At 69.0% G+C, this 56,973-nt stretch carries 57 protein-coding genes (2 of these 57 only partly in view); 20 read left to right on the forward strand and 37 right to left on the reverse strand.

The window, feature by feature from the left end; genetic code table 11:
• The 4 genes from nrdE to GS4_RS01035 form a co-directional block, all read right to left on the reverse strand.
• Positions 1 to 1,016: the 5' end (the start) of a class 1b ribonucleoside-diphosphate reductase subunit alpha gene (nrdE, locus tag GS4_RS01020; protein ID WP_007616579.1), read on the reverse strand. Its footprint begins 1,180 nt before the window's first position; only the first 1,016 of its 2,196 coding nucleotides appear in the window; the start codon lies at positions 1,014 to 1,016; the stop codon falls past the left edge of the window.
• Between the two features lie 53 nt (positions 1,017 to 1,069).
• A complete protein-coding gene (gene nrdI, locus GS4_RS01025; RefSeq protein WP_051989583.1) occupies positions 1,070 to 1,546 on the reverse strand; it encodes a class Ib ribonucleoside-diphosphate reductase assembly flavoprotein NrdI in 477 nt (158 codons plus the stop codon).
• A 156-nt stretch (positions 1,547 to 1,702) separates the two neighbouring features.
• The gene (gene nrdH, locus GS4_RS01030; RefSeq protein ID WP_007616583.1) at positions 1,703 to 1,936 is read right to left on the reverse strand and encodes a glutaredoxin-like protein NrdH; all 234 of its coding nucleotides are present in this window, start codon (positions 1,934 to 1,936) and stop codon (positions 1,703 to 1,705) included.
• Positions 1,937 to 2,611: 675 nt separating this feature from the next.
• Positions 2,612 to 3,193 (reverse strand): NAD(P)H-dependent oxidoreductase, encoded by a 582-nt coding sequence (locus GS4_RS01035; RefSeq protein ID WP_007616585.1) that lies wholly within the window; start codon positions 3,191 to 3,193, stop codon positions 2,612 to 2,614.
• Between the two features lie 90 nt (positions 3,194 to 3,283).
• On the opposite strand from GS4_RS01035, the gene GS4_RS01040 reads away from it, so the two are divergent.
• Positions 3,284 to 3,910, forward strand: coding sequence for a TetR/AcrR family transcriptional regulator (locus GS4_RS01040; RefSeq protein ID WP_007616587.1), 627 nt, complete (start codon positions 3,284 to 3,286; stop codon positions 3,908 to 3,910).
• Between the two features lie 27 nt (positions 3,911 to 3,937).
• Entirely contained in the window at positions 3,938 to 4,498 is a 561-nt protein-coding gene (locus tag GS4_RS01045) for a hypothetical protein (protein ID WP_007616588.1), read from the forward strand.
• Positions 4,499 to 4,557: 59 nt separating this feature from the next.
• On the opposite strand, the gene GS4_RS01050 is transcribed toward GS4_RS01045, so the two are convergent.
• The gene (locus GS4_RS01050) at positions 4,558 to 5,307 is read right to left on the reverse strand and encodes a tyrosine-protein phosphatase (protein ID WP_007616589.1); all 750 of its coding nucleotides are present in this window, start codon (positions 5,305 to 5,307) and stop codon (positions 4,558 to 4,560) included.
• Between the two features lie 177 nt (positions 5,308 to 5,484).
• Positions 5,485 to 6,978: a type VII secretion protein EccB gene (gene eccB / locus GS4_RS01055; RefSeq protein ID WP_040508944.1), complete on the reverse strand. Its 1,494-nt coding sequence runs from the start codon at positions 6,976 to 6,978 to the stop codon at positions 5,485 to 5,487.
• Positions 6,979 to 7,218: 240 nt separating this feature from the next.
• On the opposite strand from eccB, the gene eccE reads away from it, so the two are divergent.
• On the forward strand, positions 7,219 to 9,036 hold the full coding sequence (eccE, locus tag GS4_RS01060) for a type VII secretion protein EccE (protein WP_007616591.1): 1,818 nt from the start codon (positions 7,219 to 7,221) through the stop codon (positions 9,034 to 9,036).
• 67 nt (positions 9,037 to 9,103) lie between these two features.
• On the opposite strand, the gene manA is transcribed toward eccE, so the two are convergent.
• The 3 genes from manA to GS4_RS01075 form a co-directional block, all read right to left on the reverse strand.
• Positions 9,104 to 10,351 carry a mannose-6-phosphate isomerase, class I gene (manA, locus tag GS4_RS01065; protein ID WP_040509059.1) on the reverse strand — a complete coding sequence of 416 codons (1,248 nt, stop codon included), beginning with the start codon at positions 10,349 to 10,351 and terminating at the stop codon, positions 9,104 to 9,106.
• On the reverse strand, positions 10,351 to 11,466 hold the full coding sequence (locus tag GS4_RS01070) for a hypothetical protein (protein WP_007616593.1): 1,116 nt from the start codon (positions 11,464 to 11,466) through the stop codon (positions 10,351 to 10,353). The genes manA and GS4_RS01070 overlap by 1 nt, the downstream gene beginning before the upstream one ends.
• Before the next feature lie 173 nt (positions 11,467 to 11,639).
• Positions 11,640 to 12,122 (reverse strand): DUF3499 domain-containing protein, encoded by a 483-nt coding sequence (locus tag GS4_RS01075; RefSeq protein ID WP_217997669.1) that lies wholly within the window; start codon positions 12,120 to 12,122, stop codon positions 11,640 to 11,642.
• A 103-nt stretch (positions 12,123 to 12,225) separates the two neighbouring features.
• Between GS4_RS01075 and GS4_RS01080 the strand changes: the two genes are divergently transcribed.
• The gene (locus GS4_RS01080) at positions 12,226 to 12,738 is read left to right on the forward strand and encodes a metallopeptidase family protein (RefSeq protein WP_040508948.1); all 513 of its coding nucleotides are present in this window, start codon (positions 12,226 to 12,228) and stop codon (positions 12,736 to 12,738) included.
• Positions 12,739 to 12,955: 217 nt separating this feature from the next.
• On the opposite strand, the gene GS4_RS26445 is transcribed toward GS4_RS01080, so the two are convergent.
• Positions 12,956 to 13,393 (reverse strand): WhiB family transcriptional regulator, encoded by a 438-nt coding sequence (locus GS4_RS26445; RefSeq protein WP_007616596.1) that lies wholly within the window; start codon positions 13,391 to 13,393, stop codon positions 12,956 to 12,958.
• Positions 13,394 to 13,910: 517 nt separating this feature from the next.
• On the opposite strand from GS4_RS26445, the gene cofD reads away from it, so the two are divergent.
• Genes cofD through GS4_RS01100 form a run of 3 tightly spaced genes read left to right on the forward strand, consistent with a single transcriptional unit; the run spans position 13,911 to position 16,929 of the window.
• Positions 13,911 to 14,951 carry a 2-phospho-L-lactate transferase gene (cofD, locus tag GS4_RS26050; RefSeq protein WP_040508950.1) on the forward strand — a complete coding sequence of 347 codons (1,041 nt, stop codon included), beginning with the start codon at positions 13,911 to 13,913 and terminating at the stop codon, positions 14,949 to 14,951.
• On the forward strand, positions 14,948 to 16,354 hold the full coding sequence (locus GS4_RS01095; RefSeq protein ID WP_007616600.1) for a coenzyme F420-0:L-glutamate ligase: 1,407 nt from the start codon (positions 14,948 to 14,950) through the stop codon (positions 16,352 to 16,354). The genes cofD and GS4_RS01095 overlap by 4 nt, the downstream gene beginning before the upstream one ends.
• Positions 16,351 to 16,929 (forward strand): NUDIX hydrolase, encoded by a 579-nt coding sequence (locus tag GS4_RS01100; RefSeq protein WP_007616603.1) that lies wholly within the window; start codon positions 16,351 to 16,353, stop codon positions 16,927 to 16,929. Before GS4_RS01095 ends, GS4_RS01100 begins: the two co-directional genes overlap by 4 nt.
• A 220-nt stretch (positions 16,930 to 17,149) precedes the next feature.
• Here GS4_RS01100 and glgC read toward each other — a convergent pair whose 3' ends face one another.
• On the reverse strand, positions 17,150 to 18,364 hold the full coding sequence (gene glgC, locus GS4_RS01105; RefSeq protein ID WP_040508953.1) for a glucose-1-phosphate adenylyltransferase: 1,215 nt from the start codon (positions 18,362 to 18,364) through the stop codon (positions 17,150 to 17,152).
• Between the two features lie 182 nt (positions 18,365 to 18,546).
• On the opposite strand from glgC, the gene glgA reads away from it, so the two are divergent.
• The gene (glgA, locus tag GS4_RS01110) at positions 18,547 to 19,713 is read left to right on the forward strand and encodes a glycogen synthase (RefSeq protein WP_007616607.1); all 1,167 of its coding nucleotides are present in this window, start codon (positions 18,547 to 18,549) and stop codon (positions 19,711 to 19,713) included.
• 88 nt (positions 19,714 to 19,801) lie between these two features.
• Here glgA and GS4_RS01115 read toward each other — a convergent pair whose 3' ends face one another.
• From GS4_RS01115 to GS4_RS01160, 11 genes are all read right to left on the reverse strand, one after another.
• Positions 19,802 to 20,677, reverse strand: a complete 876-nt coding sequence (locus GS4_RS01115; RefSeq protein ID WP_007616608.1) for a methyltransferase domain-containing protein — start codon at positions 20,675 to 20,677, stop codon at positions 19,802 to 19,804.
• Between the two features lie 56 nt (positions 20,678 to 20,733).
• Positions 20,734 to 20,901, reverse strand: coding sequence for a DUF3117 domain-containing protein (locus tag GS4_RS25040; RefSeq protein ID WP_004019232.1), 168 nt, complete (start codon positions 20,899 to 20,901; stop codon positions 20,734 to 20,736).
• 162 nt (positions 20,902 to 21,063) lie between these two features.
• Positions 21,064 to 21,426 (reverse strand): DivIVA domain-containing protein, encoded by a 363-nt coding sequence (locus tag GS4_RS01120; RefSeq protein WP_051989584.1) that lies wholly within the window; start codon positions 21,424 to 21,426, stop codon positions 21,064 to 21,066.
• 108 nt (positions 21,427 to 21,534) lie between these two features.
• Entirely contained in the window at positions 21,535 to 22,560 is a 1,026-nt protein-coding gene (locus GS4_RS01125; protein ID WP_007616618.1) for a glucosyl-3-phosphoglycerate synthase, read from the reverse strand.
• Positions 22,557 to 23,420, reverse strand: coding sequence for a dihydropteroate synthase (gene folP, locus GS4_RS01130; RefSeq protein WP_007616620.1), 864 nt, complete (start codon positions 23,418 to 23,420; stop codon positions 22,557 to 22,559). The genes GS4_RS01125 and folP overlap by 4 nt, the downstream gene beginning before the upstream one ends.
• Positions 23,421 to 23,482: 62 nt before the next feature.
• Positions 23,483 to 25,261, reverse strand: a complete 1,779-nt coding sequence (locus GS4_RS01135) for a long-chain-acyl-CoA synthetase (protein ID WP_007616621.1) — start codon at positions 25,259 to 25,261, stop codon at positions 23,483 to 23,485.
• Positions 25,262 to 25,374: 113 nt separating this feature from the next.
• Positions 25,375 to 25,911 (reverse strand): LOG family protein, encoded by a 537-nt coding sequence (locus GS4_RS01140; RefSeq protein ID WP_007616625.1) that lies wholly within the window; start codon positions 25,909 to 25,911, stop codon positions 25,375 to 25,377.
• The gene (locus GS4_RS01145) at positions 25,908 to 26,759 is read right to left on the reverse strand and encodes an LOG family protein (RefSeq protein WP_007616627.1); all 852 of its coding nucleotides are present in this window, start codon (positions 26,757 to 26,759) and stop codon (positions 25,908 to 25,910) included. Before GS4_RS01145 ends, GS4_RS01140 begins: the two co-directional genes overlap by 4 nt.
• A gap of 85 nt (positions 26,760 to 26,844) precedes the next feature.
• Complete coding sequence (dapE, locus tag GS4_RS01150; protein WP_007616629.1) at positions 26,845 to 27,960, reverse strand: succinyl-diaminopimelate desuccinylase; 1,116 nt, start codon at positions 27,958 to 27,960, stop codon at positions 26,845 to 26,847.
• Positions 27,961 to 28,035: 75 nt separating this feature from the next.
• Positions 28,036 to 28,626, reverse strand: coding sequence for a DM13 domain-containing protein (locus GS4_RS01155; RefSeq protein WP_007616631.1), 591 nt, complete (start codon positions 28,624 to 28,626; stop codon positions 28,036 to 28,038).
• A gap of 79 nt (positions 28,627 to 28,705) precedes the next feature.
• Positions 28,706 to 29,290 carry an FKBP-type peptidyl-prolyl cis-trans isomerase gene (locus GS4_RS01160; RefSeq protein ID WP_007616633.1) on the reverse strand — a complete coding sequence of 195 codons (585 nt, stop codon included), beginning with the start codon at positions 29,288 to 29,290 and terminating at the stop codon, positions 28,706 to 28,708.
• Between the two features lie 132 nt (positions 29,291 to 29,422).
• Between GS4_RS01160 and GS4_RS01165 the strand changes: the two genes are divergently transcribed.
• From GS4_RS01165 to dapD, 3 genes are all read left to right on the forward strand, one after another.
• The gene (locus tag GS4_RS01165) at positions 29,423 to 29,845 is read left to right on the forward strand and encodes a hypothetical protein (protein WP_157226442.1); all 423 of its coding nucleotides are present in this window, start codon (positions 29,423 to 29,425) and stop codon (positions 29,843 to 29,845) included.
• A 171-nt stretch (positions 29,846 to 30,016) separates the two neighbouring features.
• A complete protein-coding gene (locus tag GS4_RS01170; RefSeq protein WP_007616637.1) occupies positions 30,017 to 31,048 on the forward strand; it encodes an LLM class F420-dependent oxidoreductase in 1,032 nt (343 codons plus the stop codon).
• A 61-nt stretch (positions 31,049 to 31,109) separates the two neighbouring features.
• Positions 31,110 to 32,075, forward strand: a complete 966-nt coding sequence (gene dapD / locus GS4_RS01175; RefSeq protein WP_007616639.1) for a 2,3,4,5-tetrahydropyridine-2,6-dicarboxylate N-succinyltransferase — start codon at positions 31,110 to 31,112, stop codon at positions 32,073 to 32,075.
• 248 nt (positions 32,076 to 32,323) lie between these two features.
• On the opposite strand, the gene dapC is transcribed toward dapD, so the two are convergent.
• Both dapC and fdxA read right to left on the reverse strand, forming a co-directional pair.
• Positions 32,324 to 33,445 (reverse strand): succinyldiaminopimelate transaminase, encoded by a 1,122-nt coding sequence (dapC, locus tag GS4_RS01180; RefSeq protein ID WP_007616641.1) that lies wholly within the window; start codon positions 33,443 to 33,445, stop codon positions 32,324 to 32,326.
• 10 nt (positions 33,446 to 33,455) lie between these two features.
• The gene (fdxA, locus tag GS4_RS01185) at positions 33,456 to 33,788 is read right to left on the reverse strand and encodes a ferredoxin (RefSeq protein ID WP_007616643.1); all 333 of its coding nucleotides are present in this window, start codon (positions 33,786 to 33,788) and stop codon (positions 33,456 to 33,458) included.
• Between the two features lie 411 nt (positions 33,789 to 34,199).
• Here fdxA and GS4_RS01190 point away from each other — a divergent pair, with 411 nt between their 5' ends.
• The gene (locus GS4_RS01190; RefSeq protein ID WP_007616645.1) at positions 34,200 to 34,844 is read left to right on the forward strand and encodes a cupin domain-containing protein; all 645 of its coding nucleotides are present in this window, start codon (positions 34,200 to 34,202) and stop codon (positions 34,842 to 34,844) included.
• A 13-nt stretch (positions 34,845 to 34,857) separates the two neighbouring features.
• Positions 34,858 to 35,223, forward strand: a complete 366-nt coding sequence (locus GS4_RS01195; protein WP_007616647.1) for a rhodanese-like domain-containing protein — start codon at positions 34,858 to 34,860, stop codon at positions 35,221 to 35,223.
• Between the two features lie 44 nt (positions 35,224 to 35,267).
• Here the strand turns inward: GS4_RS01195 and cofG are convergent, their stop codons facing one another.
• The 7 genes from cofG to typA form a co-directional block, all read right to left on the reverse strand.
• A complete protein-coding gene (cofG, locus tag GS4_RS01200; protein WP_007616649.1) occupies positions 35,268 to 36,527 on the reverse strand; it encodes a 7,8-didemethyl-8-hydroxy-5-deazariboflavin synthase CofG in 1,260 nt (419 codons plus the stop codon).
• The gene (locus GS4_RS01205; RefSeq protein ID WP_007616651.1) at positions 36,524 to 38,143 is read right to left on the reverse strand and encodes a flavin-containing monooxygenase; all 1,620 of its coding nucleotides are present in this window, start codon (positions 38,141 to 38,143) and stop codon (positions 36,524 to 36,526) included. The genes cofG and GS4_RS01205 overlap by 4 nt, the downstream gene beginning before the upstream one ends.
• The gene (locus GS4_RS01210; RefSeq protein WP_007616653.1) at positions 38,140 to 39,261 is read right to left on the reverse strand and encodes a hypothetical protein; all 1,122 of its coding nucleotides are present in this window, start codon (positions 39,259 to 39,261) and stop codon (positions 38,140 to 38,142) included. Before GS4_RS01210 ends, GS4_RS01205 begins: the two co-directional genes overlap by 4 nt.
• Before the next feature lie 118 nt (positions 39,262 to 39,379).
• Entirely contained in the window at positions 39,380 to 39,763 is a 384-nt protein-coding gene (locus GS4_RS01215) for a hypothetical protein (RefSeq protein ID WP_007616655.1), read from the reverse strand.
• A complete protein-coding gene (gene mshB, locus GS4_RS01220) occupies positions 39,763 to 40,656 on the reverse strand; it encodes an N-acetyl-1-D-myo-inositol-2-amino-2-deoxy-alpha-D-glucopyranoside deacetylase (RefSeq protein WP_040508960.1) in 894 nt (297 codons plus the stop codon). The genes GS4_RS01215 and mshB overlap by 1 nt, the downstream gene beginning before the upstream one ends.
• Complete coding sequence (locus tag GS4_RS01225) at positions 40,653 to 42,602, reverse strand: ABC transporter family substrate-binding protein (protein WP_040508962.1); 1,950 nt, start codon at positions 42,600 to 42,602, stop codon at positions 40,653 to 40,655. The genes mshB and GS4_RS01225 overlap by 4 nt, the downstream gene beginning before the upstream one ends.
• 46 nt (positions 42,603 to 42,648) lie before the next feature.
• Positions 42,649 to 44,559, reverse strand: coding sequence for a translational GTPase TypA (typA, locus tag GS4_RS01230; RefSeq protein ID WP_007616659.1), 1,911 nt, complete (start codon positions 44,557 to 44,559; stop codon positions 42,649 to 42,651).
• A gap of 183 nt (positions 44,560 to 44,742) precedes the next feature.
• Between typA and GS4_RS25815 the strand changes: the two genes are divergently transcribed.
• Positions 44,743 to 44,919, forward strand: coding sequence for a hypothetical protein (locus GS4_RS25815; RefSeq protein ID WP_007616664.1), 177 nt, complete (start codon positions 44,743 to 44,745; stop codon positions 44,917 to 44,919).
• A gap of 42 nt (positions 44,920 to 44,961) precedes the next feature.
• Here the strand turns inward: GS4_RS25815 and GS4_RS01235 are convergent, their stop codons facing one another.
• The 4 genes from GS4_RS01235 to GS4_RS01250 are packed head-to-tail and all read right to left on the reverse strand — an operon-like array spanning position 44,962 to position 49,210.
• Positions 44,962 to 45,387, reverse strand: coding sequence for a (deoxy)nucleoside triphosphate pyrophosphohydrolase (locus tag GS4_RS01235; RefSeq protein WP_007616666.1), 426 nt, complete (start codon positions 45,385 to 45,387; stop codon positions 44,962 to 44,964).
• Positions 45,384 to 46,487 (reverse strand): ABC transporter ATP-binding protein, encoded by a 1,104-nt coding sequence (locus GS4_RS01240; protein ID WP_007616668.1) that lies wholly within the window; start codon positions 46,485 to 46,487, stop codon positions 45,384 to 45,386. The genes GS4_RS01235 and GS4_RS01240 overlap by 4 nt, the downstream gene beginning before the upstream one ends.
• Positions 46,488 to 46,502: 15 nt before the next feature.
• Entirely contained in the window at positions 46,503 to 48,110 is a 1,608-nt protein-coding gene (locus GS4_RS01245) for an ABC transporter permease (protein WP_007616670.1), read from the reverse strand.
• Positions 48,107 to 49,210, reverse strand: coding sequence for a thiamine ABC transporter substrate-binding protein (locus GS4_RS01250; RefSeq protein WP_007616673.1), 1,104 nt, complete (start codon positions 49,208 to 49,210; stop codon positions 48,107 to 48,109). The genes GS4_RS01245 and GS4_RS01250 overlap by 4 nt, the downstream gene beginning before the upstream one ends.
• Before the next feature lie 421 nt (positions 49,211 to 49,631).
• Between GS4_RS01250 and GS4_RS01255 the strand changes: the two genes are divergently transcribed.
• From GS4_RS01255 to GS4_RS01270, 4 genes are all read left to right on the forward strand, one after another.
• Positions 49,632 to 50,489, forward strand: coding sequence for an Rv1157c family protein (locus GS4_RS01255; protein WP_439644578.1), 858 nt, complete (start codon positions 49,632 to 49,634; stop codon positions 50,487 to 50,489).
• Positions 50,490 to 50,830: 341 nt separating this feature from the next.
• A complete protein-coding gene (locus GS4_RS01260) occupies positions 50,831 to 51,649 on the forward strand; it encodes a hypothetical protein (protein WP_007616683.1) in 819 nt (272 codons plus the stop codon).
• A 136-nt stretch (positions 51,650 to 51,785) separates the two neighbouring features.
• The gene (locus GS4_RS01265; protein ID WP_007616685.1) at positions 51,786 to 53,075 is read left to right on the forward strand and encodes a lipase family protein; all 1,290 of its coding nucleotides are present in this window, start codon (positions 51,786 to 51,788) and stop codon (positions 53,073 to 53,075) included.
• On the forward strand, positions 53,072 to 53,788 hold the full coding sequence (locus GS4_RS01270) for a lysoplasmalogenase family protein (protein WP_007616687.1): 717 nt from the start codon (positions 53,072 to 53,074) through the stop codon (positions 53,786 to 53,788). The genes GS4_RS01265 and GS4_RS01270 overlap by 4 nt, the downstream gene beginning before the upstream one ends.
• A gap of 79 nt (positions 53,789 to 53,867) precedes the next feature.
• Here the strand turns inward: GS4_RS01270 and GS4_RS01275 are convergent, their stop codons facing one another.
• Positions 53,868 to 55,343, reverse strand: coding sequence for a sugar porter family MFS transporter (locus tag GS4_RS01275; RefSeq protein ID WP_007616689.1), 1,476 nt, complete (start codon positions 55,341 to 55,343; stop codon positions 53,868 to 53,870).
• A 240-nt stretch (positions 55,344 to 55,583) separates the two neighbouring features.
• On the reverse strand, positions 55,584 to 56,114 hold the full coding sequence (locus tag GS4_RS01280) for a hypothetical protein (protein WP_007616690.1): 531 nt from the start codon (positions 56,112 to 56,114) through the stop codon (positions 55,584 to 55,586).
• A gap of 33 nt (positions 56,115 to 56,147) precedes the next feature.
• On the opposite strand from GS4_RS01280, the gene GS4_RS01285 reads away from it, so the two are divergent.
• Positions 56,148 to 56,720 (forward strand): HhH-GPD-type base excision DNA repair protein, encoded by a 573-nt coding sequence (locus GS4_RS01285; protein WP_007616691.1) that lies wholly within the window; start codon positions 56,148 to 56,150, stop codon positions 56,718 to 56,720.
• Between the two features lie 143 nt (positions 56,721 to 56,863).
• Positions 56,864 to 56,973: the beginning of a hypothetical protein gene (locus GS4_RS01290; RefSeq protein ID WP_007616693.1), read on the forward strand. Its footprint extends 808 nt past the window's final position; only the first 110 of its 918 coding nucleotides appear in the window; its start codon is at positions 56,864 to 56,866; its stop codon lies off the right edge, out of view.

Here is a 56,973-nt window from a genome sequence, read left to right on the forward strand (position 1 = left end):
AACGGGATCCCGTAGACGCGCTCCACGTCGTACGGGCTGAACAGGTACATGTCGTCGTTGTCCTTGGCCAGCTGGAAGGTGATGTCGGGGATCACCACGCCGAGGGACAGCGTCTTGATGCGGATCTTCTCGTCGGCGTTCTCACGCTTGGTGTCGAGGAAACGGTAGATGTCGGGGTGGTGTGCGTGCAGGTACACCGCACCGGCACCCTGACGCGCGCCGAGCTGGTTCGCGTACGAGAACGAGTCCTCGAGCAGCTTCATGATCGGGATGACACCGGAGCTCTGGTTCTCGATCTTCTTGATCGGAGCGCCGTGCTCGCGGATGTTGGAGAGCAGCAACGCGACGCCGCCGCCGCGCTTGGACAGCTGCAGAGCAGAGTTGATCGAGCGCCCGATGGACTCCATGTTGTCCTCGATGCGCAACAGGAAGCACGACACCGGCTCGCCGCGCTGCTTCTTGCCCGAGTTCAGGAAGGTCGGGGTGGCCGGCTGGAAGCGGCCCTCGATGACCTCGTCGACCAAGTTGCGCGCCAGCGCGGTGTCGCCGTCGGCCAGGGTCAGCGCGACCATGCACACGCGATCTTCGAAACGCTCCAGGTAGCGCTTCCCGTCGAAGGTCTTGAGCGTGTAGCTGGTGTAGTACTTGAACGCGCCGAGGAAGGTCGGGAACCGGAACTTCTTCGAATACGCGTGCTGGAACAGCTCTTTCACGAATTCACGGTCGTACTTTGCGAGGACCTCGGGCTCGTAGTAGTTCTCCTCGACGAGGTAGTCGAGCTTCTCGTCGAGGTCGTGGAAGAACACTGTGTTCTGGTTGACGTGTTGCAGAAAGTACTGGTGCGCGGCCTCGCGATCCTTGTCGAACTGGATCTTCCCCTCCGCGTCGTAGAGGTTGAGCATCGCGTTGAGGGCATGGAAATCGAGCTCGGCGGGCTCATGACCCGACGGACCGACATGCACTCCGGACTTGCTCGCCGATGCGGCTTCGGACACGGGGGCTGCGGTTGGCGACACGAGAACTCCTGTGGGAAAGAGAGATTGCGAGTGGGCGGTGTATGCGATGACGGTCAGGCGCGGGTGGTGAGCAGCGCCGGATCGAGGTGGTCGGGGTCGGTGAACGCGGCATCGGTACCGAAGTCGGTGACCCCGGTGCGCACTCGTTCGACGTCGTCCGGCATACCCATGAGCTCGAAACGGTAGAGATAGGGCACCCGGCACTTGCGCGAGATGATGTCGCCGGCGAGACAGAACTCCTCGCCGAAATTGGTGTTGCCTGCTGCGATCACGCCACGGATGAGTGATCGGTTGCGATCGTCGTTGAGGAAGCGGATGACCTGCTTGGGGACGTATCCGGATCGCTGACCGGTCGCCTTGCCGCCGCCGTAGGTCGGGCTGATCAACACATACGGCTCGTCGACGACGAGTCCACCGGCACCGCGACCGTCGAGAACCGGGATACGCGTGGCGCGCATGCCCAGCTTCTCGACGAATCGATGCGTGTTCTCCGACACCGAGGAGAAGTAGACGATCAGTGGAGCACGCATCAGGGCCTCCGAGGTCTGTGTCACGATCGACCTCCGTTGCTCCTGGTCAGTGCGTTGCTGCCACCCCGCGTGGACGCGGGCGACCCTGGATACCGGTTACCCGGTGAGCGATGTCGCCGAACCCGACTTCCCCATCAGGTTCGACTGGTGGCGGTGTCAGGCCGCGGTGGTCGCGAGGGCCTTGATGCGGTCAGGGCGGAAGCCCGACCAGTGGTCGTCTCCGACGACGACGACCGGCGCCTGCAGGTAGCCCAGAGCCATCACGTAGTCACGCGCCTCGTCGTCCTGACTGATGTCGACGACGTCATAGGCCAGCCCCTGCTTGTCCAGCGCCTTGTAGGTCGCGTTGCACTGCACACAGGCCGGCTTGGTGTAAACGGTGATGGCCATCGGGTCGAACTCCCTCGCTCGTTCTTCTCGTTCTCGGTTGGCACCGGCCGAGGACTCTCGTCCTCCGATTCCGGCTGTCCGGGCGGTTCCGACGGCGACTGTGAGGATCGTCCGTCGGTCTCCACCGTGTGTGCTCGGTGCGCCTGTCGGCGTGGTCGTGGCGCGGGGCCTGCCGGTGCTGCCACCGATGGTCCGAACTCCCGGAGAAGCCCGCTGTCGACCGAGGTGACCTGCACTTTTCCAACGTGAAGAAAGTGATCTGAGTCACTCACTTCCGGCGCTTCCGGAGGCCCTCGAGGAGAAGGCCGCGTTGTGCCGTGCTGGTCTCCAAAACACTACACCTAGTGGCTGACAAACAGCGCCACCACAAGAAGTTGTGAATAACATTCGTGAAAGTCGCAGGTCGCGAGGGTGCAGAATCTCGAATTCCCGCGTGTCTCGGCGTGTCGTCCCCACGGTGTCCCCAGCATCGTGCGAGGCGTCCACACGCTGTCCCACGGTTGTCCACAGACAGCAGTCGCCATCGACGACGACAGACGCCGCCGTCGATGGCCGGTGGCCACGGACGGCGGCGTCGAGCGCTCCGCGCAGGGAGCGGATCCGCGGTGGTTCACATCGCGGAGGTCCATCGCCGATGTCGGGTGTCAGCCGACATCGGGAGGTGAGATGGAGCGGTCAGGCGGGGACGGTCGCGTCGCGCACCTCGCGGGCGAGACGCTCGACCGCGGCTACGACCTGCTCGACGACGGCGGGGTCGGTGACGCCGGCCTCGCCCAGCGTCGAGCTCTGGATGCCGACGTCGATGTCCTCGACCACACGGCCACCCGCGACACCCGCCGACTTGCGGGTGTCCTCGCGGGACCAGGTGCCGGCGTACTGGCCGAGCGCGGCGCCGATCACGCCGACCGGCTTGCCGCTGATGGCGCCGTCGCCGTACGGACGGGAGAGCCAGTCGATGGCGTTCTTCAGCGCAGCCGGGATGGTGCCGTTGTACTCAGGCGTGACCAACAACACGGCGTCGGCGTCGGCCACCCGGCCGCGCAGGCGACCGACACCGGCATCGAGAACACCCTCGGTGGAGTCGGGCGCGTGGTCGGTGTCCTCGCTGTAGAACGGCAGGGTGCCCAGGTCGTCGATGATGGTGATCTGCACACCGTCGGGCGCGTTGTCTGCAGCCACCTGCGCCAACTGTCGGTTGATCGAGCCCTTGCGCAGGCTTCCCACGAGGGCGGCGATCTGAATCGCTCGATCGGACATCTGTGCTCCTTCAGGTTGAGGATGAACGAGGAATGCAACCGGACCACGGTCCGAATAATTCCCGTCGGGGTCAAGCGTTACGCTCATCACGTGTCGAACGGCCAGGAGGGGACCCGGATCCCACTGCACCTGCCCGCGAACCCGGACGGCGAGCGAGCAGACGCAGCACGAAATCGCAGGCTGCTGCTCGCAGCTGCCAAGCGGCTGATCGACACCCAGGGTGCGGCCGCCGTCACGATGGACGCGGTCGCCCGTGAGGCAGGCGTCGGCAAGGGCACCGTCTTCCGTCGATTCGGCAGTCGTACCGGGCTGATGATCGCCCTCCTCGACCACACCGAGTCCGAGATCCAACAGGCATACCTCTTCGGTCCCGAGCCCCTGGGACCCGGGGCTCCACCACTCGACCGTCTGCTCGCCTATGGTCGCGCGCGGCTGAAGCTCACCGCCGATCACCTCGACATCCTGCTCGAGGCGGGCGCCACCGGTCAGCACATGCGGCACCCGGTCGCCATGGCAGCGGCCCAGCATGTGCGAATCCTGCTGACCCAATTGGGGTTCGGACCTCGACTCGACGTCATGGTGGTGGCCGTCCAGGCACCACTGGAAGCGACCGCGGTCGAGCATCTGCTCCACGTCGTGGGACTCGACGTGCAGACCATCGGTGAGCAGTGGGAGCGGACGGTCACCACGCTGGTCGCCGGTCGCGCCGACGACTGAACCCCCTCCGCCCGGCCCGGATTCACCGTGCACCAAAGGCTGGTGCACGGGCTGCGCAACGCCGAGCATCGGTACATGCTCAGAGGACTCCGCTCCCGGAGGTCGACCACACCGACTTGGTCGACACGCTGTGCGATCGCCACGATCGGTGCCGCTCTCGCAACGGGTGCGGCCGCGCTCGGGGCGGGCGGCACCCACGCCGAGACCCTGCGTCCCGACTACTCCCAGCCGGCCAACGGGGTCGGGGTCACCGATCCCGTGACCACCCCGGACTACTCGCCGGTACAGGTGCCACGTCCGAAGATCCGGTCGACGGGGACGACCACGACCGTCACCGCGCATCCCTATCTGGCGCCCTGGGTACACGCCGCGGTACCCGTCCCGCCACGCACTGCGATCGAACTGCGCGGCGCCGCGCGCGCCACGCTGCCCGACGGTGATCGGACTCTGGTGGTCAATCCGAACGGCCACTGCCGGTTCGGCGGCCCCGATGCCACCCCCGGCACGCTCCGTGCACAGCGCCTCACCCCGATCCGGATCCACACCCCGGGCTTCGAGCTCGCCATCGAACCGACGCTGCATCGCTGACCCGACGGCCGCCTGAGCCGGCCGGTCGTCGGCTCCCGGCGCGCTCGGGTGTGCTCGGCTCAGGTTCGCTCGACGAAGCCGTCCACCCAGCCACGCACCGCGGGGACGTCGCCACCGTGATGTTCCAGCCAGCCCCACGCCCCGCCCGATGCGCCGGTCACGACGTCCAGCACCAGTTCGATTGCGGCGCGGGGAGTCCCGAGCACGGGTACATCAAGGGCGAGGTCAGCCGCGATGAGTGAGCGCTGCTGCAGGCGCGCGACGATGTGCTCGACCGCCGGACCCGTTCGCTGGTAGTCGTCGATCACGGTGTCGGCGTCGACGCCCGCGAGGGTGAGCGCGATCGCGATGACGATGCCGGTCCGATCCTTGCCCGCCGCGCAGTGGACCAACGTCGCACCGTTCGGGTCAAACAGCGACAACGCACCGGCGACCCGCTCCGGCACCTCACGCAGGATCGATCGATAGAGGTCGTCGAGCGGACGGGTCACCGGTACGGCGCCGACCTGGGCGCGGTCGTAGAGCTGATGGTTGATCACCTGCACGGGCCCCGACCACCGGCGTGGGAACGACTGCGACTCCCGACCCCCACGGAGGTCGATGACCGTGGCCGGCGGCCACCCGTCGAGGTCGGCGGGGTCGAGGTCCCCCTCGTACGGCGCATCACTGCGGAACAGTGTGCGTGAGCGGGTGCGTCCGCCGTCGGCTGTCGGGAGTCCGCCCAGGTCACGCACATTCACCAGTCCGACGGTGACATCTGGCTCGTCGACACGGCGATCGGAACGGTCGGTCGACTCGGGCGCACTCACTTCGCGGACCTCCAGGCTCGGCGATCATCGCGCGGCCGACGCAGATCACCTTCTGCCGATCCGGGGCCGCACGAGCAGTCTTTCGAGACTACAAATCCTCCGGTGGCGGGACGTCGACGAGGTGGTGACCGCCGGTTGAACTGTCGAGCCGTGCGCGTCGACTCGATCTGGGCCTGGTCAGTTCGACGGGGCCGACACCGCACGCCCCTCGTCATCGGCGCCGATGCCGTCGTGGGCCACCAGTGCCGCGGTCCGCGAGAGTGTCGGGCCGGGCGCCAGCAACGAGATCACCGACCACGGCGCCCTGGCGGGCTTCTCCCCCACCCCGAGGGTCGCCGCGGTCGCCTCGTCCGGGATACCGAAGCGGAGCCCGAGATCGGACACGTAGAAACGTGATTCGGCCCGGGGACTGTCCGGTTCGGAACCGGTCACCTGGACGTACTCGCCACTGCCCGGCGGCAGGTAGACCTGGTCGACCCCCGGCCCGTCCCCATCGGCGGACGTCACCTGCACCGGACGCGCCGACTCGGGCAACGGCAGGACCCGTCCCATGGCCAGCGAGGTGGTGGCCCGGGGATCGTCGGCCCCGCGCGACCAGGTCTGACAGATGACGGGCGCGGTGGTGGCATCGACGGTGCGTGGCTTGCGGACCGGGAACTCGCCGACCGGGAGTCGCTCGACGGTGGGTGCCGCGGCCACCGCGCCCGGCGGCACGTTACGGACCGGGGCGCTGCCGTCGCGATCGGCCAGTCGCAAAATCTCGGCGGTGACCTCGCTGATCGGCTGCACACCGTCCGCGAGCACCACGTGGTAGGCGACGGCGTCGTTGACGTCGACGGTCTTGACGACGGAGCCGACTGTCGCATCCGGAATCGGCGACGACGCACGGGCACCTCGGCGGTCGATGGTCGGCACGCGAATCGGCTCGACCTCCGGGATCGTGTTGAGCAGGCCGGCGCTGATGGCGCGCGGGGTCACGCCCTCCAGTCCGAGACCGCGCATCACCGCGACGCTCTGGGTGTCGACGGGCGCGCGGACCGCGACCGGCCGATCGTCGCGGGTGACGGTGTAGACCAGGTACGGGGTGTCGCCCGCGCTCACGTAGACCGCCTGATCCGGGGCCGGTGTGTCGATACCGCCGCCCAGGGTCGGCGCCGCGCCGATCACGCTGAGTTCGACCGACTCACCCGCGACATCGGGTGACACGGTCGAGGTGTCGCAGACCGACCAGACCGAGGTACCGGCATGCGCCGACCCGGGCAGTCCCGAGGGTGCGCCCGGGATGCCGAGCAGTGACCCGCGCGGGTAGGCCGCCAACTTGCCGTCCGAGACAGATGTCGGCGATTCGGCCTTACCCGTGATGAGGCGCGCCGATGCCAGGTTGAGGACGGGATGCAGGGTTCCGTCGACGAGTACATATGTGCCGCCGCCGTTCTTGCTCACGACGATCGACGCGTTGCCCACCGAACCCTGTGGTTTGACGAGCCCGTAGATCCCGCAGCCACCCAGTACGAGGAGCCCCAGAACGGAACCGACCAACAGTGCCCGCAACTGGGAACGCATGGGATCGTGCAGCATCCGGACGTCTCGGCGCACCAGGGCGTGTTCGAGACGACGGAGCAGGAAACGGTAGCCGTTGACCTGTGCCTTGGTCGTGAGTTGCCGGGCCATCGTCCCCTCCCCCGAGGCGTCGGTACGCGCGGAGGACCTGCCCCCGACGCCGTAGTAGCGTATCGGATACTGCATAGTGCCGTGACCTGCGGGTCCCGGCGTCGGGGACAGTGTTCGCGCCGGTTCGTGGGACGGTCGGTGGCGGACACCGGGACGGCTCGTGCCGGTCAGTGAGGGGGCAGCGTGGCGAGAACGGGAGCACAGCGCGCGGGAGCGCGAGTCGGGCGACGGCGCACCTCCATGGCGCATCGGCCCATCGGTGCCGCCGACCTCGGTCATCCCGGCGGACGTCAGGGGGATCCACCGACGGCACCCGAACCACCCCCGACGACGAACAGACGCTCCCGGCTGCCGCTGTCGACGCTGGTACTGATCGAGGTGATCCTCGCGCTCGCCCTGGTCGCCGCCACGATCTGGGGTGCCCCGATCGGCTGGCCCGCACTCGCGGTGGCACTCGTCGCCACGGTCGCGCTGCTCCGGTTCGGTAGCGGTCCGTCGCCGGCGAATCGACTCGGCCAGCGACTCGGGTTCGCATGGGCACGGTCGCGTCGAGGATCGCGTGACCTGGCCCCCGCCCCGTTCGACATCCCGGTGTCGGGGTCGGAGAACCGCGGGGCCGCTCTCGCCGGTGCCGGCGCCACCATGATCGGTGCCCGGTGGGCGGGCGACACCCTGGTCACCGTGCTGCGGGTCTCCCCGGGCACGCCCGCGCTCACCTATCTCACCCCGTCAGGCGGCACGGTCACCGACCCGAGCGGTCAGGTCATCCCCCTCGACGTCCTCGCGTCGTCGATCAATCCCTTCGACATCGAGCTGAGCTCCATAGAGGTCGTCAGCCACGGCATCCGCACCTGGGGTACCGGGGCGGCGGCGCAGACCTACCACCGCACCCTCGGGCCTCTCGCCGCGACCGCGCATCGGTCTGTCTACGTGGTCCTCCGTCTCCGCCCCCTCGACTGTGCCGACGCCGTCGCGCGGCGCGGCGGAGGCGCGACCGGGGCGCTACGGACCGCGACCATCACCACCCGCCGGGTCGCACGGCGTCTGGCCGAGCACGGCCTCGCGGCGACTCCCGTGTCGGCGGCGGAGATGACCGCTCTGACCGCGCAGTTGATCGACGGTGCCGGGACCGACGACCTCGACGAGTCCTGGGATCAGGTCACCGCAGGACCGCTTCGGATGCGGAGCGCCGCGATCGAGCCGCACGCGCTCGCCGAGGTGCTGCGCACCGTGTGGGTCAACACCGCGTTGTCGACGACGGTCACCGTCCGGCTGCGGCACGACCCGGACGGCCGACTCGAGGTCGGTGGCCTCGTCCGCTACGGCGAACTGCCCGACGCCGGACGCACCGTGGGCACCCTGCCGCCGGGCCTCACCCTGCTCGACGGACGTCAGTTCGACGCCGTCGCCGCGAGTCTGCCGATTTCCGCGCCCACCCGCCTGGACCGGCGACTACCGGTCGCGGTCGGTGACGAGGCCACCGCACTCGTCGAACAGATCACCCTCCCGGCAGGTGGCTGCGGCCAGCTGATCGGCGCCGACCACGCCGGGCGCGCGGTGTCGGCGCCGCTGATCGGGGCCGGCGTCGACTCGGTGGCCGTCGCAGCCGACATCGAACTCGTCGGCCAGCTGACGCTCCGCGCGGTCGCCATCGGGGCCGCGGTCACCGTGCACACCCACCGACCCGACCACTGGCGCCATCTCGTCTCGGCCATCGGTGACCTGCGCTCACTGGCCTTGGCGACCGACCGTGCCGACCAACGGGGCGGCTACCGGGTGCTGGTGTTCGACGGGCTCTCCGGTCCGCCGCCGGAACCGTCGACCACCCACATCACCGTGCTGCCGGCCGGGGATCCACGCGTGACCGAGGTGGTCGACGACGCGGCCATCATCATCCGACAGAATCCTCGCTCGCCCCAGGACATCTCGATCGTCACCGCGGGCGAACGAGCACAGGTGACCATGGTCGCCACCCCTGACGAATGGGGGTTCATCGGCGGGCCGCCCGAGCCGGGACCGGTGCCGTCCGGTCGGACGCTCACACCGAGTACGTACTGATCATCCGGCCGAGAGCCGCCGACCGACGTCGGGTCCGGATCAGGCCGGGCAGATCAGTAGGTGCGGATCAGGTCGCGGGGCGCTGTGGAACCAGCGCGCGGAACAGCACGGCGCGCGAGGACGTGGCCCGCACGACGACGTCGGGGTCGTCGTCCCCCAGCCAGCCGGCCTGTCCGGCGCGGATCGCCATCGGTTCTCCGACTCCGGCTCGGATCTCGACCGAACCGTTGAGGACCGCCAGGATCTGAGGTCCGGGCATGTCGAAGGAGATCGACGACGCGTGCCGCAGTCCGGTGCCGTCGAGTTCCACCCGCGACAGCCGGAACTCCGGTGCCGCGGTCAGGTAGATCCGTTCGGCGCCGACGGTCCGGATCGCCGGGGTCAGCTCCGTGGTGGGCACGGGCGTGAAGTCGAGCACGCGCAGCAGCTCGCCGACGTCGATGTGCTTGGGCGTCAGACCGCCACGTAACACGTTGTCGGAGTTGGCCATGATCTCCACGCCACTGCCCCGCAGATAGGCATGCAGGTTGCCTGCCGGGAGGTACAGACCTTCGCCGGGCTGGAGTCGGACCCGGTTCAGCAGCAGTGACGCGAGCACCCCCGGGTCGAGCGGGTAGGCCTCGCCCAGCTCGCAGACTGTCTGCAGTTCCGGCCCCCATCGACCGCCTGCCGCGAGGAGGTCCACCGCGCCGGCCAAGACCGCCGGGACGAGCGACGCCAGGATCGCCTCCGGGAGGGTCAGCCAGGTGGTGAACAAGGCGCGCAGGCCCTCGGAGTCGGGCTGTCCGGCCAACATCCCGAGGTAGGGGTCGAGGTCCGGTACCTGCAGGGCCCGGAGAAGGTCGACCGTCTCCGTCGGTTCCCGAAAACCGGCCAATGCATCGAACTCGGTCAGCGCCACGATGAGTTCGGGTTTGTGCCACGGGTCCCGGTAGTTGCGGACGGGCGAGTCGATCGGCAGTCCGGCCCGGTTCTCCCGCTCGAATCCATCGCGCGCCTGCTCCGGACTCGGATGGGCTTGCAGCGACAGCGGTTCGTCTGCCGCCAGGATCTTCAGCAGGAAGGGCAGCCGCTCACCGAAGCTCGCCACCGTCGAGATCCCCAGCGCGCCCACCGGATCGGCGTCGATGGCGTGTAACAGGTCGACCCCTGCGGCACCGATGGGCGCCACGCAGGCGGCGGGACCCGCCGGATGTGCACCGAACCAGAGTTCGGCCTCGGGGTGCGGGGACGGAACCGGCAGTCCGCGCAGCGAGGCGATCGCCGTCCGCGAACCCCACGCGTAGGGCCGGACGATGCCCTCCAACGTCCGGATCACGACTCGTACCCGACCAGCCGGAGGTAGACGGCCGCCATCTCGATGCGGAGCAACGACACCAGGTACGCGGAGAGGTCGGCGGGTGTGTCCGTCACCGACTCGTCCGGTCCGATCGGGGCGGGCGAGCTCACTTCGTCGGCCTCCGCGCCGGTGATCACCTCGATCTCCCCCAGTCCCAGAAGACGTCGGCGAGTGGTCCACTCGCGGGCCGGGGTGCTCATCACGAGTACCCGCGGTGCCGGGGACGGCGGCGGACCGTCGATCTCGGGGTCGTAGAAGATGGAGTCGGCGGTCGACGAGCCGGATCGCCGTGCGGCCTCGGCAACCAGTCGGCCGACATCGGCGGGTTCGGCTGCCGCGCTGACGATCCCACCGATCGCCAGGACGGCACGGGCGGCGCGACGCGCGGCCGCGTCCGAGGCGGGCGTGTCACCGGTCCACACCACGGGGCGGTCATCGAGACGAGCGGCCAGCAATTTGGCCCGGTTCCGGAAGCTCTCTGCCGAAGGATGATTGGTCGCCGCCTCGGCATCGAGCGTCTCGGCGATGTCGGCGATCGCCGGGGCCGACCCGGTGAACCGGACCTCGGAGAGCGCCACGAAGACCGCGAGCAGGGCGACGACGTGCCCGGCGAAGCGGAACCGCGGGTCGACGCCGACGCGCGGCGACAGATCGATCCCGTTGCCGCCGAGCGCTTCTCGTAGCGGACCCTCGAGCGGTGCGAGGATGACGATCTCGGCGCGGCGACGTCCGGCGCGCGCACCTGCGTCGGCCAGCGCCCGATCGCCTGCGTCGTCGCCGGCGAGGACGACCACGTCGAGGGGCCCGATCCAGCCCGGCAGTGTCGGAGCGGTCACGATGGGGACGTCCACCCGCGCTGCCACGGTCGCGACGACGAGGTCGACGGCGTCCCGGGCGATCGCACCGGCTCCGGTCACCACGACCACGCTGCGCGGCCGCAGCCCCGCGAGCGGTTCCAGCACGCCCTCCCGCTGCGCCTCGGACACCGATCGCACCTGCGCCCCGGCGAGGGCGACGGACTGCAGCAGACCTTCGACGTCGGCCGCGATCAGCTCCTCGACGTCGTCGAGGTCAGGTGCTCCCGTACGCATGACATCTACAGTAACCACGAACTGGCCTCCCGGAGTGGAGGGATCCGTCGATGAACCCGTTCGGACGACCAAGTCGGCTGCCCGGCGTCGGAGACGCCCGATCGGCCCGGCGTCGGAGACGCCCGATCAAGCCTGTGTAGGAGACGCCCGATCTACACCGGCTCCGGCGACGCTCAGTCGACCGGGTCGGGCAGGACGCGGAGATGGCCGCGGCGCCCCGGGCGCGGTTTCACCGGTGTCGAGCGATGTCGGGACGAGTCGTCTGCCCCGGACGGCCGGTCGGTGAAACGTCCGGCAGGCGCGCCTGCGCGATGTCGGCCGGGCGGCAGGTCATCGAGATCGTCGAACGAATCGGCGACGTACCGCTCGCGGCCACCCCCGACGACAGCTCCTGCCTCACGCACGGCCTCGGCGAGTGCGGTCAGCTCGTAGTCCTCGGCCACCGGCGCCGAGAAACCGGACTCGCTGCGCAGCATCTCCCACCCGCGCGGCACGGTGATGCGGCGGGCGTGTTCATCGCAGAGATCCCAGGAATGCGGCTCGTCGGTGGTGGCCAACGGACCGATCACCGCCGTGGACTCCGCATAGACGAAGGTGAGCGTCGCCACCGCGGAACGGGCGCAGCCGGGTCTGCAGCACTGTCGGGGGAGCTTCACGCACACGAGGTTATCGCGCGCCGCGTCCGCCATGTCGGCGACACGCTCGCACAGCGCCCCGCCAGACGCGACAGGAGCAGGTCGGGTTGCCTAGACTCTCGCCATGCGTCACGACCCGCCCGGACCCACCCGTCGCCCTGTCCGCCAGGGAGTCAATCGGGTCGGCTCCCCCGGGGTGCGTGATCGTCGGGGTCGAGGTCTGCGATCACCGCTGCTCCCGCAGGTCGTGCCTGCCCACCGGAGCCGGTCGGACGCCTTCGACGCGGTGGCGCTCGAGGCCTTCGCGGAGATCGACACCCGCTGGCACGATGAACTCGCCGGACTGGACATCGCGGTCGACGAGATCCCGCGGGTGCTGCCCCGCGATCCGGACTCGATCCAGTGGCCGGAGGAGGTGACGGCCGATGGGGCGGTGCCGCTCGCACGATTGATCCCGGCCGGCGTCGACGTCCGAGGCGCACCGACCCGGGCTCAGATCATCCTATTCCGGCGACCGCTGGAGAGTCGCGCCCGCCGCGGGGCCGACCTGCTCGAACTCGTGCACGAGGTGTTGGTCCAGCAGGTCGCGACGCATCTCGGTGTCGACGAGGACACGGTCGACCGCGGCCCGGAGTGACCACCGCACGGCTACCGGGCGATGCGAGGGCACCGACCATCGAAGGCACCGACCACCGAGGGCATCGACGCGGGTGCAACGACCCCACGCAGCCGCGGCGGTCGAGTGTCACGAGCGTCTGCGAGCGCACACATGTGGGTGCGGACGACGGCACTCGGCGGCCGGGTGGCCCGGGACGCCGACATCTGATCTCCTCGACCGGGTGCGGTCGCGGTGATCAGATGATGCCGCGCTTGAGGCGACGACGCTCCCGCTCGGAGAGTCCGCCCCAGATGCCGAATCGCTCGTCGTTGTGCAGGGCGTACTCGAGGCATTCGCCCTTCACCTCGCAGCCCTGGCAGATGCGCTTGGCCTCCCGGGTCGACCCCCCCTTCTCGGGGAAGAACGCCTCGGGGTCGGTCTGCGCACACAGGGCCCGGTCCTGCCATTGATCCTCGACGGCATCGAAGAGTTCGTCGAAACCGTCGGGCACCAGGGACAGGTGGCCGCGCGCCGCATTCGAGGCCGGAGCCTCGTGCGGCTCGGCCGGATAGGGACCGCCGAACGGCGAATCGCCAAGTACCTCAAGGCGATTGCGCACGGGGTCGGGTAGGTTCACTGGTCCTGGGAGATCACGGGGTCCATAAGGATTGCCGATCGGGTTGTCCAGAGCCATCGTCGGCGCCTCCTCATCTGAAGAATTGGTCGTGTCCGTTCATCGGGTCGACGGCTCACGCGCCGCTCCCGCCACTGCTGCCCACACCGCTGGTCGATCCTCATCGTGTCCGGGCGCTCCACCCACCGGATTCGAACAAATGATCGAAAACCTTGCGCTCCAGTGGTTCTCGATATCAAACCCGGAATGACACTGTTGTGATTACACACGGGGACGACCACTGCGGTCAAGTTAAAGCGAAAGATTCCTTAATACCACCACTCTCCGACAACTCGTCGTCTCGACACGAGCATGAGAGTCGGCCGCGGACAAAGTCACACATGGTCGATTCCCTCCCCCCGATCAGGCACCGATGGTACCGACCGGATCCGGGTGCGAGACGACGCCGACCTCGGCTCAGCGGCTCCGCCCTGCAGAGATCGCGAGAGGACCTGGACAGACGCGGCCCCGACAGCCGTTCTCGACCGCCTCGGGGCATCGCCGCGGACGCTTATCGGACATCACTAGAGTGAGTCCCGTGAAGGTGACCGTACTCGTCGGCGGTGTCGGCGGCGCCCGATTCCTCTCCGGCGTCCGAGAACTGCTCGGCCCCACGCCGTTTCCACCCCCCGTCGAGGACTCCGACGGGGCCACCCCCGCGGCGTCCGGTTCCGGGCATCAGATCACGGCGATCGTGAACGTCGGCGACGACGCCTGGATGCACGGCGTCCGCATCTGTCCCGACCTCGACACCTGCATGTACACGCTCGGCGGTGGTATCGACACCGAGCGTGGTTGGGGCCGGACGGGCGAGACCTGGCATGCCAAGGAAGAACTCGCGGCCTACGGCGCCGACCCGGACTGGTTCGGACTCGGTGATCGGGACCTGGCCACCCACCTCATCCGGACCCAGATGCTCGACGCCGGTTACCGGCTCTCGGATGTCACGGCAGCGCTGTGTCGGCGATGGCAGCCGGGCGTGCGGTTGCTGCCCGCCACCGACGACCGGCACGAGACTCACGTCGTCGTGGCGCGTCCCGGCGGCGAACCCGGTGAGCGGGTCGCCATCCACTTCCAGGAGTGGTGGGTGCGGCATCGCGCACAGATCGAGACGTTCGGGTTCGCTCAGGTGGGTTCCGACGATGCCGCCGCCGCACCCGGTGTCGCCGAGGCCATCGCCGAGGCCGACATCGTGCTGCTGGCCCCGAGCAATCCGGTGGTCAGCATCGGCGCGATCATCAGCGTGCCCGGCATCCGCGCCGCGCTGCGCACCACGTCGGCACCGGTGGTCGGGGTGTCGCCGGTGATAGACAACCGCCCGCTGCGGGGCATGGCCGACGAATGCCTGTCGGTGCTCGGCGTCGAGACCACGGCGGAGGCCATCGGCGCGCACTACGGTGCGCGGTCGGGCAACGGCATCCTCGACGGCTGGCTGATCGCGGACGGCGACCAGGCCGCGATCGAGGGGGTCCGTGTGGCGTCGGTGCCGCTGTTGATGAGCGATCCGGCGACGACCGCGCAGATGGTCCGCGACGCGTTCGCGGTCGCAGGCATCACGCCGCCGGAGCCGACCCGATGACATCGGCCGAGCTTCCCGATGAGACTGTCCAACTGGTAGGTCGTACAGATGACGGTCGTCCGGGCGCCGACCATCGGGCCCCGGAAGGGATCGAGATCCGTCCGGTGATCGGGCTCGGCGAGTTCACCGACGGCACCGACATCGCGGCCGAGATCGTCGGTGCCGCACCCTGGCTCGTCGATCGAGATGTGCTGGTGGTCACCAGCAAGATCTTCTCCAAGACCGAGGGACGGATGGTCGATGCGCCGCTCGATCCCGACGAGCGCGACGCCCTGCGCCGCCGGCTGGTCGCGGCGGAGTCGGTGCGGGTGCTCGCCCGCAAGAACCGGACGCTGATCACCGAGAACCGCAACGGTCTGGTGCAGGCCGCCGCGGGGGTGGACGGATCAAATGTCGCCACAGATCGGTTGGCGCTGCTGCCGCTCGACCCCGACGCCTCCGCCGCTCGGCTGCGCCAGGAGTTGCTCGCCCGATTCGGCCTCGACGTCGCGGTCGTCGTCACCGACACGATGGGACGAGCCTGGCGGACGGGCCAGACCGACGTCGCCATCGGCTCGTCGGGCATCGCGGTCACCCATCCGTACGACGGCACCACCGACTCGTACGGCAACCGGCTCGTCGTCACCGACATCGCCGTCGCCGACGAGATCGCCGGCGCAGCCGATCTGGTGAAGGGCAAGCTGGACGGGGTCCCGGTGGCGGTCGTACGCGGCCTGACACCCACCGACGACGGCAGTCGGGCGAGTGACCTCGTGCGACCCGCCGACGAGGATCTGTTCCGTCTCGGGACGGAGGAGGCTCTCGCGCAGGGCCGTCGGGAAGCGCTGCTCACCCGGCGGTCGGTGCGCAGCTTCGCCGACACCCCGGTGGATCCGGCCGATCTGCAGGCGGCCTTCGCCGATGCGCTCACCGCACCTGCGCCCCACCACACCCATCCGGTCCGGTTCGTGTGGGTGCGGTCCGGTGAGCGCCGAAAAGCGTTACTCGATGCGATGGGCGCACGTTGGCGCGCCGAGCTCGCGAACGACGGCAAGACCCCCGAGTCCATCGAGAAGCGCGTCGCCCGCGGACGAATCCTTTACGACGCACCGGAATTGGTGATCCCGTTCCTGGTCGCCGACGGGGCGCACGACTACCCGGATCCGGGCCGGTCGGTCCACGAGCACACCATGTTCACCGTGGCTGCTGGTGGCGCGGTGAACGCCCTGCTGGTGGCGCTGTCGGTCCGCGGGATCGGTAGCTGTTGGATCGGATCGACCATCTTCGCGCCGGAGACCACGCGTGCCGTGCTGGACCTCGACGACCAGTGGGAGCCGCTCGGCGGGATCGCGGTCGGGTACGCCGCGGACGGTGCCGGCCTCCGGGACTCGGCATCGACGGCGGGACTGGTGGTCGAGCTGTGAGCACCGCGACGCTGCGCGAGTCGTCCCGGCAGGCACTCACCGGGTGGAATCCGCCCGACCCCGAGCAGGATTCACTCCGCCACACCTATCTGGCGTTCGTCGACGCCGCTCCGGAGGCGTGTCTGCGGGCGAACGTCCCCGGACACCTCACGGCATCGACCATCGTCTTCGATGCGACCGGTACCCATGTGCTGCTGACCCTGCATCCTCGGGTCGGGCGCTGGATCCAGCTGGGCGGGCATTGCGAGGAGTCGGACGACACCATCGCCGATGCGGCACTGCGCGAGGCCCGCGAGGAGTCGGGGATCGACGATCTCGCGCTCGGGTCGGGCATCGTGCATCTGCACACCCATCCGATCACCTGCTCGCTCGGCGTACCGACCCGGCATCTCGACGTGCGGTTCGCGGCCGTCGCCCAGGCATCCGACGACGGTGCGCTGCCGGACATCCGGCGCAGCGACGAGTCAGTCGACCTCGCCTGGTGGCCGATCGACGACCTGCCCGAGAACACCGAACTGCCTGGCATACCGGACCTGATCCGGCTCGGTCTGGCTGCCGTGACGGCGCAGGACTGACACCCGGTTCGACTGTCGGGTTCCGGAGGTCGGGTCGGGACGGGCTGTCGACGCTCCGGTTGTCGGATTTCTCGTTTCCGGACCGCCGATATTCGGATTCTTGACACCTCAGCGGCCCGCACCGTGCGCAATCCACACCGCCCCCGCTCACGTGCCAAAAACCCGGGCGGCACGGCGGAACAGCCCGCAAATAACCGGCTACCGACCTACGTCGACCCGATCAGATCCGCTGGTTCTTCCCGACGGTCACGACGCCGCCGGCGCTGATGGAGAAGCGCTCACGGTCGGACTCGATGTCCACGCCGATCTGCTCGCCCTCGCCGACCACGACGTTCTTGTCGAGGATCGCGCGACGCACAACTGCGCCCTTGCCGATGCGCACGCCGGGCATCAGCACGCTCCCCTCGACGACCGCGCCGTCCTCGACCACGACGTCGGACGAGAGCACCGAGTCGGTGACGGTCGCGGCGGAGATGATGCAGCCGGACCCGACGACCGAGTCCTGAGCGGAGCCACCCTGCACGAACTTGGCGGGCGGCAGATTCAGCGACTCACCGCGGATCGGCCAGCGGCGGTTGTAGAGGTTGAACACCGGGTGCACCGACACCAGATCCATATGCGCGTCGTAGAAGGCGTCCAGGGTCCCGACATCGCGCCAGTAGCCCTTGTCGCGCTCGGTGGCGCCGGGGACCTCGTTGTCTTTGAAGTCGTAGACGAAGGCGCGGTCCCGACGGACGAAGTCGGGGATGATGTCGCCCCCCATGTCGTGATCGGAGTCGGAGTCCGCGGCGTCGGCACGCAGCGAATCGATGAGGGCCTGGGTGGTGAAGACGTAGTTGCCCATCGAGGCGAAGGTGGAGTCGGGGTCGTCAGGCGTACCGGGCGGGTCGGCGGGCTTCTCGAGGAAGCGGGTGATCCGACCCGACTCGTCGGCATCGATGCAGCCGAAGGCGGTGGCCTCGGCACGCGGGACCCGGATGCCCGCGACGGTGACGTCGGCGCCGGACTCGACATGTGCGGCGACCATCTGCGACGGGTCCATACGGTAGACGTGGTCGGCACCGAAGACGACGATGTACTCGGGCTGTTCGTCGTCGATCAGGTTCATCGACTGGAAGATCGCATCCGCACTGCCGGTGTACCAGCGCGGCCCGAGTCGCTGCTGCGCCGGGACCGGGGTGATGTATTCACCGTGGAAGCCCGACGACCACCAGGTCTGCGAGATGTGCCGGTCGAGGGAGTGGGACTTGTACTGCGTCAGCACACAGATCCGCTCGTAGCCGGCGTTGACCAGATTCGAGAGCACGAAGTCGATCAGCCGGTAGGCCCCGCCGAACGGCACCGCGGGTTTCGCCCGGTCCATCGTCAGCGGGTAGAGGCGCTTCCCCTCACCGCCGGCGAGGACGATTCCGAGCACATGCGGCTGCGATCTCACTCCCCCAACTTAACCGCCCGACCCCACCGGGGCCAGGCGAACACGGGCGGTCGCCGACTTCGCGATGCACGGCAGCTTCGGTCGGTGACACGGCTTCCCCGCGGTCCGCGATGCGAGTTACCGACAAGGTGTTTCGACCGCATCGTTGGCGCTGGCGTTGCGATGTCGATAGCGTCGGTGTCATGCGGGTGGCGATGATGACGCGGGAGTATCCGCCCGAGGTGTACGGCGGTGCCGGAGTTCACGTCACGGAACTGGTCCGGCACCTGCGGGACCTCGCGACGGTGGACGTCCACTGCATGGGCGCCGACCGCGAGACAGCACACGTGTACGCGCCCGATCCCGAACTCGCCGGCGCAAATGCGGCCATCACCACGTTGTCCGCCGACCTGCGCATGGCGGTCGGTGCCGCAGACGCCGACATCGTCCACTCGCACACCTGGTACACCGGTCTCGCCGGCCACCTGGCCGCCGAGCTCCACGGCGTCCCGCACATCCTCACCGCCCACTCGCTGGAGCCGTCCCGGCCGTGGAAGGCCGAGCAGCTCGGCGGTGGCTACCGCGTCTCGAGCTGGGTGGAACGCAACGCCGTCGAGTACGCCGACGCGGTCATCGCCGTGAGTTCGGGTATGCGCACCGACGTGTGCAACACCTATGCGCGACTCGACCCGGAGCGGGTCCACGTGGTGCGCAACGGGATCGACACCACCCAGTGGTATCCGGTCGACGAGCCGTTCGCCGGAGAGTCGACCCTCACCGCTCTCGGTGTCGACCCGGACCGGCCGATCGTCGCCTTCGTCGGACGCATCACCCGGCAGAAAGGGGTCGCGCATCTGGTCGCGGCCGCCCACCGATTCGACCCCGACATCCAGCTGGTGCTCTGCGCGGGTGCACCCGACACCCCAGAGATCGGTGCCGAGATCGAGGCCGCGGTGGACGAGTTGTCGGCCGCCCGGTCGGGCGTGTACTGGATCCGGGAGATGCTCCCGTTGCCTCGTATCCGCGAGATCTTGAGTGCCGCAACCGTCTTCGTGTGCCCCTCGGTGTACGAACCGCTGGGTATCGTCAACCTCGAGGCGATGGCGTGTTCGACCGCCGTGGTCGCATCCGAGGTCGGCGGCATCCCCGAGGTGGTCCGTGACGAGGTCACCGGCCGACTCGTCCCCTACGACCCGGTGGAGCCGCGCGCATTCGAGGAGTCGCTGGCCGACACCGTCAACGCCGTGGTCGCCGACACCGCCACCGCTGCGGCGATGGGAGCGGCCGGACGCGATCGAGCCGAAGCCGAGTTCTCGTGGGGGTCGATCGCCGAGCAGACCCTCGCGGTCTATAGATCGACCCTGCACTGAGCGATCGCCACCCACGTCGGGTCGACCCGGCGCTGAACCGCTCCGGTCCGCCGTCGCCGATCGCCGGCCGTTCGTTCCAGTGGCCTTGCTACGACACGCGACGCGCGAAGACCGCGACGGTGACATCCACTGTCACCGTCGTCGTGCCGCGTGCCGCGACGAGCTCTGCCGCGTCGCTGTCGATGTCCGGCCGGGCACGATGAAAAGCCGTCGGCCCCATCGCGACCAGGTCGGCCACCAGATCGGCGGTCACCGACGACGTACGTCGTATGCGGCGATGGTCGACCTCGACGAACTCCGAGGCCAGGTCGTCGGTCAGTTGATCGTGTTTGCCGTCGCCGATCGCCAGCATCTGCATCGGGGCTCGGAGTTCGGCGAGATGGCCGGGCTCGGGGACGACCACCGCGAGTACGCCGTCCGGTCGGAGCACCCGGACGAACTCGTCGACGTTACGTGGAGCGAACACCGAGAGGATCGCGTCGACCGATCCGGTCGCCAGCGGCAGCGCGCGCCAGATGTCGGCGACCACGGCCGCCGCGGACGGATGAGATCGCGCGATCGCCCGTGCGCACGCTTTCGACAGGTCCACACCGACACCGCGCGCTTCGATCCGGTTGCTCTCACCATTCAACCGATCGAGGCAGGCGGCCAGGTATGCGCCGGTCCCGGCGCCCGCGTCGAGGATCGTGAGGCGGTCGACGCCGGCGAGATCGAGGCCGTCCGAACCGGCCTCGCCGGCGCGTGGCAGAGTGGCGATGGAATCAGCGACCGCGTCGGCGATCTCGGTGAACAGACCCGAATCGTGGACGCGCACACGCGCAGCCACCATGTCGACGGTGTCGGAGCGCAGTCGGACGGCACGGCCGTCCAGCAGTGACACATAGCCCTGCCGGGCCACATCGAAAGAATGGGAGCGCTCACACCGCAACGAACCACCGTCGATCGCGAGCGCGTCCGCACACACCGGGCAACGCAGGGCGTCGACGACCCCGGCGAGCGCGTCGTGGGAGGTCGCTGGGCTCAGCCGGTGACCCCGCGCAGTTCTTCACCCAGCGCTGCGGCCTCGTCGGCGGTCAGCTCCACGACGAGACGCCCGCCGCCCTCGATGGGGATCCGAACGACGATCCCACGTCCCTCCTTGGCCGCTTCGAGAGGGCCATCCCCAGTACGTGGCTTCATTGCCGCCATTCTCAAATCCCTTCAGAGTTCCGCCACCCGGAGTCGAGCGACACCCCGCCGCGACCGAGACCGCAACGGTGCGGATGCGATGCCGCAGGAGTGCGGCCGAGCAGCGCTCGGACACACTGTGCCGTTGATCATGATACGTGCTGCACGATCCGTCCCCGGCGACTACGTGCCAGTCGAGCCCTCGGTGTCCGGGGCCGCCGTCGGCCGCGACGCTCCGCCGGCGGGATGCGAGGCGCCGTCGCGTGCCTGCAGATCACGCACCACCCCCCTCAGTTCGTCGAGTTCACGGGCCAGCTTCTCGAGGGCCCAGTCGACCTCGGATTGCTTGTATCCGCGTACCACCTGGGCGAAGCGCAGGCCGCGGACGTCCGCGCCGGTGATCCCTGCGCGCGGGAGTCGGGTCAGGGTGGTGGTCGGTTCCAGGGGAGGCAGGTCCTCGGCCCGGCCGAACACGAACCACACCACCGCGAACACCGCGGCCACCACCAGCGCCATGATCAGCAGGTACAACAGCAGCGTCTGCATGGACACCATGGTGGCAGACCACCCGGCCGGGATCCCCGCGGCCGGGCCGCCTGCCGGTCACATCTGTTCGCGCGGGCGCGGCGTCCGCTCCCGCGACGAAGCCGGGCGTCAGGAAGCGATCTCGTCGGCGTCGGCCGTGGCCACGACGCTGTTCATCGGGGGTCGGTCCTCGAGGTAGAGATCCGTGGTGTGCGGTGTGAACGAGCCGTCGGGCTCGGCGGTGAACTGTGTCAGCCCGACACCGGAGTCATCCAGGCCACAGCGGCGCATCAGGGTCCCGACGATCTGTCGGCTCATCACGCCCAACTCGACCAGCGGCCGGTTGCGGTGTGTGCGCACCCCCAGGTTGACCTGCGCGATGCCGGCCAATCCGTAGTTGTCGTAGGTGTCGATGAGCAGGCCGATCTCGACGCCGTAGCCGGGCGCGAACGGCACCGACGAGAGCATCTCGCGGGTCCCGGCGTACTCACCGCCCAGCGGCTGCAGGACCGCGGTGAGATCCGGCTTCTGCGACGCCAACAGCGGGCGGGCGACCAACTCGGTGACACGTCCGCCACCGTTGGCCTCCTGGGTGCCACCGGTGCGCAGCGGACGGCGGTAGTAGCCCTTCACCAGATGCACGGCCGGGTCGACCAGCAGCGGGCCCAGCATCTTGGGCACGAACATCGGGTCGGGGTCGATGAGGTCGGAGTCGACGAAGGCGATCAGGTCGCCGGTGGTGGCGGCGATCGACCGCCAGAGCACCTCGCCCTTGCCTCGGACCGGCTCGATCCCGGGCACGGCCTCCTCGCGAGAGATCACCCGTGCGCCCGCGGCGCGGGCCCGTTCGGCGGTCTCGTCGGTCGAGCCGGAGTCGAGGACGATCAGTTCGTCGACGAGCGATCCTACGAGTGGACGGATCGTCGCGATCACATCGGCGACGGTCTCCTCCTCGTTCAGCGCGGGCAGCACCACCGAGACGGTGCGGCCGTTCTTCGCGGCGACGAGCTCGTCGACGGTCCAGGTGGGCTTCTCCCAGGTGTTGGTCGACGACCACTCCTGCTCGGTACCCGGGGTGTCGGCCGCGGCGGGCCACAGGCTGGTGGGTCGGTGAGCGGTGACGGTACGGCGGGTTCGGCGATGCTGGTTGGTCATGCGAGTCCCCTGACTGTTCGGGCGGGAGGTCGTGTTCCCGCGATGGCAGCAACCATGTCGACCACACGACGGGTGGCGGCGACCTCGTGCACGCGGAAGATCCGGGCGCCGTGTGCGGCGGCCAGACTCGTCGCGGCCAAGGTTCCCTCCAACCGTTGTTCGAGATCCACCCCCAGAGTCTCCCCTACGAAATCCTTGTTGCTGAGCGCCATAAGCACTGGCCAGCCGGTATTAACAAGATCTTTCACGTGGCGTAACAAGGCGAGCCCGTGGTGGGTGTTCTTGCCGAAGTCATGGGTCGGGTCGATGACGATCGCGTCACGCGACACGCCGAGCGCGAGGGCTCGTTCGGCCGCTTGCGTCACCTCGGCGATCACATCGGCAACCACGTCGTCGTAGGCGACGCGGTGTGGTCGGGTCCGGACAGTGGCCCCACCGGTGTGCGAACACACGATCCCCGAGCCGGTCTCGGCGGCGATCCGGACCAGATCGGGGTCGGCCCCGGCCCAGGTGTCGTTGATCAGGTCTGCACCGACCGAGCACGCGCGCGCGGCGACCTCGCTGCGCCAGGTGTCGACGCTGATGAGGACGTGCGGATGCCGGTTGCGGATCCACTCGATCATGGGCACCACGCGATCGATCTCGGTGGCGGTGTCGACCTCCTCGCCCGGTCCCGCCTTGACGCCGCCGACGTCGACGATATCGGCCCCCTCGGCAACGGCACGGTCCACCCGCGCCTGGGCGCGGGTGTCGGTGAAGTCGGCGCCGCGGTCGTAGAACGAGTCGGGTGTCCGGTTGACGATGGCCATGACCAGCGCGCGGTCGGTGGCCACCGGGCGTCCGCAGAGCGTGGCGTCCATGGGTTCAGCGTAACGACGGCGGCCGAGGTGCCCGGGGTCGGCGACCCCGGGCGCGATCCGGCTCAGCCCTTGGGCACCTTGGCCGCGGCGACGTCGCCGGCGTAGTCGTCGTAGTAGTCGACGTAACCGTCACCCCGTCCCTTGAGGACGTAGACGGTGTCGTCGCCGGCATCGGAGTACCCCTGCTCACGCAATTCGACCTTGCGGTTCTTGAACGTCGAGGTCTGCTCGAGTTCGCCGACGATGCGGATGAAGAGCGGAACGGCGTAACCGGGCAGCTCGTCGTAGAGGTGCACCGCGAGCTTGGCCGGGTCGAACGAGGCCTCGTCCTTGATGGTCACCGCGGCCATGCCCGCCTTGCCGTCGGTCCCCTCGACACCGACGCCGTAGACCACCGATTGCCCGACACCGTCGTAGGAGTCCAGTGCCGACTCGACCTGGGTGGTGGCCACGTTCTCGCCCTTCCAGCGGAAGGTGTCGCCCAGACGGTCGACGAACGCGATGTGGGAGAAGCCCTGGTCGCGGACCAGATCTCCCGAGTTGAACCATGCGTCACCGTCGTCGAAGGCGTCGCGGATCACCTTCTTCTCGGTGGCCTCGGAGTCGGTGTAGCCGTCGAGCGGCACGCGGTCGCTGATCTGCGAGATCAACAGGCCGGCGCCGCCCTTGGCGACCTCGGTGAGCCGCCCCGACGAGTCGCGCTTGGGTTCGCCGTCCTCGTCGTAGTCGACGATCTTGTACGGCAGCGGGCAGAAACCGGCGGTGCGCTTGACGCTGAACGCGTTGACGAAGGCCAGGTTCAGCTCGCTGGCACCGTAGAACTCGACGATCCGGTCGATGCCGAAGCGCTCGGTGAACTCGTCCCAGATCTCCGGGCGCATGCCGTTGCCGACGGCCAGGCGGACGGAGTGCTGGCGATCGGTGGGCTTCTCCGGCTGTGCCAGCAGGTACCGGCACAGTTCGCCGATGTAACAGAACGCGGTGGCGCGGTTGAGGATCACGTCGTCCCAGAACTTCGACGCCGAGAACTGCCTGCCGATGGCGATGCACGCACCGGACGCCAGCACCGACGCGAGAGACACCGACAGCGCGTTGTTGTGATAGAGCGGCAGCGGCACGTACATGGTGTCGCTGTGGCGCAGTCGGACGGCGAGTCCACCGATCCCCGACATGCTCGCCAGCCAACGGTTGTGGCTCATCACCGACGCCTTGGGCATCCCCGTGGTGCCGGAGGTGAAGATGTAGAACGCCTTGGTCGACGCGGGCAGCGTCGCGGTCACCGACGGATCGGATTCACGCTTGCCGGTCGCCGCTTCCTCGAACGCCGCGAAGTCGTACACGTGCTCGGGCAGCGCCGACTCCGGGATCGACTCGAATGCCTCGGCGGTGTCGGGGTCGTGGATCAGGACCTTCGCACCCAGCAGCGACATGCTGTGCTCGATGACCTCGCCGCGCTGGTTGTAGTTGAGCATCCCGGCAACTGCGCCGAGCTTGACCGTCGCCAGCATCAGCAGCAAATCAGTGGGGTTGTTCTTCGACAGCAGCGCGACGACGTCGCCCTGACGGACGCCGTTCTCCGACAAGACGGCCGCGTAGCGGTTGACCCGACGGTTGGCCTCACCGTAGGTGGTGGTGCGGCCGTTGAAACGCACGAACGGACGGTCGGGATGCGATGCCGCGTGCTTCTGGAAGATGAGACCGATCGTGCGCTTGGCCTCCGGTGGCCGCCGGATCAGACCCGGTGCGTGCTTGATCATCTGTGGCGCCTCCGGCGCCATCTTCACCACGCCCCGGATGAGGTCCGCGATACCGACGCCGGTGTGGGTGTCACTGGTGGTCATTACGTGTGTTGCTCCCGCCTGTGCGACCTGCTGCGCCACAGTGCGATCGCGAGCATCTGCGCCTCCCCAGCGCTCACCCTGTGACAACGTACGTTGACAAACCTGGCCTCACCTTACCGGCCGGTAGCAAGTGCCACCGCCGTTGGCACCGAATCGCAGACCTGCAGGCGTTCCAGAGCGGTGGTCGAGACGAACCCCCTGGTGGACAGATCTCGCAGCCAGGACAGCAGCGGCGTGTAGAACTCGAAGGGGTCGAGCAGGACCACCGGCTTGTCGTGCATACCGAGGTAGCCGGCGGTCCACGTCTCGAAAAGTTCCTCGAGGGTGCCGATGCCACCGGGCAGTGCGATGAACCCGTCGGCGCGGTCGTCCATCATTTGTTTACGCTGCCGCATCGTCTCGGTGACCACGAGTTCGTCGGCCCCCAGATCGGCGACCTCACGCTCCATCAGACCGCGCGGGATGATGCCCAGCGTCCGACCGCCTGCGGCCCGCGCGGACTCGGCGAGCGCCCCCATCATCGAGACGTTGCCGCCGCCGGAGACGACCGTGTGCCCGGTCGTCGCCAACTCCCTGCCGAGGTCGGCGGCGAGGTCGGTGAACTGCTCGTCCACCGGACCCGACGCACAGTAAACGCAGATCGCGCTCATCGGGTGGCGGCCTGGCCTGCGGCGGTGATGATCGCGACGGCCTCCTCGGGATCGTCGACGATGTGCAGCAGGTCCAGGTCGTCCGGCGAGATCATCTTGCGCGCCAGTAGGACGTCGCGCATCCAGTCGACGAGCCCGGTCCAGTGATCCCGGCCGACGAGCACGATCGGGAACCGCACCACCTTCTTGGTCTGCACCAGGGTCAACGCCTCGAAGAGCTCGTCGAGTGTGCCGAATCCGCCCGGCAGACAGACGAAGGCCTGCGCGTACTTCACGAACATCGTCTTGCGCACGAAGAAGTAGCGGAAGTTCATGCCGAGATCGACCCACTGGTTGATGTGCTGCTCGAACGGCAGCTCGATGTTGAGACCGATCGACTGGGCGCCGACATCCCAGGCGCCGCGGTTGGCGGCCTCCATGGCCCCCGGACCGCCGCCGGTGATCACCGCGTACCCGGCCTCGCCGAGTGCCTTGCCGACGGCCACGGCGAGTCGGTACTCATCGCTTGCGGGGTCCAGTCGCGCCGAACCGAAGACGGTGACGGCCTGACCGACCTGACTCATCGCGTCGAAGCCCGCGACGAATTCCGACTGGATGCGCAGCACCCGCCAGGAGTCCCGCATCGTCCGCTCGCTGCGACGCGCGTCGTCACCCGGATCGACCCACTCCAACAGCCGACGATCGGTGGTCTGCGCCATCTCGTCGCGACCCCGGTGGACCCGGGTGGCGCCGATGTAGCAGACCTGGGTCTCGTCTTCCAGCGGCGGCAACCGACGACCGGAGCTCGACGGATCGGGGGCGTCGGACGTGAAGTGGGGGTCGGGGGTGGGCTTGGGGTCGGTCGACATGGAGGTCACGCTAGCAAGCTGGGGTTCGGTGATCCGCACGCTTCGATCGCGCGTCGGGAGCGCTCCTGATCCGCAGACGGTCCGTTCAGCCGGCGGGTGCGGTCAGGTAGGAGCGCAGGATGTCGGTGACGCGTCGGATCTGCGCCACCGGCACCCGCTCGTCGACGCGATGGGCGAGGTTGGGGTCCCCGGGGCCGAGGTTGACCGCGGGGATGCCGCGGGCGGAGAAGCGGGAGACGTCGGTCCAGCCGTACTTCGCACGGAACTCGCCGTCGGCCGCGGCCACCAGGGCAGCTGCCGCGGGATCGGCGAGGCCCGGCAGTGCCCCCGCCGCGGAATCGGTCACCTCGATGTCGAGCGTGCCCGCCGACAGCGGGCCCGCGAACACCTCGCGGACGTGGTCGAGCGCCTGGTCGATGCTGCGGTCCGGGGCGAAGCGGAAGTTGACGTCGATCCCGGCCTCGTCGGGGATCACGTTGCCCGCGACACCACCTCCGACGCGCACCGCCGACAGTCCCTCGCGGTACTCGCAGCCGTCGATGTCGACGCGCCGCGGACGGTAGCCGGCGAGCAGACCGAGTGCCTCGGCGAGTTTGTGGATCGCGTTGTCGCCCATCCAGGAACGCGCGGAGTGCGACCGGGTGCCGGTGGCCCGCAACCGCACGCGCAGGGTGCCCTGGCAGCCCGCCTCGATGAGACCGGCGGTCGGCTCCCCCAGGATGGCGACATCGCCGTCGAGCCACTCCGGCAGTTCGCGCTCGAGCACGCCGAGACCGTTGTACTTCGCGGCGATCTCCTCGCAGTCGTAGAAGATCAGCGTCAGGTCGGGTCCCGGGTCGGTGAGAGTCGCCGCGAGATGCAGGAACACGGCATCGCCGGACTTCATGTCCACGGTGCCGCAGCCGTGCAGCACGTCGCCTTCCGCGCCATCGGGCTCGCGGCGATGCGGGAGGTTGCCCGCCACCGGCACGGTGTCGAGGTGCCCGGCCAGCACCACTCGTCGATCGCGGCCGCGGTCGGTGCGGGCGAGCACCCGATTTCCGTGCCGGAGGATCTCGAATCCGGTGGTCTGAGCCCGCAGCGCCGCCTCGACGGCGTCGGCGATCGTCTCCTCTGAACGCGACTCACTCGCGATGTCCACCAGGGCGGCGGTGAGGTCGACGGGGTCGGCATGCAGGTCCAGGGCCGGTGTGGTCGTCACCGGTCCACCGTAGTCAACGCGGCGCGACCACCGGCCGGGGTGCCGTCTCGCCCACCGGCGGCGGATCGGACCACCTCACGTGAGTTCGGCCGCGCCGAAGGAGACCGAGAATCGTTCGCACCACAGCACGACCGCTCCGAAGCGAGCGAGGTCGGTGTCGGCGGGGATCTCATAGACCTGATCACCGCGATTGCCCTTGATCGAGCCCAGGTCCACGTGGTCGGCCCCACCGGCAGTGGTCCACCCCGCCCGACCGGCGATCACCGGGGCCGCCGACAGCCACACATGGACGTCCGGTCCGGTCGTGGTGTCGAGGTCCCGGATGGCCAGCACGCGGGTGCCATCGGGCTTGGAGATGACCGAAGCCTCTCCGCTGGTGTCGTGTTCGTGCGAGATGAACGTGCCCTGTTTCCGGACGATCGGACCCTGGCGCGCAGTCGGCGCACCGGGAACCGGCACCCCCGACGCCGGAGTGCTTGCCGCGACCGGGATCTCGTCGTCGACGGTCGTGTCGACGAAGACGAGCCACGGTCGGAACACCAGGGCCCCGACCACCACCACCGCCACGACGATCACGCCGGCGGCACCGGCGAACCACGGCCACCGACGACGACGTTCGGGGGGCGGTGCCACGGACGCTCGCGGTGCGGGACCGGACTGGTTCATGCGCCGACCCTAGGCGGCGACGACCGGCCACCGCGAGGGGTGTCGGCCGGTAGGAGGACGACCCGCGACGTCTCCGGTGTCAGGACGCGGAGAGGATCTTCAGCGCGAAGACGAGGGTGTCCCCCTTCTCGATGCCCGCGCTGGACTCCCCCTCCGGGTAACCGTCGGCGGGCACCATCGCCACCGCCACGGTGGAGCCGACCTTCTGGCCCGCGATCGCCTTCTGGAAGCCGGGCACGACACCGTCGAGCGAGAACTGTTCGGGCGCACCTCGGTCGTAGCTGCTGTCGAACACCGAGCCGTTGCGGCCGTTGACCCCGACGTAGCAGACACTGACGGTCGCGGTCGGCGAGACGACGGGCCCCGTTCCTTCGCGCAGGACGTGGACCTCGGTCTTGTCGGTCGCGAACGGCGTGGTCACGTCGACCTTGGGAGCGGCCTCGTCGGTCGATCCGGTGACCGCGACCTTGCCGGTGGAGCCGTCGTAGGTCCACTCGGGTGCCGCGCTGCCTGCGGCCGTCGGGCACGCCGTCGCCGACGTCGTCGAGTCACTGCCGGCTGCACTCGAGGTCGACTCCGAGGATGCGGAATCGGTCGACGAGCATGCGCTCAGGACGAGGACGCCGCAGGCGGCGAGGGCGAGCGCGAAGCGCGAGATGACCATCGCGCCAACCTAACAGACCCGCTGCCGGGCATCGGGCACACGCGGGCACGATCTCGCCAGGTCGTCGACCGTTTCCGGTCCGTTTGCCCGGTCCTCTGAGCGATGGCCGTCGAACACCTACCATCGGCGGGCATGACCACCCCGACTCCCGAGGCCGAGGCCACCCCGGGCGACGCGATCTGGAATGCCGTCCGCCCCACGCTGGTGGACCTGTGGGCGTGGCTCTACGTCGGCGTCTCCCCCGCGATCGCGTTCGCCACCGTCTACCTCAGTGTGGCGTCGACCTCCGGTGGCGGCGACTTCTGCGACCCGAGCTACGGCAGCGCTGCCGAGCGCGACGCCGACTTCCGCACCGCGACGCTGGGAATCGCCATCCCGAGCACGATCATGCTCGCGGTCGGCGCGGTGCTGATGGTCGTGATCCTCCGCAGTCGTCACCGGTTCGCGCGCTGGCGGACCGTCCGGATCGTCCTCGCGCTGCTCGCCCTCGCACTGACGATGGCCGGATACGCGTACCTGCTGGTGGTCTCCGACTTCACGTCCGACTGCGGCTGAGCGCTGTCGGCACAGACGTCGACCGACCCCCGACCCCCCGACTCCTCGGGCCGACGACGAATCCACGACCACCCCTGTCCTCGGTCGGCCCGATCGCGCAGACTGACGACGCACCCGGACTCCCGTCTCCCGTCTCGCGGGGTTCCGGCGTCGACCACGATCAGGAGGACCATGAAACTCGGACTGCAACTCGGCTACTGGGGCGCCCAGCCTGCCGACAACCACGCCGAACTCGTCGCCGCCGCCGAACGCCACGGCTTCGACAGCGTGTTCACCGCGGAGGCATGGGGTTCCGATGCCTACACCCCGCTCGCCTGGTGGGGCTCGTCGACCGAACGCGTACGTCTCGGGACATCGGTGCTGCAGCTCTCGGCGCGTACGCCGACGGCCTGTGCGATGGCGGCGCTGACCCTCGACCACCTGTCCGGTGGTCGCCACATCGTCGGACTCGGCGTGTCAGGGCCGCAGGTGGTCGAGGGGTGGTACGGCCGGCCGTTCGCGAAACCGCTCGCCCGCACCCGCGAGTACGTCGACATCATGCGTCAGGTCTGGGCTCGCGAGGCACCCGTCACCAACGACGGCCCGCACTACCCGCTCCCGTTGTCGGGCGAGGGCACGACCGGCCTCGGCAAGCCGCTGAAGCCGATCACGCATCCGCTACGCAACGACATCCCGGTCTTCCTCGGTGCCGAGGGACCGAAGAACGTCGCATTGACCGCGGAGATCGCCGACGGATGGCTGCCGCTGTTCTTCACCCCGCGTATGGCCGACACCTACAACAGCTGGCTGGACGAGGGATTCGCGCGTCCGGGTGCCCGACGCTCACGTGCTGATTTCGAGATCTGCGCCACCGCACAGATCGTGATCACCGACGACCGGGCAGGCACCCTGCCGTTCATCAAGCCCTTCCTTGCCCTGTACATGGGCGGGATGGGCAGCGAGGACACCAACTTCCACGCCGAGGTCTACCGCCGGATGGGCTACTCCGACGTGGTCGACGAGGTGACCGAGCTCTTCCGTTCGGGGCGTAAGGACGAGGCGGCGGCGATCATCCCGGACGAGGTGGTCGACGACTCCGCGATCGTCGGGACACTGGACCACGTCCGCTCCGAGGTCGCGCGCTGGGAGGCTGCCGGCGTGACCACGATGCTGGTGTCGCCGCGGAGTGCGGCCGAGGTGGAGCAGTTGGCCGGCCTGCTGTAGCCCGGCTGCGGCGGGGTCGGGTGTGCAGTACGGTCCGGGGCCGCCGGTAGGCTCTGCTGTCGTGACGACGAATGGTGCGATTGCGACCGGTATTGCCACTGTGACCGACGGAGGTGCGGCCGATCCGGGGGTCGTGCTCGACACCTGGTTCCCCGCTCCCGAGTTGAACACCGCCGACGAGTCGGCGACCTCGGTACTGTCCGGCGACGACATCCCCGCCGAGTTCCGTGATCTGGTGGGCACCGACACCGCGCGGGGCGTCAAGATCGTCGCCGTCCGCACCACGATCTCCGATCTCTCGGCGGCACCTGTGGACGCTCACGACGTGTACCTGCGGCTGCACCTGCTCTCGCACCGCCTGGTCAAGCCACACGGGCTGAGCCTCGAGGGTCAGTTCGGCCTGCTCTCCAACGTGGTCTGGACCAACCACGGTCCCTGTGCCGTGGCAGATTTCGAGTCCACCCGCACCCGCCTGCGGGCACGCGGTCCGGTGACGGTGCTCAGTGTCGACAAGTTCCCCCGCATGGTCGACTACGTCCTCCCCGGCGGTGTGCGCATCGGCGATGCCGACCGCGTCCGCCTCGGCGCCCACTTGTCGGCGGGCACCACCGTGATGCACGAGGGCTTCGTCAACTTCAATGCGGGCACTCTCGGCTCGTCGATGGTCGAGGGTCGGATCTCGGCCGGGGTCGTCGTCGGTGACGGCTCGGATGTCGGTGGCGGCGCGTCCACGATGGGCACGCTGTCCGGTGGCGGCAAGGAGATCATCTCGCTGGGCAAGCGCTGCCTGCTCGGCGCCAACTCCGGCTGCGGCATCCCGCTCGGCGACGACGTCGTCATCGAGGCGGGTCTCTACGTGACCGCGGGCACCAAGGTGACCGGTCCAGACGGATCGACCGTCAAGGCACGCGAACTGGCCGGTCAGTCGAATCTGCTGTTCCGTCGCAACAGCACCACGGGCGCGGTCGAGGTCCGCCCGTGGAAGGGCGACGGCATCGCGCTCAACGAGATCCTGCACAAGAACTGACGCCCGCGCCGCGGCCGGTCTCGACCGACCGCGGGCCCGGTCCACCGTCGACCGTGCGCTCCGAGTCGTCGACCGTGCGCTCACAGTCGTTCATCGTGCACCCGAAGTCGTTCATCGTGCGCTACGAAGCGTTCATCGTGCGCTTGATGACCACTGCGCGGCCAACCGACCGCACGATCGACGATTCCGAGCGCACGGTCAACGGTTTCGAGCGCACGATCGACGCACGGGTCCGGGATCAGACCGGGTCAGGCCAGACGCTGCGCCGCCGCGGCGATGCGCTCGTCGGTCGCGGTGAGCGCGATCCGCACGTGCTGGGTGCCCGACGGTCCGTAGAAGTCGCCGGGCGCTGCCAGGATGCCGCGCTCGGCCAGCCAGGCGACCGTGTCGCGCCCGCTCTCTCCTCGGGTGGCCCAGAGGTAGAGCCCCGCCTCGGAGTGGTCGATGGTGAATCCCGCACCGAGCACGGCGGCACGCAACACGTCCCGACGCCGCGCGTAGCGCGCACGCTGCGCGTCGACGTGGGCGTCGTCGGTGAGGGCGACGGTCATCGCCCCCTGGATCGGGAACGGGACGATCAGACCGGAATGCTTGCGGACCGCGAGCAGTTCGGCGACGAGGTCACGATCACCGGCGAGGAATCCGGCCCGGTAGGACGCCAGGTTGGAGACCTTCGACAGCGAGTGCACGGCGAGCAGCCCGGTGTGGTCGCCGTCGCTGACCCGCGGGTCGAGCACCGAGACCGCCTCGGCGTCCCAGGCCAGGCCCAGGTAACACTCGTCGGAGACCACGATGGCGCCGCGTTCACGCGCCCATCCGACGACCTTGCGCAGATGCTCGACACCGAGCACCTTGCCGGTCGGGTTGGACGGCGAGTTGATGAAGACAACTGCGGGAGTGCTCGGCCCGAGCGCGATCGTGGAGTCGGCGCGCACCGGTCGCGCACCGGCGAGCAACGCACTGACCTCGTAGGTCGGGTAGGCGACCTCGGGGATCACCACGGTCTCTCCCGGACCGACGCCGAGCGTCGACACCAGGCCGGCGATGGCCTCCTTGGTGCCGATCACCGGCAGCACCGACGATTCGTCGACGTCGCTCGCCCCGTAGCGACGGACGAGCGCACCCGCGGCCGCCTCACGCAGCGCGAGGGTGCCGACCGTCGTCGGGTAGCCAGGGAATTCCGATGCGGCGGCCAGCGCCTCCCGGATGAGCGGATCGACGGGATCGACGGGGGTGCCGACCGACAGGTCGACGATCCCGTCCGGGTGCGCGGCGGCACGGCTCTTGGCCTCCGCGATGGTGTCCCACGGGAAGTCCGGGAGCCGGCTGCTCACCCGTCGCGCTGCGCGCACGTCGTCCGCTGTGCTCACCGTGCCGCTGTCAGTCCTCTTCGGAGTTCATCGGGGGCAGCCCCTTGATGAAGGCCGCATCCAGGTCGGTCTTGCCGACCTTGCTCGCCCCACCGGGCGACCCGAGGTCGTCGAAGAAGTCGGCGTTCGCGCTGACGTACGGCTCCCACTCGTCGGGCACGTCATCCTCGTAGAAGATCGCCTCGACCGGGCACACCGGTTCACAGGCACCACAGTCGACGCATTCGTCGGGCTGGATGTAGAGCATCCGATTTCCCTCGTAGATGCAGTCCACCGGGCACTCTTCGACGCAGGCCTTGTCGAGGACGTCGACGCAAGGCTCCGCGATGATGTACGTCACCACACTCTCCTTCGCTGCACGCTCGTCGCCGGGCCCGGGTCTCGCCGCCGACCACCCGGGGCGCCGGCGTGACCACGCATGGGCTGGATGCGCGTCTGACAGACGGGTGGAGGCCAGGTCTCACCACACGAGACGATCGCATGGGAGTCCGCCTGCAAGAGTATCCGTCCTGCCGTCGGGGAAACGACAACGGGGCGCGGAAACGGCCCTGTCCGGGGCCTGCCGTAATTGAAATCACACTGCGATCAACAGTGGTCGATCCAGAGAGTGCAGGCGCATGATGTACGGCGTGATCGAAAGCGAACGACCACGCCGCATGCGGCTGGTCCAGGGAGACGGGCCGACATCGCGTCACTGTCCGAGCTGACGCATGCCTCGTCACCCCCCGATTCGCGTCGACCCCGGAGACCACAGATGACCTCCACACTCCCCTCTTCGCTGCGCACCTCGTCGTCCTTCGACGCCACGCGTGACCTGCATCTCGGCCACACCCGCCCGGCGCACCTGCCGACCCGTCTGCGGCCGGCCGACCTCCTGCGCATCACCGATCAGGGCGTCGCCGACGTCCTCGACGGGCGCTACGACGACCTCCTGCCCTCGGCGTGGGACCCGGTGCACCGCTGGTCGGCACGCCTGGAATCCGACGACGACCTCGACCTCTGGCTGATCAGCTGGACCCCGGACGAGGCGACCGACCTCCACGACCACGCGGGCTCGCTGGGCGCACTCACCGTGTTGTCCGGTTCCTTGCGCGAATACCGTTGGACCGGCAAGGATCTGCGCCTGCGGGTCCTGGACGAGGGCGATCAGGCCGCCTTCCCGCTGGGATGGGTGCACGACGTGGTGCACAATCCGGAGTGGGCACGGCAGTCCGCTTCGGCACCGACCTCCCCGACACCGAGTTCGTCGGCACCGAGTTCGTCGGCACCGATCGGCCACGTGCCCACCCTGAGCGTGCACGCCTACTCGCCACCGCTGACCGCGATGTCGTACTACGAGGTCACCGAGACCCAGAGCCTGCGACGCACGCGCACGGAGTTGACCGACCAACCCGAGTGACGGAGCGACAGCTGTGCCGACCATCGACGACATCTTGGCGCAGGCGCGCGAGCGCTTGAACCGCATCGAGGCCGACGACGTGGCCGCGGAACTCGCGAACGGCGCCATCCTGGTCGACATCCGCCCGGCAGCGCAGCGAGCTGCCGAGGGCGAGTCGTCGGCGGCCCTGGTGATCGAGCGCAACGTCCTGGAATGGCGATGTGACCCGGCGAGCGACGCGAAGATCCCGGAGGCAGTCGATCACGACGTCCGGTGGATCATCCTGTGCCAACAGGGCTACACCTCGAGTCTCGCCGCGGCGGCCCTCCAGGACCTCGGCCTGCATCGGGCCACCGATGTGATCGGCGGCTACGAAGCTCTCGCCGCCGTCGGCTCCTGACCTGCCCGATCGCCGCACGGTCCGGCGTCACCGGCGACAGTTGCTCAGGCGACCGCCGGCCACGGCCGTCCGGCCGGGATCGTGTCGGCGGCCAGGCCGGTGACCGGATCGGCCACCGCGTCGACATGACCGCGCAGTGACGGGTCGATCCAGTCGTCACCGGCCAGCACATAACGCGGCTGGGCCGTGATGCGCTCGGCCAGAACGTATCCCGACTCGGCGGTGATCTCGGCCAGGGTGTCCAGGTTGGGCCACGGCCGTTCGGGGTTCACGTGGTCGGGGGTGAGTGGCGAGACACCGCCCCAGTCGTCGATGCCCGATGCGATGAGCGCCGCACACTCCGCACGGGACACCAGGTTCGGCGGTGCCTGCACGCGCATGTCGGCGCCGAGCACCACTCGTGCGACCGCCACCGCGGCGAGGAATTCCGACATCTCGGCATCTGGGGTCGACCGCATCGCGGTGTCCGGCTTCGCGCGGAAGTTCTGGATGATCACCTCTTGGATGTGATCGTGTTCGCGCGCGATGTCGGCGATCGCGACGATGGATTCGGCTCGCTCGGTGAGGCTCTCACCGATGCCGACCAGTATGCCGGTGGTGAACGGTACCTTCTCGGCGCCCGCGTCACGGAGCACCTGCAACCGCACCAGCGGATCCTTGTCGGGACTCCCGTAGTGCGGCTGCCCCTTCTCGGTGAACAGTCGGCGAGAGGTCGTCTCGAGCATCATGCCCATCGACGGCGCCACCGGACGAAGGCGGTGGATCTCCTCCGCACTCATGACGCCGGGATTGAGGTGCGGCAGCAGCCCGGTCTCGGTCAGCACCGCCACGGCGGCCGCCCGCACGTAGTCCAGTGTCGACGAGTAGCCACGTTCGGACAACCACTCACCGGCCTGCGACCAGCGGTCCTCCGGGCGGTCGCCCAGGGTGAACAGCGCTTCCTTGCAACCGAGTCGGGCGCCCTCGCGCGCCAGACGGACCACCTCGTCGATCTCGAGGTACATGCCCTGGCCGGCGCGGGTCAGCTTGCCGGGCACGGTGACGAAGGTGCAGTAGTGGCAGCGGTCCCGGCACAACCGGGTCAACGGGATGAAGACCTTGCGCGAGTACGTGATCTGCCGGTCGCGCCCGATCGCGATCAGTCCTTCGTCGCGTAGCCGACCGGCGATGCCCTGGAGTTCGACGAGTTGTTCGCCGGACGCGGCCAGCAGCGCGGTCGCGACCTCGACGCCGATCCGGCCACCGCCGTGGGCGGCATCCAGTGCACCCCTGATACGTCCGGGGTCGATATCCGTGTCGCTCATCGATGCTCCTCCGATCGTCGGATCTGCCTGATGTGCCGTGGCTCCACCGATCTCCCGTGGCCGCCGCCGGTCGCTCGCGGCGCACCGGCGAGTACGGGGGTGGTCGCGTGGTGGGCCGATCCCGGTCGATCGGCACCCACGGTCGTCACCCGATACGGACCTGGGTCGAACACTCCGTTGCGTTCTCGGAACGAGACCGCGGTGCCCGGCCACAACAGGGTCAGCCGACCACTGCGGGGATCGACATACCAACTGCCGCAACCGGTCATCCACACCGTGGATGCGCTGCGTTCGTCGATCTCCCTGGTGTACTCCACCTCCGCCGACGCCGAGACCTCCAGCGAACTCTCGGCGTCGCGCGACAGGAAATCGACTGCGCCGAGCACGTAGTCGAGTTGGGTCTCGATCATGTAGATGGCCGAATTGTGGCCCAGCGCGGCATTCGGTCCGTCGAGCACGAACATGTTGGGGAACCCGCTGACCGAGGTCGACGCGTACGACACCATCCCGTCTGCCCAGTGGTCGGCGAGCAGCAGCCCGTCACATCCTCGGATCCGACCTGCGGCCGGCGGCCGACTGGCCTCGAATCCGGTTGCCATCACCAGGATGTCGAGATCGTAGGTGTTGCCGCTCTGCGCCCTTGCCTTGCTCTCGACCACGCTGTCGAGCGCGCTCGCCTCGAAGACGACGTCGGATCGCAGCAGCGTCGGATAGAAGTCGTCACTGAGCAGGATGCGCTTGCAGCCGATCTCGTAGTCGGGGGTGAGGATCTCCCGCAGCCGCGCATCGGGCACCTGGGCCGCGAGATGTCCGAGCGCGCGGTCGCGGATCTCGTCGATCTCGGGGTGCAACCCCAGTCGTTGCCGAAAGGCCTTGTCCGCGTCCGTGAGCAGTCGCTCTCGCAAAGCCGATGCTGCGGTGGGGTCCCGGAGCTCGTCACGCTCGTCCTCGGTGTAGACGCGGTCGTTGCGAGGTACGACGTAGGGAGCGGTCCGGCTGAACACCACCAGTTCCTCGGCGTCCGCGGCCAGGTGCGGGATCAGCTGGATCGCCGACGCCCCGGTGCCCACCACCCCGATCCGAGCTCCTGCCACGGCGACATCCGGACGCCACTGCGCGGTGTGGACGATCTCGCCGGTGAAGGAGTCCAATCCCTCGACCTCGGGCATCCGCGGCTCCGACAAGCGGCCGACCGCCATCACGAAGACACGTGCCCGGACGAGCCCGGTGCCGGTGACGAGGTACCACCGGCCGGTGTCGGCGTCCCAGTGCGCATCGAGCAGCTCGCACCGCAGCCGAATGTGCGGGTTCAGGCCTTCGTCATCGACGGTGCGCTGGAGATAGTCCCGGATGTCGGCGCCGCTGGGGAACACCGACCCCCAGTCACCGGCGGGCCGGAACGAGAACGAGTAGAGATGGGCCGGCACGTCGCAGGCGATGCCGGGATAGACGTTGTCACGCCAGGTCCCCCCGACCGCATCCGCGCGCTCGAGCAGGACGAACGATTCCCGTCCGCGGCGCGCCAGCTGAGTGGCCATGCCGATCCCGGCGAAACCGGCACCGACGATGGCGACATCGACGTCCTGGGCGTCGGGAGCGTCGGCGCGCGAGCTCACGCGCGGACCCGCGGCAACGGCAGGGTTCGATCGGCCGGAGGCGCGGTGTAGGCCGTGGTGCGCTGACGCGGTGTGCGGCCCGCACGATCGGCGATGGCGCCCACCTCGTCGAGATCGAGTTCACGGCCGGCCTCCTGACCGGCATCGGGACGGAGGAGGCCGTCGAGCAGCAGTCCACCGAGGTCGTCGGCCCCACCGCGCAGGAGCATGTCGACCGTGTCGGGTTCGACCTTGGTCCACGCGACCTGCAGGTGATCGAAGGCGCCGACCGTCATGAGTCGGGCCACGGCGTGTACCGCACGGGTCTCCCGGCGCGAGACCGTCGCTCCAGCGATCCCCGCGACCGGCGGCGGTGCGTTCTGCGGCAGCAGCGGCATCACGATCAACTCACTGAACCCTTTTGTGCTGCGCTGGATCTCGACCAACCGACGGAGGTGTCGGACCTGGTGTACCGGCGTTTCCACATGGCCGTACAACAGCGTGGCGGTCGAGAATAGTCCCGACCGGTGGGCGGTGGTGATCACCTCGACCCAGTCGTCCACCGGTGGCGCCATCCCACCGGACAGCGCCGAGCGCACCTCGTCGTCGAGGACCTGGGCGGCCGTGCCCGGGACCGAACCGAGCCCCGCGTCGCGCGCTTCGGTCAGGAAGTCGGCGACGGTGATGCCGCGGCGTGCGGCGGCATCGACGATCTCGGGCGGCCGGAAGGCGTGCAGGTGCAGGCCGGGGGCGGCGCCGTGGATGCGTCGGATGAGGTCGAGGTAGCCGTCGGCATCGGCCTCGACGGGTAGCGGACCCTGGATGCAGATCTCGGTCGCACCGAGATGCCAGGCCTCACGCGCGAGGTCCTCGACCGTCGGAGACGTCGCATCGACCACCGACGCGGTCTCCATGTTGCGATTGACGACGAAGGTCAACGCCTCGGGATCCGACACCGACCGGCGACGCGCTGCATCGGCGAGGGCTGCGAGTTCCTCGAGTTCGTCGCCGTCGGCGCCCAGCAGCGCGACCCATTCGTCGTCGGTGAGAGCCGAGGGGTCGACAGCAACGCGGCGCAGGGCCGCCCGAACGTCTGCGACCGGGGCGAGGTCGTCCCGGGCCCACTCCCGCAGGACCATCCCCTCACTCTAATCACCGACTCGACAGATCCTCGTCCGGCCCGGTGGGACACATGCTGACCTGCTCGGATTCTCTCGCAGGATGAATCGTCGAGTCGCGCGGTGGCCAGGTCCTCCGTCAGGCGGGGCGGTCGCGCCGCGGACTCGGCAACCGTCCCGACCACGACAGCGCCACCGGTACCCCGACACCGATCACCAAGAGCAGGACCGTCGGCAGGAAAGTGGTGCCCTGCGGGACGAGTGCCAGGTCGCCGCCTGGTCCCGGCATCGCACCGATGGTCAGGGCGAGCAACCACGCCACGAGTGGGGCGTACCGCAGTCCGGAGTCGGTGAACCCGGCCGCCAGCCACAGCAGCGAGGCGTTGAGCACTCCGGCGACGACGGCTGCGACCGGCCACGCGACGCCGCCGAACCGCTGGTATACGAAGGCCACCGACAGGATGCCGATGACGAGGCCGTCGACGGTCAACACCGCGAGGAGGATCTTGTCGACGAGACGCATCAGACGACCCCCGCGAACAGGTCGGTCTCCCGACTGCCGTCGGCAGGGCGGGTGCCGCCGACCAGGATGAAGTGTTCGTGGTCGGTGATCGGTTGCAGGATGTCGTTGGACAGGGCGAACTCGGTCCCCGAGGGAGCGACCGTCACCTGGGTGGCATGCGCCCGCAGCGCCTCGACCTTGCGCTCGTACACCTCGCGGATGTCGATCTCGGTGGTGATCTCGTCGTCGCGATAGCTCGGCAGGTCGTCGGGGGCGGGGAACCGCCACCCGGCGGGCACGCGATCGGCGGCTGCGGCAAGTCCCGCCCGCAGAGCCGACTGCTCGGTGACCGAGTGATAGAGCTTAATCGCCCGGCCGAGCCGGGCCTCGGCGATCGGCACGGCTTTCTCGGCGACCTCGTGGACCATCTTGTGATCGGGGTGCCCGTAGGTGCCCGCGGCGTCGTAACCGATGACGACTTGCGGTGCGATCTCGGCCAGGATCGACACGAGTGCGTCGACGGGATCGGCCTCCGGCGCGTTGACCAGCGCCCGGGGATGGTCGGCGGCGGGCGATCCGGCCATACCCGAGTCGCGCCATCGTCCGGCGCCACCGAGGAACCGCGGTCGCAACGGCAGGCGGTCGGGCGGCGACAGTGCGGCCAAGGCGCGGGTGAGTTCGAGAATCCGATACCCGCCGAGCTGATCCGCGCCACCGTCGGCGATCAGCTGTGCCCACTCATCGCCGATGACCTCGCCCTCTTCACCCAGCGTGAAGGTGACGACGACCACCTCGGTACCGGCCGCGAGCTCGGCCGCGATGACTCCCCCGGTCATGATCGACTCGTCGTCGGGGTGCGCGTGCAGCAGCACCAGACGCCGTGTCCCAGAACCGCTCCCGGCCGATGCGCTCACTCGAGTTCCCAGGACACGGCGTTGCCGAAGATCGCCACCTGGATGGGACCCGACAGCGGGACGTTGCGGACCTTCTGGGTGACGCCGACGAGCATCGAGTCCTGGTAGATCGGCAGGTACACCGACTGGGCGCTGAACAGCGGCTCGGCCTCGGTGAGGGTGCCGGTGGGGTCGGATTCGGTGAGCGCTCGACGCGCGAGGTCGATCAGGGTCGGATCGCACAGACCGGAGATGTTGCTGGCGTACGAGTCGTCGTCACCGCTGCTCGGCTGCCCCGGCGCGGCGCTGGTGGGCGTCGGCGGTGTGCTGAACGAGGGTGCCGTTCCCGGCTTCGGACGGTCGCAGTCGACCTGCGAGGCCAGTGACGCGGCCGGCGGGACACCCAGCCCCGTCCAACCGACCACCAGGTCGACGCGGGAGTTGGTCAGCGCGACGCCGTACAGCTCGTTGTTGGGCAAAGCCACAACCGCGGCCTTGATGCCTGCGCCCCGGAGTTGGTCGGCGATGTTGGCTGCCGCCGAGGTCGACTTCTGGTCGCCGCTGATCGCGCCCACGCGGACCGTCAGATCCTTGCCGTCCTTGCGGAAGGGGGCGACCCCCGACGGGAGCGGCTTGATCTCGGTGCCGTCGACGGTGGTCGGCTGGCTCGCAGAACTGGGTGCGCCGGAACTGGGAGCCGACGAACGCGGGGCGGATGAGCCGGCACCCGGATCGCGTGACGCCGACGGCTGCCCGCCGGATGCGGACGGCGTCTCGGCGGGTGCGTTCTCCTCGACCCGCTGGTATCCCGCCGACGAGAGCAGGTCGGCGACCTCACCCGGCCCGCGCCTGCGCCGGTCCACCGGGAAGTACCCGGGGTCGGTGGGTGCGAAGACGGGGTTGGCGAAGGGCGTGACGATGTCGTCACCCGCGGATGCGAACGAGACCAGCCCGGAGTCGATCAGCCCGAGTACCGCCTGCCGGACGGCGCGGTCGGACATCGTCGACGTACGGGTGTTGGCACTGACGGCGAGGGCGCGCGAGGTGGGGCTCCGCTGGGTCTCGGTGCCCGGCACCGCACCCAGCTCGGCGGCGATGGCAGGTCCACTGCCCAGCGCGGCGATGGACGAGTCGCCGGAACGGATCGACTCGACCATCTGCGGCGCCGTACCTGCTCGTCGGAGGACCACCTGATCGAGATCGGGTGGCTTCATCCAGTACCGGTCGTTGCGGACCAGACGGACCTCGTCGCGGGTCGGGTCGATGCCGACGACCGCGTAGGGTCCGGCCGACACCGGCTTGCCGCTGTCCATACCGGTCTGGAACCCGGCGGGCGCGCCACGCAGCACGTGGCTGGGCAGCAGACCGGTGAACAGTTCACGCCACGCCGGATACGGCGACGCGAAACGCACCTCGACGGTCTTGCCGCCACCGCTGGACTGCACGCCGTCGATGAGTCTGTACCCGGCGGGCGCCACCACGTTCGGCTGTCGCGACATCTGCTGCCAGAGATAGACGAAGTCGTCGCCGGTGACCGGGAGCCCGTCGGACCACTGCGCGTCGTTGTGGATCCGATAGGTGACCGTGAACGGGCTCTGTGAGGTCACCTCCGCCGAGGTCAGCAGTGCGTCCTGCTTGCGCCACTGCACACCGGTCGGTGTCGCGATCGGATCGAAGGCGCTGGGCAGCGTCATCGCTGCGATGGCGGTGGTGACCGGACTCTGATCGGCGGCGATGTGCGGGTTGAACCCGCTGCCGATCGAGTTGGTGGCCACGTAGACCGTCTTCTCGGTCGGATACTCGGTCGGGGTCGCGGGCGGCGCCGACTCCTGCACTGGCGGAGGCGGATCCGACATGCAGCCGGCCAGCACGAGCAGCGCGACCGTGCACACGACCGGCAGGAGACCACGTCGGCTCGTCGAGGCTGCCCTCGACATCGAGCGCCTACGACTCACCGACACCCCCATCGCGTCGTCCGATCCAACGCCAGCGGCGTCAGGCATTGCTACCGATCTACCCGACCGCCTGGTCGCGCGACTTGGCGCGCGAGCGCTCACGGGCGCGGGTCGATGCATCGAGATGCACCTTACGCACACGGACCACCTCGGGGGTGACCTCGACGCACTCGTCGCCGGAGCAGAACTCCATCGCACCTTCGAGGTCGAGCTGCATCGGCTTGGCCAGCGTCTCCATGACATCGGCCGAGGACTGACGCATGTTGGTCAGCTTCTTCTCGCGGGTCACGTTGATGTCGAGGTCCTCGGCACGCGGGTTGATGCCGACGACCATGCCCTCGTAGGTGTCGGCGCCGGGCTCCACGAAGAAGGTGCCGCGGTCGGCGAGCTGGATCATCGCGAACGGGGTGACCGTACCGGTCCGGTCGCTGACCAACGAGCCGGTGTGGCGGGCACGGATCTCACCCGCCCAGGAGTCGTACCCGTCGAACACGGCGTTGGCGATGCCGGTGCCGCGGGTCTCGGTGAGGAAGTCGGTGCGGAACCCGATCAGGCCGCGCGAGGGCACGATGAACTCCATCCGGACCCAACCGGTGCCGTGGTTGTTCATCTGTTCCATGCGTCCCTTGCGGGCGGCCAACAGCTGCGTGACCGCGCCGAGGTACTCCTCGGGGACGTCGACGGTCAGATGCTCGAACGGCTCCTGGACCTTGCCGTCGACCTTGCGGGTGACCACCTGCGGCTTGCCGACGGTCAGCTCGAAGCCCTCACGACGCATCTGCTCGACGAGGATGGCCAGCGCGAGCTCGCCTCGGCCCTGGACCTCCCAGGCGTCGGGGCGGCCGATGTCGAGGACACGGAGCGACACGTTGCCGATGAGTTCGGAGTCCAGGCGCGACTTCACCATGCGGGCGGTGAGCTTGTGCCCCGACACCCGGCCGGCCAGCGGCGAGCTGTTGGTGCCCACGGTGACCGAGATGGCCGGCTCGTCGACGGTGATACGCGGCAGCGGCACCGGGTTCTCGAGGTCGGCGAGGGTGTCGCCGATCATGATCTCGGGCATACCCGCGACGGCCACGATGTCGCCGGCCTGCGCGGACTCGGCGGGTGCGCGGTCGACGCCGACGGTGGCGAGCAACTCGGTGATCTTGGCGCGCTCGACAGTCGGCTCACCGTCGACCTCACGGCACCACGAGATCTGCTGCCCCTTGCGGAGGGTGCCGTTGTGGATGCGGACCAGCGCCAGGCGGCCGAGGAAGGCGGAGGCGTCGAGGTTGGTGACGTGCGCCTGCAGCGGGGCCTCGGCGTCGCCCTTGGGTGCCGGGACGTGCTGGAGCAGGACGTCGAAGAAGGGGTCGAGGTTCTCGCCCGCGGGCACCTCGCCGTCGGCGGGCTGCTCGGTGCTGGCGATACCCGCGCGACCCGATGCGTAGAGGACCGGCAGGTCCAGCGCCAGCTCGGCGGCCTGTGCGGCCTCGTCGTCCAGATCGGAGGCGAGGTCGAGGAGCAGGTCCTGACTCTCGTCGACGACCTCCTGGATGCGGGCGTCGGGACGGTCGGTCTTGTTCACCACCAGGATCACCGGCAGCGACGCGGCCAGCGCCTTGCGGAGCACGAAGCGCGTCTGGGGCAGCGGCCCCTCCGACGCGTCGACCAGCAGCACCACGCCGTCGACCATCGACAGGCCGCGCTCGACCTCACCGCCGAAGTCGGCGTGACCGGGGGTGTCGATGACGTTGATGATCACCTCGGTGCCGTCCGGCTGACGCCGGTGCACCGCGGTGTTCTTCGCGAGGATGGTGATGCCCTTCTCGCGCTCGAGGTCACCGGAGTCCATCACGCGGTCGACGAGCTCGGCGCGCTCGCCGAACACACCGGACTGACGCAGCATGGCGTCGACCAGGGTGGTCTTGCCATGGTCGACGTGCGCCACGATGGCGACGTTGCGGAATTCGGGGGCAGCGCTCACTGAGATCTACTTTCCTGCGGAGGTGGTCGGTGAGTGGACACGTCGGCATGGACGTGTCGGTGGTCGGCGGGCCGCGCCAGGCGTGCACCGACGGTCGGTCAACCCTCATAGGGTATCGGTAGGTGCGCTGAGAGCGGAATCACGCCGTGTGGAGGCCGTCGGCGGGCCTGCTAATCTGCGCCCATGGGCAAGGTGAAACCGGAGAAGGTCGGCGGACTGAAGCCCAAGAAGAAATGTTGTCGGAGTTCGACGCGCTGCGTCCGATGCCCGGTCGTCGTCCACCGGATGCGCAAGCTCGACACCTCGGACATGTCGAAGAAGCAGCTGACCAAAGCGCTGAAGAAGGCCCGCGCGGCCTGATCGTCATGCCGACCGGCGGTCGGCCGGCCGGGACGATCTCCGTCAGGCCCTTCGGGCCAGTTCCTCGATCAGGTCGGACACCCAGACGGCGTCGGCCGGGACGAGTTCTCCCTCGGACGCCATCGCCGACAGCCCGGCACCGTCCACCCAGCGGACCGCGCTGTGCTCGGTCGGCGTCGCGGTCCCCGACACCACGCGGGCGGTCAACGCGATGAGGACCAGGTCGGCGCGCAACGCGACCTCCGGGCCGATCCGTCCACCCACCTCCACGTCGATGCCCAGTTCCTCGGCCAGTTCCCGACGCAGGGCTCGCTCCGGGGTCTCCCCGACCTCGACCTTGCCGCCCGGCAGCTCCCACAACCCGGCGACCTCGGCAGGGTATCGACGCCGCGCGAGGAGCAGTGATCGGTTCTCGAGGTCGATGATCGCCCCGGCGACGACGAGTCGGACCGGGCCGGCGGCGCTCATGGGCCGATCACCGCGACACGTTCCGGGATGGCCGTGACGGCCACCCGGTCCCCGACTGCGACACCCTCGTCGCCGATGGCATCGACACCGTGCACGTCGGGAGCACCGGCATCCGCACCCGACGTTCCGAGACCGACACCGACTACGTCGGGCTCGACGTACACCCGCGGCCCCGACGGCAGCACCGCGACGCGGGCGACCACCCCGACAGAAGATGACCTGTCCCGGGCCGGATCGACACCCTCGTCGGGCACCGCCCCCGCCCGCAGCGACTCCGGGCGGAAACCGAGGTGCACGATCCCATCCGCGCGGCCGGTCACGATCTCGCCGAACGAGGTCGGCGCGACCCCGCCGACCGATTCCGCGGCGATCACCGTCGTGCAGCCGAGGAATCGGGCGGTCCACTCATCGACCGGATTGCGCCACAACATCATCGGGGCCGCCGACTGGACGATGGCCCCGTCGCGCATGACCGATACGTCGTCGGCCATCACCGCGGCCTCGGTGTGGTCGTGGGTGACCAGGATCGTCGGTGTCCCCGACTCCCGCACGATGTGCGCGATGTCGGCGGCGAGTCGATCACGCAGGCGGCGGTCGAGTGCGGCGAGTGGCTCGTCGAGCAGCAGCAGTCGGGGCCGGGGCGCGAGCGCGCGGGCCAACGCGACCCGCTGTGCCTGACCACCCGACAACTCGTCGGCCGGTCGATCCGCGAGGTCGGGCAGCGAGACGAGTTCCAACACCTCGGCGACGCGGTCGCGGATCGCCGACCGGGACCATCCGCGCATCCGCAGCCCGTACCCGACGTTCGCGGCGACCGTCCTGCCTGGAAAGAGCTGACCGTCCTGGAAGACCACCCCGAAATCGCGTCGATGCGTCGGCAGGTCCGCGAGGTCGCGACCACCGAATGTGATCCGCCCGGCGGATGGCTTCTCGAGTCCGGCGATGGCTCGCAGCAGGGTCGACTTCCCGCATCCCGACGGTCCGAGCAGCGCGGTCACGGCCGTTGCGGCGCCGTCGATCCCGGCTCCCGGACGCCAGTCGAGCCCGTCGATCACCACATCCTCGCCGTATGCGACACGAACTCCCTCGACGACCAGCATCCCGCTCTCTCCCACCTAGATCAGCCCGCCCGATCGTGGCCGGAAGATCTCCACGACGGCGATCGCCAGCGCGGTCGCGATCACGAGCAGGGTCGAGGCGGCCATCGCGGTGGCCAGGTTGTCGGCTCCGGGCCGGTTCAGCGCGGAGCCGATGAGCACGGGCAGGGTCGTGGTGTCCGCCCGCGCCAGAAAGCTGGTCGCACCGAACTCACCGAGAGCCATGACGAAGGCGAATCCGCCTGCCGCGGTCAGTGACCGGCCGATCAGCGGAAGGTCGACGGTCATGAAGACCCGCCGCGGTGACGCACCGAGCGCGGCCGCCGCGTCACGGAGTCGCGGCGACACCGACCGCAGGGCCGGCACCAGTATCCGGACGACGACGGGTATCGCGATCAACGCCTGCACACATGGGATGACCAGGGGCGATGCGGCAACGTCGGTGGGCATGGTGGCCAGCAGCAGCAGATAGCCGAAACCCAGTGTCACCGCGCTGATCCCGAGCGGGACCATGGCGACGACGTCACCGACCGCCCCGGCTGCACCCCGGGCCCGGTGCAATCCGACGGCGGCCGGCACACCGATCAGCAACGCGATCGCCATCGCTGCGGCAGCAGTGCCCACCGAGTAACCGAGCGTCTCGAGCGGCGACACCCCGTTGACCGAGGTACCGAGCGACCGGTAGCCGTCCAGGGTCCACGCACCGCCGACGCGTGGACGGACCGACCGCACCACCAAGACCGCGATCGGGCCGACCAGCACGACGGCGATCCAGGCGACGGCACCGGCGACCGGCATCCATCCCCACCCGCGTGGACGGCGACGTGCGCCGAGCCGGCCAGGGGTGCGATCGGCGACCGGGTCTCCGAAGAACCGGGTGAGCACCAGTGCAGCGATGACAACCACGATCTGCAGCATGGACAGCGCGACCGCCTCCGGGATGCGGAAGTAGCCGATCGCCTGTGTGTAGATCTCGGTCTCGAGGGTGCGTACGACGCCGTTGCCGAGGATCACGACCACACCGAAACTGGTGGAGCAGAAAAGGAACACGAGCGCGGACGCCGCACCGACCGCCGGAAGCAGGCGCGGTGCGACGACCCCGGCGAACGCCCGGAAGCGGGATGCGCCGAGCGTGCGTGCCGCTTCTTCGACACGCGGGTCGAGCGACCGCCAGGCCGCCGAGACGACGCGGACGACGACTGCGACATTGAGGAAGACGTGCGCCGCGACGATCGCCCACAGTCCCGAACCGATCCCGGTGAACCCGAGCGGACCGTCGAGCAGGGCACGGAATGCGATGCCGACCACCACGGTCGGCAACACGAAAGGGACGGTCACGAGGACGAGGAGGATGCCTGCCCCCGGGAACTCGACACGCGCGACGACCCAGACGATGGGGATCGCCACCACGACCGCGGCGACCGTCGACAGCGCGGCCTGACCGAGGGTCACCCCCAGCAGCGCGACGGCGTTCGTGCGCGAGAGCAGTTCGGCGAGGCCGACGTCGCTGCCGGTGTCGACGGCACGCCGCACCAGCGTGACGAGCGGCCAGCCGAACAGGACCGCGACGAACACCACCGGGACGGCGACCACGGCCCATCGGCCGAGGCGGGTCGCGACTGTCACCTCCCGACGGCCTCGCGCCACTGCTGGAGCCACTGCTCACGATTGGCCGCGATGTAGGTCGGCGGGAGGTTGATCGTCCACCGCGGGACCGGCGCCCTGGCCTGCCAGCCGTCGGGCAGCGGGGTATCGCGCTGCACCGGGTAGACGTACATCGAGTCGGGCAGTTCACGCTGCACCGTCTCGCTCAGCAGGAAGTCGACGAGCTTCCGCGCGCCGTCGAGGTTGCGGGTCCCCCTGAGGATCCCGACGTATTCGACCTGCCGGAAGCAGCTGTCGAGGATCGCGCTGGTTCCCGGTGTCGCGGCAGGCGACGACGCGTACGAGACCACGATCGGTTTCGCGCCCTTGCCCTCTCCGGCGCTGAACAGTTGGTTGTAAGCGATCTCCCACCCGGACACGATCGACGCGCCGTTGGCGGTGACCTTGCTCCAGTAGTCCCGCCAGCCGCGCTGGTCGGTACCGATGGTGGCGAGCAGGAATCCGAGACCCGGCGACGAGGTGGCGGGATCCAGCAACACGGCCTGGTCGCGGTACCGGGGCTCGGTCAGATCGCGGAGGCTCTGCGGCGCGGCGAGCCCGCGGTCGGAGTACCAGGAGTCGTCCACGTTCAGACAGACGTCACCGCGATCGACGGCGGTGAGCTGATCGTCGGAATCCGGGACCGCGTAGTCGGCCGATCCGTTGGCGGCCAACGGAGATCGGTAGCTCTCCAGCGCCTTCGCCTCGATCGGGCGGGAGGCAAAGGTGTTGTCGATGCCGAACACGGCATCGGCCTTCGGTGACCCGGGGGTCAGCGACACGGTCGACGCCAACTGACCGGCGTCACCGGAGCGCACCACCTTGAGGGTGAGGCCGGTTTGCTGACGGAAGGCGTCGAAGACCGAGTCGGGCAGGGTGAACGAGTCGTGGGTCAGCAGGGTGACCTCGGCTCCGGAACTGGTGTCGTCCGAACACGCGGCGAGGACGGTCGCCGCCACCGCGGCGACGGCGGCGATGACCGTGGCACCACGGAGACGGCGTCGGACGCCTCGGTGTCCACGGTCGGCGGTCGGATGGTCCTGCGGATCACGGGATCCTGTCCCGGATGGTCGCGTCGGCATCACCAGATGTCCCCTCGGTCGATCACACGTCGTGGCTTGCCCGCGTCGGTGTGGAGTCGGTCTGTCGGACGGAGTCGTCGATGGAGTCCTCTGCGATCTAACCAGGTGACCACCCGTGCGCTGCGGAGCGGCGGATCATCCGGTAACATCAGTAACAATTGTATCAACAGTCACTTCAGTCACCGTTTCGCGCAGTACGCTCCCTGGACGGCACCTGTTTGCCATGGGTGCTTACAATGATCCGACGCCCCTGCGGGGCGGGTTCTCGACTGCCCGACACGGGTCGGGTTCCACCAACCGGGAGACCGTCTTTTCGAGGTCTCGGGTCCCGCATCGGACGAGCACTTGGGGGCGTCCAGGACACGACAGCGGAGTGTGCGGCGACGACCGGCGCACACCTACGACGATAGGACTGTTGCCAGTGCGTCTCCCCCGGCCGATGAGCCAGCGTGCACGCCGATCTCACCCGTCGACCGATCGTCGCGGACGGCGCGGGATGGTCGTCACGATGACCGCATTCGCCGCCGCAGCGGCGCTCGCGATGCCGACCGCGGCCCACGCCGCACCGCAGCAGATCCCCGCGCACCCGAAGGTCGACAAGCGCACCCTCGATTCGCTGGGCGCCTTCGCGCCGGCGATCATCGGCTCGGTCGCCACCCCCGGCCCGGACGGCAAGGTCAACGCGCAGTTGCTGTCGCAGGCCAAGACCCTCGCTGCCGCGCCGGGGCTGCCGCCCCAGGCCGCGACCGCATGGAAGAAGGTCATCGACTTCCTGGGCGAACCGGGACGCCAGCAGCTCGCCCGCCAGCAGGCCGCCGAGACCAAGCCGGGCGATCCGGAGATCCCGCGGGGCCCCAAGGCTCCCAAGATCCAGGAATTCCTCTACCCGACACTCGGGTTCGGTTGCTTCGCGAACGGTTCGTTCTCGCTGGGCCGCGCGCTCCTCACCGCCGGACCGCAGGATGCGCCCGCACCAGGGCCGAAGCGCGGCGAGGCCGGGTACGTCTACACGAGCCTCGGCACCGGGCCGGCGCTGGACAACCCGGCGCGCAAGCTCTGGGTGAGCTGGCTGAACATCGACACCGGCCGCACGGGCCAGCAGCAGCTCAAGCGCAACCCGAAGATCAACGTCAAGGACGGACCGGGCACGTTCACCGGGATCGCCCGCACTGGCAAGGGTCGCATCATCTCGACCATCTACGGCGACCTGACCACCAAGACCGACAAGCGGGCCATCACCTGCACCATCGCACCGACGATCGGCGTCGCGATCGTCTGACGAGGCGTCCGCACCGCAGTCACCGAGCCCCCGGCATCGAGCTTCGATGCCGGGGGTTTCGTCATGCGCGATCCGTTGTGTGATTCGTTGCGTGCGACACCGGGCGCGAGGGCGCGAGGGCGCCGAGCCGTTTCCGCGCGTCGGTCGTCGATCTACACCCGACCACGCGTCGACCTGGGGTTTCACTCCCATCGGTCGCCTCTTGGTCGCGGCGACGTCACAGGTCGGACTCACGACTTGAGAATCGCGGACCGTTCATGCTCTCTTTTAACTTGAACACCATCTGTCACACCTGCCACACGCTATGCCGTGGGGCAGGTGTCTCGGTTCGAGGAGAGACAATGTCCAGCACTTCCCCGTTCTCACCGACCTCCCGACTCCGTCGCCGTCTGCGCGCCAGCGTCGTCGGCGTGGTCATCGGTGCCGCAGCGGCGTTCGGTCTCCCGGCCACCGCATCCGCCGAACCCGTCGCCCCGACGACGATCACCTGGCCGGCCATCCCCTTCGATTCCGAGCTCGCCGCCGCCGTGCGGATGCTGAAAGCAGCCGGTGTCGACAAGATGGCATTGTCGGCCGCGCAGGCCATCATCGGCAGCGCCGGACAGCTCTCCTCCCAGCAGGTCGCCGCGAAGGTGCCCGGTGTGCCCGTGGCCCAGAGTGATCCGCTCGCCATCCTCAAACTCCTCGGCATCCAGCCGCTTACCCCGTCGGTGGCGCCGTTCTGCCAAGCACCCACGCCGGACAACCCCCTCGGTCTGGTGACCGCCGGAGCCGGCGCGGTCCGTGGGCCATGGCCGCTGGCGAAGGAACCGGCTCTGCCGTTCCCCATCCCCGGGGTCACGCTGCCCAAGCTCAACCTCGTCGACAACGGTGAGACCGCCTACGCGTTCGTCCCCGCCACCACCGCCGGTTCCGGTACCACCGATCCCGGCAGCGTGCGCGTCGCATGGTTCAACACCACCACGCTGCAGGGCGGGTTCGCCGACCTCGCGCCGGTCGCCAAGGGACCTGTCACCGCCGCGCTCCCGCTGCTGTCCAACATCCGTCTCGCTCCGGTCAAGACCGGCAACGGCACGGTGCTGTCGGCGGTCTTCGGCAGCGTGAACAACGGCAACCGGTCCTGCTTCTTCCTCCCCGCGGTCGGCATCGTCAACGCCTGACCTCCATGCCCGATCATGCGTCGTCCCGAACCCGGCGACCCGATCGACCAGGCCACGACCCCCCACCTCACACTCCCCGGTCGAGTCCCGCGACCTCCACGGTGATCCGACGCCCCCTCTGACGAAGACAGGAACCATGACCATCCATCGCCGTGTCCCGCGCCGCCTCCCCAGGCGCCTGTTGGTCGCCGCCGTCGCCTGTGCCGTGGTCGGCGTGGCGCCGCAGGCGACCGCCGTCGCCGCACCCGACGACGCCCAGGGTGGGACGTCGACGACCTCGTCGACCACAGACGGCACGAGCGGCACGACCACGACCGGGACCGCAGGCACCGACACGACCCTGAACGACAACGCGGCTGCCGCGGTCGATCGTCGCGGCCCAGGACAGCGTGCCGGTGCGGTACACGCCAACCGCGACCTCCCCGCTCGCCGGCTCGTGGCAGGCGCGGCCAGCGGAAGCCTCTTCACCTACTGGAGCAGCGCCGCCGACGCCTCACCCCACCTGTCGACCGGAACCCTTTTCGTCCCCAAGGGCACACCACCGGCCGGCGGATGGCCGATCGTCGCGTGGGCGCACGGTTCGCGGGGTCTCGCCGATCGATGCGCACCATCGGTGCGACCGGTCAGCGAGGACACCGACCAGATCCGCGAGTGGCTCTCCCGGAAGTACGCCGTCGTCACGACCGACTACGCCGGCCTCGGAACACCCGGCACCCCGCAGTACTTCGACATCAAGGCAACCGCCAAGAACATCGTCGATGCCGTCCGAGCAGGTCGCGACGTCGGAGACCGGCTGTCCCGCAGCTGGGTTGCCGTCGGCCGGTCCCAAGGCGCCTCGGCAGCAATCGAACTGGCCCGCAGCGCCCCGAGTCTGCAGGGATCGACCCTCGACTTCAAGGGTTCGGCGGTCTCCTCGATCCCGGCGTCGCTGGACACCGTCATGACCAACCTGGGGCCGACGTCGACCGCGCTGCCGGCGGCGATCTCGTCCGACGTGCTCTACACGCTCACCGCGATCCGCAACGCCCGTCCCGACCTCAAGGTCGCCGACCTGCTCACCGACACCGGCAAGAGCTGGCTGGGCAAGGCCGCATCGACCTGCGCCGACGATCTCACCCGACAGGTGGCCGGACTCCGGATCGGCTCGCTCTTCCGCACCCCGATCGCCGAGAACCGCGCCCTGGCCGGCGAACTCGGTTCCGCGTTGGCACTCCCGACCACGGGGTTCACCCGGCCGCTGTTGCTCGCCCAGAGCATCCACGACGACGGTGTCGTGGTCCCGATGACCCTGAAGTACCTCAACGACGCCCAATTGGGTGATCGCAAGGTCACCGCGCGGACCTACCTGACGTTGACCGCCCAGCAGTCGAATGCGCTGGCCGATCAGGAGACCCGGACCTTCGTGTCGAAGTCCCTGGGACGGTGACGAGGTCCACCGCCCGCGATCGCCTGCTCGCGATCGTCGACGGTCCCGGACCGCGGACCGTCGGCGCCGCATATCTGGTCGCGGCGGCGGCAGCCACCGTCACCGGCGCGGTCTCATCGAAGTCGGTCGCCGCGGTGACCAAACCCGTCCCGTTGATCGTCCTCGGCGCCGAGATCGTCCGCGCGAGGGAGCGCCTTGCGCCGGTCGACCTCGCACTCGTCGCGTCGGCCGTCGCCTTCTCGACGGTCGGCGACCGGCTGATGCTGATCGAGGAGTTCACCGAGGAGGGGCCGGAACGAGACCGCGCGCTGAAGCGGGGAGCCGGCGTCTTCGCCGGTGCGCAACTGAGCTATTCGGCGGCGCTGTGGCGTCGCGGTGCCCGCCCCCGTTTCCGTCGGCTCCTCCCCCGGATGGCTCTGCTGGGCGAGTCGGCGACGGTGATGGCGATCCATCGCCCGGCCCTGCTGCCGGTGTTGGGCGCGTACGGCAACACCCTGGCGACGATGTCGGCACTGGCCGCCGACACCGGCGAGGTCGGGCTCCGCCGCGGCGGGTGGGCGTTCCTCGCATCCGACCTCTCGATCCTCAACCGTCGGCACCTGCTGCGCGACCGGCAATCCCGTACGGTCGCCGAGGGCTGGGTGCTCGCAACCTACTTCGCCGCCCAATGGCTGCTGGTCCGCGGCCTGCTGCGGCCGACGTCCCCTCGGTGACACCTGCGACAGACAGCAATCGAGCCGCGACGCGCTGTGCGTCGCGGCTCGATCTGTGTGGGAAGCCCTCCCGGACTGATCAGCTGCCGGGCTGGCTCTTGGCCGCCCGCATGGCCTCCAGCTCCGAGAGACGGGATGCGGCCTCCGAGTCCATGTCCTCCAGCTCGAGACCCTTGGTCTCCCGGACCTTTCGGAGCACGTAGAAGAACGACGCCGCGGCGCAGAAGGCGAAGAACCCGTAGATCCAGCCGAGCCCGACCAACTTGGTCATCTGCGGGAAGAGCATCGAGATGGTGAAGTTGGCAATCCAGTTGGCCGCGGTGCAGACGCCCAGCGCGACACCGCGGATGCTGTTGGGGAACATCTCGCCCAACATGACCCACATGACCGGCCCCCACGTCGCCGCGAAGGCGATGACGAAGAGGTTCGCGCCGATCAGGGCGATCACACCCCATGGATCAGGCAGCGTGATGTCCTCGCCCTCACCGATCTGCTGGGTGAACGCGATACACGCCAGCAGCAGGCCGATGAACATGCCGATCGAACCGGCCAGCAACAACTTCCGCCTGCCGATGCGGTCGACGAACAGGATGGCGACAAAGGTCATCGCGACGTTGATGACCGCGGTGATCACCGACGTCTTGAACGACTCACTCGTGCTGAAGCCGACCGACTCCCACAGCGTGGTGGAGTAGTAGAAGATCGCGTTGATGCCGACGAACTGCTGGAACACGGCGAGCCAGATACCCACCCACACCAGCGGATGCAGGCCGAAGGACGGTCCGGTGATGTCGCGGATCGACGATCGCGCCTCGCGTTTGACGGTGAGCTTGATCTCCTTGACCCGCTCCAGCGGGTTCTCCTCGCCGGTGACCTCCTGCAGGATGCGCGCGGCCTCGTCGTCTCGGTTGCGACCGACGAGATAGCGCGGCGACTCCGGGATCGTCAGTGCCAGCAGGCCGTACACGATCGCGGGCACCACGCCGACCAGGAACATCCACCGCCAGGCCTCCAGCCCCCACCAGAGGTTCTGCTCTGGACCACCGGCAGCATCCTGCAGCAGCGTGTCCGACAGCAGCGCCGCGAAGATGCCCAGGGTGATCGCCAGCTGTTGCATCGACGCCAGTGAGCCCCGGTACCGGGCGGGCGCTATCTCCGAGATGTAGGCGGGCGCGATCACCGAGGCGATGCCGATGCCGATGCCGCCGAGGACGCGCCAGATCAACAGGTCGGGGATGGTCTGCGTGAAGCCGGTACCGATCGAGGAGATGATGAAAAGCGCTGAGCCCAAGAGCATCACCCGCTTGCGGCCCCAGACGTCGGCGAGCCGGCCGGCGAACCACGCGCCGAGTGCACAGCCGAGCAGCGCGATCGCGACTGCGAATCCGGTGAACAGACTGCCCAGCTTGAAGTTGTCCTCGATCGAGTTGACCGCGCCGTTGATGACCGAGCTGTCGAAACCGAAGAGGAATCCGCCGACCGCGGCGGCCACCGAGACCCCGATGACCTTCGCGGTGTGCTGTTCGGCGACGTCGCGCCGTTGTATGTCAGACATGTCCGTGACCTCACTGTCCGGTTGCCCTGCGCGCCGGGGGGACGACGCTGAGATCGATCTGGTCGAGCCGTGCCTCAATCTACTCGGCCGGGTGTTCCCATCCGCGCATATCGGTACACACGTTTCGGTATCGATGTGTCGTCGTCCCGCGCGCCGAGACGGTGCGCCCCACCGGACATCGGGACGCCGCGGGCCCCACCACCAGGCCCCGGCAACGGCTGGACCGGGACCGGCTGTGGGTCAGGCGGTCGCGCGACCCGAGCAGGTCGAGTACTGCGGGTTGACCATCGGAACCCCGGCGAGGGCACCGACCTTCTGCCGGATGGTGAACGCCACCGGTCCACGACCGGGGTGCAGCACGACCCCCCACGTCAGCGACCGTCCGCGCGTGGGCACCAGCACCGACCCGGTCCGGCCGGTGGTGAGGTTCTTCCACTTCACCGTCGTCTCGGACGTGTACTCCAGGGCGCCGGGCTGACGACGGTCGGATCCGATGAGCGAGATGGCCGGTCCAGGAAGCCCATCGGCGGGGTGCTGGATACCGGTGAACACATCGACCGACACCGGAACCGGCCGATTGGTGGGCCACGGGTCCGGCACATCACACCGCACCGTCGTCGCGAGTTGGTAGTTGGAGTACTCCGGGACCGCGGTCGCGCCACCGGCAGTGACCGTGGTGACCACGGCGGCGCCGGCACAGATCGTCGCCGCGATCGCCCCCTGTCGTCGTCGCCGGGAGATCGGGGCACGTCCGGTGGCTGCGTTCGACATGGGGGCGAGTGTAGGGCTGCCTACTATGTCCTCATGGCGAAACTCCAGATTGCCCAGGACGTCGCTGCCGACGAACTGTTGTCCACCGACCCGTTCGCGCTCCTCATCGGGATGCTGCTGGACCAGCAGTTCCCGATGGAACGTGCGTTCGCCGGCCCGGCGAAGATCCGGGACCGGTTCGGCAGCATGGATCCCGAGGCGATCGCGGCAGCGGAGCCGGAGTCCTTCGCCGATCTCTGTGCCACTCCCCCGGCGATCCACCGATACGGGCGCTCGATGGCCGGCCGAGTGCAGTCGCTCGCCCAGACCGTGGTCGACGAGTATGACGGCGACACCGCGTCGATCTGGACGACGGCCACCTCGGGCAAGCAGCTCTTCGATCGCGTCCGAGCGCTCCCCGGTTTCGGCGACCAGAAGGCCAAGATCTTCACCGCGCTGCTGGCCAAGCAACTCGACGTGAAACCCAGCGGATGGACGACGGTCGTCGGCGACTACGGCAAGAAGGGCTTCCGGTCGGTGGCCGACGTCCGCGATCCGGAGTCCCTGCAGAAGGTGCGTGACTTCAAGAAAGCGGCCAAGGCGGCAGCAAAAGCCCAGGACGGCTGACATCGTGCCATTCGCCGATGGCTGATTTCGCGCGGGTACTCCCGGATGCGTCGACGGTGACCTAGGGTCGAGGCATGAACGCGTCGAAGTCCGTATCGCGCCGCACGACGACCGCTGCCGAGCACCGGGAGACCGCAGGCGTCATGCGATCTGGCGGCGCCGCGCCAGACGTGGCCGCGGCGGTTCGCGGCGTCGCCGAGGTCCCGGTCCGGATCGGCTTCGCGATCACCGGCGTGGTGCTCACCGCTGCGGA

Origin of the sequence: Gordonia soli NBRC 108243, assembly GCF_000334455.1 — a bacterium.
GTDB lineage: Bacteria > Actinomycetota > Actinomycetes > Mycobacteriales > Mycobacteriaceae > Gordonia > Gordonia soli.

Excerpts from the sequence above, each read along its gene's own strand:
- eccE (WP_007616591.1), top strand. The coding sequence starts at position 7,219 with ATGGCGCATCGGCCCATCGGTGCCGCCGACCTCGGTCATCCCGGCGGA.
- GS4_RS01035 (WP_007616585.1), bottom strand. The coding sequence starts at position 3,193 with ATGTCCGATCGAGCGATTCAGATCGCCGCCCTCGTGGGAAGCCTGCGC.
- GS4_RS01285 (WP_007616691.1), top strand. The coding sequence starts at position 56,148 with ATGGCGAAACTCCAGATTGCCCAGGACGTCGCTGCCGACGAACTGTTG.
- GS4_RS01240 (WP_007616668.1), bottom strand. The coding sequence starts at position 46,487 with ATGCTGGTCGTCGAGGGAGTTCGTGTCGCATACGGCGAGGATGTGGTG.
- GS4_RS01260 (WP_007616683.1), top strand. The coding sequence starts at position 50,831 with ATGTCCAGCACTTCCCCGTTCTCACCGACCTCCCGACTCCGTCGCCGT.
- GS4_RS01165 (WP_157226442.1), top strand. The coding sequence starts at position 29,423 with ATGACCACCCCGACTCCCGAGGCCGAGGCCACCCCGGGCGACGCGATC.
- GS4_RS01235 (WP_007616666.1), bottom strand. The coding sequence starts at position 45,387 with ATGAGCGCCGCCGGCCCGGTCCGACTCGTCGTCGCCGGGGCGATCATC.
- GS4_RS01155 (WP_007616631.1), bottom strand. The coding sequence starts at position 28,626 with ATGAACCAGTCCGGTCCCGCACCGCGAGCGTCCGTGGCACCGCCCCCC.
- GS4_RS01125 (WP_007616618.1), bottom strand. The coding sequence starts at position 22,560 with ATGACCAACCAGCATCGCCGAACCCGCCGTACCGTCACCGCTCACCGA.
- GS4_RS01070 (WP_007616593.1), bottom strand. The coding sequence starts at position 11,466 with ATGCGTACGGGAGCACCTGACCTCGACGACGTCGAGGAGCTGATCGCG.
- GS4_RS01210 (WP_007616653.1), bottom strand. The coding sequence starts at position 39,261 with ATGGTCCTGCGGGAGTGGGCCCGGGACGACCTCGCCCCGGTCGCAGAC.
- nrdI (WP_051989583.1), bottom strand. The coding sequence starts at position 1,546 with ATGCGTGCTCCACTGATCGTCTACTTCTCCTCGGTGTCGGAGAACACG.
- GS4_RS01095 (WP_007616600.1), top strand. The coding sequence starts at position 14,948 with ATGACATCGGCCGAGCTTCCCGATGAGACTGTCCAACTGGTAGGTCGT.
- folP (WP_007616620.1), bottom strand. The coding sequence starts at position 23,420 with ATGGACGCCACGCTCTGCGGACGCCCGGTGGCCACCGACCGCGCGCTG.
- nrdH (WP_007616583.1), bottom strand. The coding sequence starts at position 1,936 with ATGGCCATCACCGTTTACACCAAGCCGGCCTGTGTGCAGTGCAACGCG.
- GS4_RS01170 (WP_007616637.1), top strand. The coding sequence starts at position 30,017 with ATGAAACTCGGACTGCAACTCGGCTACTGGGGCGCCCAGCCTGCCGAC.
- GS4_RS01160 (WP_007616633.1), bottom strand. The coding sequence starts at position 29,290 with ATGGTCATCTCGCGCTTCGCGCTCGCCCTCGCCGCCTGCGGCGTCCTC.
- GS4_RS01135 (WP_007616621.1), bottom strand. The coding sequence starts at position 25,261 with ATGACCACCAGTGACACCCACACCGGCGTCGGTATCGCGGACCTCATC.
- GS4_RS01275 (WP_007616689.1), bottom strand. The coding sequence starts at position 55,343 with ATGTCTGACATACAACGGCGCGACGTCGCCGAACAGCACACCGCGAAG.
- GS4_RS01280 (WP_007616690.1), bottom strand. The coding sequence starts at position 56,114 with ATGTCGAACGCAGCCACCGGACGTGCCCCGATCTCCCGGCGACGACGA.
- eccB (WP_040508944.1), bottom strand. The coding sequence starts at position 6,978 with ATGGCCCGGCAACTCACGACCAAGGCACAGGTCAACGGCTACCGTTTC.
- GS4_RS01265 (WP_007616685.1), top strand. The coding sequence starts at position 51,786 with ATGACCATCCATCGCCGTGTCCCGCGCCGCCTCCCCAGGCGCCTGTTG.
- GS4_RS26445 (WP_007616596.1), bottom strand. The coding sequence starts at position 13,393 with ATGGCTCTGGACAACCCGATCGGCAATCCTTATGGACCCCGTGATCTC.
- GS4_RS01145 (WP_007616627.1), bottom strand. The coding sequence starts at position 26,759 with ATGTCGACCGACCCCAAGCCCACCCCCGACCCCCACTTCACGTCCGAC.
- GS4_RS01250 (WP_007616673.1), bottom strand. The coding sequence starts at position 49,210 with ATGCCGACGCGACCATCCGGGACAGGATCCCGTGATCCGCAGGACCAT.
- GS4_RS01140 (WP_007616625.1), bottom strand. The coding sequence starts at position 25,911 with ATGAGCGCGATCTGCGTTTACTGTGCGTCGGGTCCGGTGGACGAGCAG.
- glgA (WP_007616607.1), top strand. The coding sequence starts at position 18,547 with ATGCGGGTGGCGATGATGACGCGGGAGTATCCGCCCGAGGTGTACGGC.
- GS4_RS25815 (WP_007616664.1), top strand. The coding sequence starts at position 44,743 with ATGGGCAAGGTGAAACCGGAGAAGGTCGGCGGACTGAAGCCCAAGAAG.
- GS4_RS01080 (WP_040508948.1), top strand. The coding sequence starts at position 12,226 with ATGCGTCACGACCCGCCCGGACCCACCCGTCGCCCTGTCCGCCAGGGA.
- cofG (WP_007616649.1), bottom strand. The coding sequence starts at position 36,527 with ATGAGCGACACGGATATCGACCCCGGACGTATCAGGGGTGCACTGGAT.
- GS4_RS01225 (WP_040508962.1), bottom strand. The coding sequence starts at position 42,602 with ATGGGGGTGTCGGTGAGTCGTAGGCGCTCGATGTCGAGGGCAGCCTCG.
- GS4_RS01190 (WP_007616645.1), top strand. The coding sequence starts at position 34,200 with ATGACCTCCACACTCCCCTCTTCGCTGCGCACCTCGTCGTCCTTCGAC.
- GS4_RS01120 (WP_051989584.1), bottom strand. The coding sequence starts at position 21,426 with ATGCAGACGCTGCTGTTGTACCTGCTGATCATGGCGCTGGTGGTGGCC.
- GS4_RS25040 (WP_004019232.1), bottom strand. The coding sequence starts at position 20,901 with ATGGCGGCAATGAAGCCACGTACTGGGGATGGCCCTCTCGAAGCGGCC.
- GS4_RS01215 (WP_007616655.1), bottom strand. The coding sequence starts at position 39,763 with ATGCGTCTCGTCGACAAGATCCTCCTCGCGGTGTTGACCGTCGACGGC.